The sequence below is a fragment of the Labedaea rhizosphaerae genome (assembly GCF_004362825.1).
GTDB lineage: Bacteria > Actinomycetota > Actinomycetes > Mycobacteriales > Pseudonocardiaceae > Labedaea > Labedaea rhizosphaerae.
On sequence record NZ_SNXZ01000002.1, the window covers coordinates 631582 to 677267 of the forward strand.

General features: G+C 67.1%; 38 protein-coding genes and 4 pseudogenes. 27 read left to right on the plus strand and 15 right to left on the minus strand.

Annotated elements, in window-relative coordinates; genetic code table 11:
* Positions 1–356 precede the first annotated feature (356 nt).
* Together EV186_RS12120 and EV186_RS12125 are read left to right on the plus strand one after the other, a co-directional pair.
* Complete coding sequence (locus EV186_RS12120) at positions 357–1139, plus strand: alpha/beta hydrolase (RefSeq protein WP_133849331.1); 783 nt, start codon at positions 357–359, stop codon at positions 1137–1139.
* Positions 1136–1801 (plus strand): LbetaH domain-containing protein, encoded by a 666-nt coding sequence (locus tag EV186_RS12125; RefSeq protein WP_133849332.1) that lies wholly within the window; start codon positions 1136–1138, stop codon positions 1799–1801. The genes EV186_RS12120 and EV186_RS12125 overlap by 4 nt, the downstream gene beginning before the upstream one ends.
* Positions 1802–1817: 16 nt before the next feature.
* Here EV186_RS12125 and EV186_RS12130 read toward each other — a convergent pair whose 3' ends face one another.
* The gene (locus EV186_RS12130) at positions 1818–2522 is read right to left on the minus strand and encodes a glycosyltransferase family 25 protein (protein ID WP_279538299.1); all 705 of its coding nucleotides are present in this window, start codon (positions 2520–2522) and stop codon (positions 1818–1820) included.
* Between the two features lie 13 nt (positions 2523–2535).
* The gene (locus EV186_RS12135) at positions 2536–3792 is read right to left on the minus strand and encodes a hypothetical protein (protein ID WP_208115575.1); all 1257 of its coding nucleotides are present in this window, start codon (positions 3790–3792) and stop codon (positions 2536–2538) included.
* Between the two features lie 733 nt (positions 3793–4525).
* Here EV186_RS12135 and fxlM point away from each other — a divergent pair.
* Genes fxlM through EV186_RS12160 form a run of 5 tightly spaced genes read left to right on the plus strand, consistent with a single transcriptional unit; the run spans position 4526 to position 11699 of the window.
* Entirely contained in the window at positions 4526–5725 is a 1200-nt protein-coding gene (fxlM, locus tag EV186_RS12140) for a methyltransferase, FxLD system (protein ID WP_133849334.1), read from the plus strand.
* A gap of 51 nt (positions 5726–5776) precedes the next feature.
* Positions 5777–5977 carry an FxLD family lanthipeptide gene (locus EV186_RS12145; protein ID WP_133849335.1) on the plus strand — a complete coding sequence of 67 codons (201 nt, stop codon included), beginning with the start codon at positions 5777–5779 and terminating at the stop codon, positions 5975–5977.
* 45 nt (positions 5978–6022) lie between these two features.
* Positions 6023–9346 (plus strand): lantibiotic dehydratase, encoded by a 3324-nt coding sequence (locus tag EV186_RS12150; RefSeq protein ID WP_133849336.1) that lies wholly within the window; start codon positions 6023–6025, stop codon positions 9344–9346.
* Positions 9343–10686: a lanthionine synthetase C family protein gene (locus EV186_RS12155; protein ID WP_243753987.1), complete on the plus strand. Its 1344-nt coding sequence runs from the start codon at positions 9343–9345 to the stop codon at positions 10684–10686. The genes EV186_RS12150 and EV186_RS12155 overlap by 4 nt, the downstream gene beginning before the upstream one ends.
* Entirely contained in the window at positions 10668–11699 is a 1032-nt protein-coding gene (locus EV186_RS12160; protein WP_133849337.1) for a thiopeptide-type bacteriocin biosynthesis protein, read from the plus strand. Before EV186_RS12155 ends, EV186_RS12160 begins: the two co-directional genes overlap by 19 nt.
* Before the next feature lie 457 nt (positions 11700–12156).
* Here EV186_RS12160 and EV186_RS12165 read toward each other — a convergent pair whose 3' ends face one another.
* From EV186_RS12165 to EV186_RS12210, 9 genes are all read right to left on the minus strand, one after another.
* On the minus strand, positions 12157–12594 hold the full coding sequence (locus EV186_RS12165) for a hypothetical protein (protein ID WP_133849338.1): 438 nt from the start codon (positions 12592–12594) through the stop codon (positions 12157–12159).
* Positions 12595–13091: 497 nt separating this feature from the next.
* Positions 13092–13394 carry a hypothetical protein gene (locus tag EV186_RS12170; protein WP_133849339.1) on the minus strand — a complete coding sequence of 101 codons (303 nt, stop codon included), beginning with the start codon at positions 13392–13394 and terminating at the stop codon, positions 13092–13094.
* Between the two features lie 258 nt (positions 13395–13652).
* Positions 13653–14273 (minus strand): RHS repeat-associated core domain-containing protein, encoded by a 621-nt coding sequence (locus tag EV186_RS12175; protein WP_133850208.1) that lies wholly within the window; start codon positions 14271–14273, stop codon positions 13653–13655.
* Positions 14274–14379: 106 nt separating this feature from the next.
* Complete coding sequence (locus tag EV186_RS12180) at positions 14380–19002, minus strand: RHS repeat-associated core domain-containing protein (protein WP_133849340.1); 4623 nt, start codon at positions 19000–19002, stop codon at positions 14380–14382.
* Between the two features lie 850 nt (positions 19003–19852).
* Positions 19853–20656, minus strand: a complete 804-nt coding sequence (locus tag EV186_RS12190) for a COG4705 family protein (protein ID WP_243753988.1) — start codon at positions 20654–20656, stop codon at positions 19853–19855.
* Positions 20657–20686: 30 nt separating this feature from the next.
* On the minus strand, positions 20687–21346 hold the full coding sequence (locus tag EV186_RS12195; RefSeq protein ID WP_133849342.1) for a response regulator: 660 nt from the start codon (positions 21344–21346) through the stop codon (positions 20687–20689).
* Positions 21343–22500, minus strand: coding sequence for a sensor histidine kinase (locus EV186_RS12200; RefSeq protein ID WP_133849343.1), 1158 nt, complete (start codon positions 22498–22500; stop codon positions 21343–21345). Before EV186_RS12200 ends, EV186_RS12195 begins: the two co-directional genes overlap by 4 nt.
* Before the next feature lie 55 nt (positions 22501–22555).
* Entirely contained in the window at positions 22556–23392 is an 837-nt protein-coding gene (locus EV186_RS12205; RefSeq protein WP_243753989.1) for an ABC transporter permease, read from the minus strand.
* Positions 23389–24333, minus strand: coding sequence for an ABC transporter ATP-binding protein (locus EV186_RS12210; RefSeq protein WP_133849344.1), 945 nt, complete (start codon positions 24331–24333; stop codon positions 23389–23391). Before EV186_RS12210 ends, EV186_RS12205 begins: the two co-directional genes overlap by 4 nt.
* 480 nt (positions 24334–24813) lie before the next feature.
* Here EV186_RS12210 and efeU point away from each other — a divergent pair, with 480 nt between their 5' ends.
* From efeU to EV186_RS12225, 3 genes are all read left to right on the plus strand, one after another.
* On the plus strand, positions 24814–25668 hold the full coding sequence (gene efeU / locus EV186_RS12215; protein ID WP_133849345.1) for an iron uptake transporter permease EfeU: 855 nt from the start codon (positions 24814–24816) through the stop codon (positions 25666–25668).
* A 318-nt stretch (positions 25669–25986) separates the two neighbouring features.
* On the plus strand, positions 25987–26979 hold the full coding sequence (locus EV186_RS12220) for an MGDG synthase family glycosyltransferase (protein WP_243753990.1): 993 nt from the start codon (positions 25987–25989) through the stop codon (positions 26977–26979).
* Positions 26976–27698, plus strand: coding sequence for a polysaccharide deacetylase family protein (locus tag EV186_RS12225; protein ID WP_208115576.1), 723 nt, complete (start codon positions 26976–26978; stop codon positions 27696–27698). Before EV186_RS12220 ends, EV186_RS12225 begins: the two co-directional genes overlap by 4 nt.
* Before the next feature lie 12 nt (positions 27699–27710).
* Here the strand turns inward: EV186_RS12225 and EV186_RS39910 are convergent.
* Positions 27711–28097: pseudogene (locus EV186_RS39910) on the minus strand (phosphatase PAP2 family protein); the annotation flags it as partial.
* 80 nt (positions 28098–28177) lie between these two features.
* On the minus strand, positions 28178–28822 hold the full coding sequence (locus tag EV186_RS12235) for a DedA family protein (RefSeq protein ID WP_424982545.1): 645 nt from the start codon (positions 28820–28822) through the stop codon (positions 28178–28180).
* Positions 28823–29304: 482 nt separating this feature from the next.
* On the opposite strand from EV186_RS12235, the gene EV186_RS12240 reads away from it, so the two are divergent.
* The 6 genes from EV186_RS12240 (at position 29305) to EV186_RS12260 (ending at position 34574) form a co-directional block, all read left to right on the plus strand.
* Positions 29305–30000, plus strand: a complete 696-nt coding sequence (locus tag EV186_RS12240; protein ID WP_133849348.1) for a response regulator transcription factor — start codon at positions 29305–29307, stop codon at positions 29998–30000.
* A gap of 27 nt (positions 30001–30027) precedes the next feature.
* A complete protein-coding gene (locus tag EV186_RS12245) occupies positions 30028–31344 on the plus strand; it encodes a sensor histidine kinase (RefSeq protein WP_133849349.1) in 1317 nt (438 codons plus the stop codon).
* A gap of 245 nt (positions 31345–31589) precedes the next feature.
* Complete coding sequence (locus EV186_RS12250; protein ID WP_133849350.1) at positions 31590–32540, plus strand: phosphodiester glycosidase family protein; 951 nt, start codon at positions 31590–31592, stop codon at positions 32538–32540.
* 61 nt (positions 32541–32601) lie between these two features.
* Entirely contained in the window at positions 32602–32898 is a 297-nt protein-coding gene (locus EV186_RS39410; protein WP_208115577.1) for a response regulator, read from the plus strand.
* 25 nt (positions 32899–32923) lie between these two features.
* Positions 32924–33271, plus strand: coding sequence for a winged helix-turn-helix domain-containing protein (locus tag EV186_RS39415; RefSeq protein ID WP_208115578.1), 348 nt, complete (start codon positions 32924–32926; stop codon positions 33269–33271).
* Positions 33264–34574, plus strand: a complete 1311-nt coding sequence (locus EV186_RS12260; protein WP_133849351.1) for a sensor histidine kinase — start codon at positions 33264–33266, stop codon at positions 34572–34574. Before EV186_RS39415 ends, EV186_RS12260 begins: the two co-directional genes overlap by 8 nt.
* A gap of 1 nt (position 34575) precedes the next feature.
* Here EV186_RS12260 and EV186_RS12265 read toward each other — a convergent pair whose 3' ends face one another.
* The gene (locus EV186_RS12265; RefSeq protein ID WP_243753991.1) at positions 34576–35883 is read right to left on the minus strand and encodes a COG4705 family protein; all 1308 of its coding nucleotides are present in this window, start codon (positions 35881–35883) and stop codon (positions 34576–34578) included.
* A 167-nt stretch (positions 35884–36050) separates the two neighbouring features.
* On the opposite strand from EV186_RS12265, the gene EV186_RS12270 reads away from it, so the two are divergent.
* The 6 genes and pseudogenes from EV186_RS12270 to EV186_RS40910 all read left to right on the plus strand — a co-directional run.
* The gene (locus EV186_RS12270; protein ID WP_133849352.1) at positions 36051–36983 is read left to right on the plus strand and encodes an ATP-binding cassette domain-containing protein; all 933 of its coding nucleotides are present in this window, start codon (positions 36051–36053) and stop codon (positions 36981–36983) included.
* Positions 36984–36987: 4 nt separating this feature from the next.
* Positions 36988–37752, plus strand: a complete 765-nt coding sequence (locus tag EV186_RS12275; RefSeq protein WP_133849353.1) for an ABC transporter permease — start codon at positions 36988–36990, stop codon at positions 37750–37752.
* Positions 37753–37841: 89 nt separating this feature from the next.
* A complete protein-coding gene (locus EV186_RS12280) occupies positions 37842–38066 on the plus strand; it encodes a helix-turn-helix domain-containing protein (RefSeq protein ID WP_208115579.1) in 225 nt (74 codons plus the stop codon).
* A complete protein-coding gene (locus EV186_RS12285) occupies positions 38063–38452 on the plus strand; it encodes a Clp protease N-terminal domain-containing protein (protein ID WP_133849355.1) in 390 nt (129 codons plus the stop codon). The genes EV186_RS12280 and EV186_RS12285 overlap by 4 nt, the downstream gene beginning before the upstream one ends.
* A 412-nt stretch (positions 38453–38864) precedes the next feature.
* Complete coding sequence (locus EV186_RS12290) at positions 38865–39806, plus strand: integrase catalytic domain-containing protein (RefSeq protein ID WP_208115580.1); 942 nt, start codon at positions 38865–38867, stop codon at positions 39804–39806.
* 21 nt (positions 39807–39827) lie between these two features.
* Positions 39828–40007 (plus strand): annotated as a pseudogene (locus EV186_RS40910) (hypothetical protein); the annotation flags it as partial.
* A 1142-nt stretch (positions 40008–41149) separates the two neighbouring features.
* Here EV186_RS40910 and EV186_RS12300 read toward each other — a convergent pair.
* A complete protein-coding gene (locus tag EV186_RS12300; protein ID WP_133849357.1) occupies positions 41150–41497 on the minus strand; it encodes an STAS domain-containing protein in 348 nt (115 codons plus the stop codon).
* 760 nt (positions 41498–42257) lie between these two features.
* On the opposite strand from EV186_RS12300, the gene EV186_RS12305 reads away from it, so the two are divergent.
* The 5 genes and pseudogenes from EV186_RS12305 (at position 42258) to EV186_RS12325 (ending at position 45634) form a co-directional block, all read left to right on the plus strand.
* Positions 42258–42809 (plus strand): DUF4365 domain-containing protein, encoded by a 552-nt coding sequence (locus EV186_RS12305; RefSeq protein ID WP_166659143.1) that lies wholly within the window; start codon positions 42258–42260, stop codon positions 42807–42809.
* Positions 42802–43947, plus strand: a complete 1146-nt coding sequence (locus EV186_RS12310) for a hypothetical protein (RefSeq protein ID WP_133849359.1) — start codon at positions 42802–42804, stop codon at positions 43945–43947. The genes EV186_RS12305 and EV186_RS12310 overlap by 8 nt, the downstream gene beginning before the upstream one ends.
* 15 nt (positions 43948–43962) lie before the next feature.
* A pseudogene (locus EV186_RS12315) lies at positions 43963–44661 on the plus strand (aldo/keto reductase); the annotation flags it as partial.
* Positions 44662–44904: 243 nt separating this feature from the next.
* Positions 44905–45087 (plus strand): annotated as a pseudogene (locus EV186_RS12320) (IS5/IS1182 family transposase); the annotation flags it as partial.
* Positions 45088–45286: 199 nt separating this feature from the next.
* Positions 45287–45634 (plus strand): hypothetical protein, encoded by a 348-nt coding sequence (locus EV186_RS12325; RefSeq protein WP_133849361.1) that lies wholly within the window; start codon positions 45287–45289, stop codon positions 45632–45634.
* The last annotated feature ends 52 nt before the right edge of the window (positions 45635–45686 follow it).

The window sequence follows — 45686 nt, forward strand, 5'->3', positions numbered from 1 at the left end:
CACGTGCCGGGACCACGCAGTGGCTCGTGCTTACGCTGCGGGTTGTTGTGGCCGTGCGCTGACTTGTTCATGGCGCTCGGGAGCACGACAGCCAACGACACCGAGCGGGATCGGTCACCGGAACCGCCGGTCCACGTGGCCACGCCGATTCCACCGCCAGCCAGGCCGACGGAAGTGAAGCACGATCTGGACGTTCTCCGTCGAGTTGCGCGCGGCCTGTCGGCTCTTGACTAGGACGTCCTGATGCGTGAACGCGCAACTGATCGGCTGATTGTGATCCGGGACCAAGCGATCGGCTGCATGCTAGGGCACACTTCCATCACTAGACCGTGGAGCGTCGCTAGGAGCGGGCAGGCATGTTTCAGGCTGAGCTGGTGTCGGCTGACGGGATTACTTTGGAGGCTGCGGTCCATGCCGCTCGTGGCGGTGTTGGCCGGCGAACGGTAATCCAAGTACACGGCATCAACGCCGACATGACCGAAGGCGGCATGTTCGTTCGCCTGGCAGACCGGTTGGCCGACAACGATTGCGATGTGCTTCGGTTCTCGTTCCGTGGTCATGGCAACAGCGGCGGGACATCCCGTGGGGCAACCATCGCCGGCGAGATGCTCGATCTTGAGGCGGCTGTGGCGTTTGCGACAGCGCGGTTCTCCGGCGTCCTTTCCCTTGTGGCGTCGAGCTTCGGCGCTGTGTCGGCTTGCCTCGCTCTGCCGTGGCTTGCCGGTCAGCTCGAGAAACTCGTGCTGTGGAACCCGGTCTTGGACTTGGCCAGGACGTTCGTCCGGCCGGAACTCCCGTGGGGTAAGGATAACTTCGGACCTGCACAGCAGAAGTCCTTGTGGGCCGACGGGTTTTTGACGATCGATGATGAATTCGAGATCGGCCGGGTGCTGTTCGCCGAGTTCGATCACTATCGCCCGTTGGACAGGCTGATGGCGAGTCCGGTTGAAACGCTGATAGTGCACGGTGACCGGGACAGCGCGGTGTCCTACGACATTGCGCGAGCTGCAGCTGACGAGAAGCCGGGCACGGTCTTTCACACGGTCGCTGGTTCCGATCACGGGTTCGACACGCGGGAACGAGAGGACGAGGCAGTTGGCGTGACCGTGCAGTGGATCGCCAGTGAGGATCCACGATGAACGTCAGGTCTCTGTACGCGGCAGTGCGCGTTGACGACAGCGCAGTCGTTGGTGAGCATTGTGTGCTCGGGTATCCCAAGGAGGACAGGATCCGTGGTGAGCAACTCAAACCCGGATCCGTGTTGGTCGGTGAACCGGTGGCGATCGGTGCCCGCTGTGTGATCGGCAACCACGTAGTGATCCACGAGGGGGTGCGCGTGAGCAACGACTGCGTGATCGACGACCGAGTGCGCGTTGGCTACAACAGCAGCATCGGCGATCGTACCCGCATCGCTTACGGGGCCTACCTTTGTGATCGGGTGAGCATTGGCGAGGACGCCTGCGTCGCCGGGTTCGTGTGTGACGGCACCCGCATCGGTGACCGCTCCACGGTGATGGGCGAGCTGGTGCACGAGTATTCCCAGCCGCACAAGGGATGGTGGGAGGTCGACGAGGAGCCGCCCGTAATCGATGTGGACTCCGTGGTGGGATACGGCGCCCGAGTGGTGGGTGCTGTCCGGATCGGCCCGCGCAGCTATGTCGCCGCGGGTGCGGTGGTGACCAAGGACGTCCCGCCGGAGCATGTGGCCACTGGAGTGAACGTGCATACGCCGGCCGATCGGTGGACTGGCCGGAAACTGCAGGACCTTCTGCGTCACTGGATGTCCGCCCGAGGCCGGTAGCCGCCGATCGGCCGGGTCACGACTCGACGAAGTCGGAGTCTTCGGTGTCGCTGCCTGCTTCGTCCTTGGGTCGTTGGCCGACCAGAGGAGGGTCGAAAGCCGCCGCGGCAAGACATTTCGGGAACCGGGCCCGAAAGTCGGCGCGTGGATGGTCGATGTAGAGGGCGGGTAGGACCTCGTCGACCGGCGCGAGCGCGCTGGCGGGGTCGGTGGCGAGGATGCGGTCGAGTCCTCGGCGAGTGAGCAGGTACCCAAATGTGCAATGGCTGTAGGCCGGCACGACGAACCCCGTGACCAGCTGCCGTTCACGTTCGGGCTGCAGTGGCACGCGACCGAGATACAGCAGGTCGAAATCCTGGTGTCGTGCGACGAGGTCGATGCCCACGAGCAAGTCGTCGAGGAAGGTTGAAGGCAGGACGGCGTCGTCTTCGAGGATGACGGTGAACCACTCTTGCCCGTTGTGGACGGAGTCCTGCCAGCAGGCGAGGTGCGCGAGGGTGCAGCCGATCTCGCCGTATTTCAGTGGCCGGTTCCACCAGGGGTTAGACGAGTCGATCTGCCACGGGAACAGCTTGTAGCCGCGGGCGCCGAGGTCCGCGGCCGTGAGCTCGCGTCCGTCGAACGGGCCCCGCCAGTCGCAGGTGTAGGTCACCGGGAGGTCGGCGGGCAACGAGCGAGCGATCCATGCCCGTCGATCTGGCCGTCTGGGCAGGTTGACCACATACGTGCGGAGATCAGCCCGGCTGAACAAGATGCTGGTGTCCTGCTCGGGCAGAAACGTAGGTGTAGCGCTCGGAGTTGTCGATCACCGTGGTGAACGGGTCGGTGTGTTTGCGGCTGAGCAGGATCAGCGGGTCGGTGGCCGAAAGATCGGCGATATCGGTGATGCCGCCGACACGGCGAGCTTCGACGGCGAGCACGAAGTCCGCATCACCGACCTCGCGGACGATGCGGTGCGCGCTGCGGGATCCGCGTTCGTCGTCGAGCAGACATCGGGCTGCGCCAAGGACGCCCAGGGTCAGGCAGCCACCTAGCAGGAACACCCGTGTGCCTTGCGCCAGGGTGAGGCGCGTGAGGACGGCGATGTCTTCGAGCAGCTCTCCGCGAGCGGTCCATCGAGGCCCCAGGATGGGGCGCTTGAGCTGCGGTACGACCAAGGGGTCGTCCTCTCCGGCCGAGTGCGGTTCGAAGTGGAACGGCAGCTGGGGTAGGAACTCGCGGTACTTCGCGTTCCACGGTGGCCCGCCGACGACTACGAGGATGTCTGCCTGCGTGTCGTAGTACTCCGACGGGGCGAAGTCCCGAACTGTCGCGGTCGGGGCAAGCTGAGCGAATCGTGTCCGGACATAGATGAGGGTGTCGAGGTCAGCGAACTTGGCATAGCGTAGGTAGTTGCGGTCGCCTGGCGATGCGTATTCGGGGCATTCCTCCGCAGGTATTTCCGAGCACACGATGTCGACCCTCGATCGAGGTGACAATCCCCAGAACGATCGGAGGTCCTCAGGTCCGGACTCGCGAGGCGCTACGTCGTCGGGATGAGGTTGCGTCGCCGATGGGCGGGCTGCCGTGGTGGGTCCGTTCCCGGTCTCGAGCGTGAGAAGCACGTAGGCCAGGGAGTCCAGGGCACGGTTGGCGTTGCGGCTGATGGTTTTGGCAGCGCACTTCTGCAGCTGCGCCAGGGATTCCTGCCGCTGGGTCAGGGTGGCGTACCTGTGGTCGCTGGTTAGGTTGAGGTCGACCTCGACCCGTGTGCGGTCGTCGTCGTTGAGCTGAGCGATGGCCTGCTGGATGCGCCTCACGATCGTGTGCGCTTCGGACGCGGCGCCGTGCCCGTCCGACCCATCGTCGATCAGGAGAGAGCGAAGTCCAGGCGGCAAGCCCCGCACCGCGCGCATCGGCCGGCCGAGTGCGGGACCCTGTCGTAGACGTTTGAGCCAGGCCGTGACCTCGTCTACGGAGGGTGACTGGTTGGACACCACGCTGTCCAGCATATGTCCACCGGATAGTCGGCTGTCCGGCAACTGGGGTGGTAGATGGCCTGGCGGCCGAGGCTCCGACCGCCGAAGCTGATGATGGTCACTGTCGACGTGTCGACCACTGACGGTGGCCACCCACATGCCGGTCCGCGATGACGTTGTCGACGTTGCCCGGCTGGCGTGACCGTTTCGGGAAGCCGGGGAGGACATGCAGACACCATCCGTTGGACAGCGGTCGGCGACCGACCGGCGTGGCTGGTGGCGCTCCTCACCGTCCTTGGATCACCGGCCGTCCCTGGTTCGCCATGGCTGATCCCGTGTCCGCCGACATGCCGAGAGCCGCGCGCGGGATCGAGGCGGTGCTCGTCGAGTTGCTGGAACGTCGCACCGGCCCACCGGAGCCAGTTCGGCGCCGTCACAGGAGACGATCGATCTGCTCGCCACGCTGAGTCGCCTGAAGGCGATCATTCCTGCCTTTTCCACCGCCGTGATGACCGGTATTCCTGTGGGCCGGGAAACAGTGCATCAGCTGGCAGACCTGCTCACGACGTCGGGCCAGCTCCTGCGATCGCAGGCATCAACCGGCCCTGACTCCCGTGTCATCCGAATGGCGAGATAGCCACGCGCAATTCATTCTCCGGCGGCGGCCCATACCATAGGCGACGATAAGGATTCCGTTTTGAGCTCCACTGAACAACCGGCAACGCCGGCGTCGATTGATCCTGCGAGTGAGGGACCGCGCGAGGCGATGATTCGTGCTCTGCGGGAGATGGGCGCGGTGCGCAGCGATCGGGTTGCCGAGGTGTTCCGCGCTGTCCCGCGGCATTGGTTCACGCCGGGAGCACCGCTGGACAAGGCGTACGCCCCGCGCGACGCCGTGCACATGAAGCACGACGAGCAGGGCAGGCCGATCAGCACGGTGTCCTCACCACAGCTGCAGGGCTCGATGCTCGAGCAAGCCGACATCCAGCCGGGCATGAGCGCACTGGAGATCGGGTCGGGCGGGGTGAACGCCGCGATGATGAGCTGGCTGACCGGCCCGGAGGGTCGGGTCGTCACCGTCGACATCGACCCGGACGTGACCGCGCGAGCGCGGCAACTCCTCGACGCGGCCGGCTATCAGCGGGTTCAGGTCGTGCTCGCGGACGCCGATAACGGTGTGCCGGAGCACGCGTCCTACGACCGGATCATCGTCACGGTCGGCGCGTGGGACATCCCGCCGGCGTGGGTCGAGCAGCTGGCGCCGGGCGGCCGGCTGGTGGTGCCGCTGCGGATGCGCGGGTTGACCCGATCCCTCGAACTCGTGCGTGAAGGGAATCACCTGGTCAGCCGCTCGTCGCTGATGTGCGGGTTCGTCGCGATGCAAGGCGCCGGCGCGAACGGCGGACAGATGCTGCCCATACGAGACGGCAAGGCCGAGCTTCAGTTCGACGACGGATGGCCCGGCCCCGAGCGTCCCGCCCTCGAGGGTGCGCTGGACACGTCGCGAGTCGACGCGTGGTCAGCAGTGATGGTCGGCGGCATGGAGTCCCTGGATCTTCTGCAACTGCGGCTGGCCACGACCTTTTCCGGGTTCGGCCGACTCGCCGCGGACGAGGACCAGCGGCCGGTTCTGGTCGAGCAAGGCTGCATTTTCTTCGACTCCGCCGTCGCCTTGCCTGACTCGTTCGCCTACCTCGTTGCCCGCCGCTCCGCGGGCGGATCAGAGCTCGGCGTGCACGCCTTCGGCCCCCACGCCCAGGACCTGGCAGAGGCCATGGTCGAGCAAATACAGGTATGGGACCAGCGGTATCGCGGCGGCCCAGACCCGGATTTCGCGATCTGGCCCCGGGACACCCCCGACGACGAGCTGCCGGACGGGCTGGTGATCGACAAGCGCCGTTGCCGCATCTCGATCTCCTGGCCGCCCACCACGAACCGGCCACACCCGCACAACATCCCGAAATAGCATCCCGTCCCGTCACCCGGCACACACCCACACAACGAGGGAGAAACAGCCATGACTCTGGCCGTCACACCACTGCCCAACGAGCACGCACCCGGCGAGCGCAGCGCGGTCGACGAAAACGAGTTGACGCTCGATCTGCGAGTGATCACCGACAGCCTGCCCATGGCGAAGATGGCCTGCAGCACCAGCGACAACTGCGGCGGTTCCACCTGCGGCAGCGCGTGCACCAGCCACGTCACTCAACCGCTCTGACCAGCCCGCCAGAGCAACAACGAACACTGGTCAAAGGGAGGCGACGTGGACCCGGCGGACGCAGCACGAACCTCAGCCACGGGTCCACGCCCGCCCTGGTTCCGGCACACCGGGCTGATACTCGCCCGAGCCAGCACCGTCCCACCCGGACTCGAGCTACCGAACACGCTCCACCTCGGCCTTGACGCAGACCTCGGCGCGGACGCCGACGAGACCCGCGGTGCGGTCCGGGAATGGAAAGCATGGCTGGGACGGCTGTGGAAGCGGCCCGAGGTCCGTGCCGCGCTGCGCGTGGCCAGCCCAGTGCTGGCCAGCAAGGTCGACGCGATCGTCGCCCACGACGATGCCAGCGATCAATCCAGTGACCAAAACGACGACCGATTCGACGATCGGCAGATGCGGCGTGTGGTGGTTTCGGTCTCGTCCTACCTGCGTCGCTGGCAGCGGCGGGCAACTCCGTTCGGGTTGTTTGCGGGCATCGCGCCCGTGACCGTCGGCGCGGCAGCAACCCGGTCGGCGTCGGTGCGGTTCGGCGATGCGCACCGGACGGTGGCCCGGCCCGACGCGACGTGGATGGACGGGGTCATCACCGCCTTGGAGCGCCACCCTGATCTGCTGCCACAGCTGCGAGTGGTCGCCAATGACGCCGGATACCACCGCGGCGACCGATTCGTGGTGCCCACCCGACCGGATGAACGCACACCTCAAGCGCCGGCAGCGTTGGAAGCCTCGGTCCGCTGCACCCGGCCGGTCAGCGCCGCCCTGGAGCTCGCGCACCGTCCGGTCCTTGTCGCCGATCTCATCCGGCCCCTCCAGCACCGCTTCGCGCAGGCCGGGGCCGCTGCGATAGGTCATCTGCTGGCTGAGTTGATCGAAATTGGTGTCCTGATCAGCAGCCTGCGCGCCCCGATGACGAGCGCAGACCCGCTGGACCATCTGATCCGCGAGCTCGACGCGCTCGATCTCGCCGACCTTCCTGAACTCGCCGGTCACCGCCGCCAACTCGCGACCATCGGAGAACAACTCCGCTCGCTGACATCCAGGAAACCAACCGACGAGACGACCGATGACACCGGTCATGCCGATAACACCGTGACCGCTCTGGACGCGGTCACAGCCAAGATGCGCGCCGCACACCGCGTTCCGGGGCGGGTCATCGCTGTGGACGTCGCGCTCGACGCGGAGATCACACTCCCGCGATCCGTGGTGCACGAAGCCGAGAACGCGGCCACCACGTTGTTGCGGCTCACCCCCTATCCGTTCGGTGACCCGATCTGGCGGGACTACCACGCACGATTCCTCGACCGATATGGCGTCGGCGTGGTCGTCGGTGTCCGCGACCTGGTCGCCGACTCCGGTCTCGGCTACCCCACCGGGTTCCTCGCCGCGGCGCGGCCCCGCCCCGCGTACCTGCTGACCGAACGGGACACCACCCTGCTGACCCTGATCCAGCAGGCAGCTCTCGACGGCCGCAGCGAGATCGCGCTGACCGAGCAGACGATCCGCGATCTCCGGGTGGGTGATCACGACAAGCTCGTACCACCGCGCCGAGTGGAGTTGATCTGCCAGGTCCATGCCTCGTCGCTCGACGCGGTGACACGCGGCCGGTTCCAGCTGTGGATAGTGGGCGCGCCGATGCACACCAACTCTGCCGCCGCTCGGTTCGCCCACCTGCTCACCGAGCACGACCGCCACCAGTTCGTTGCCAGCTACCTCAACGATCCCGCCGGCAAGGACACCGCGCGGGACTCTCTACCCACGCAGTTGTCCTTCGCACCGCGGCGACTCGGCAATGAGAACATCACCCGCGCACCCCAACTGCTGCCCTACGTCATGCACCTCGGTGAACACGCCGCCTACGACCGCGACGTGTCGCCCGCCACGGGATCCCAGGCCGAGACCAGGATCGGTATCGACGATGTCGGGGTCACCGCCGACGCCCGGCACCTGTTGCTGGTGCGACTCTCGACCGGACAAGAAATCCAGCCCCATATCCCGCACGCTCTCGAAGCGACCACACAAACCCCGCCGCTGGCTCGGTTCCTCGCCGAGGCGGCGTCCGCACGCTGTGGCGCCTTCGGCCCGCCCGGCTTCGGCGCCGCCCACGACCTGCCGTTCCTGCCCCGCCTTCGCCACGGCCGCATCGTGCTCGCCGCAGCCCGCTGGCTGCTCACCACCTCCGACCTACCCCCATCCGCCGAGCACAGCCTCACCACCTGGGATCACGCACTCGACGACTGGCGTGACCGCTGGCACGTCCCGACGACGGTGCTGCTCTGCGAAAGCGACCGCCGCCTGCCCCTCGACCTCACCGACCATCGCGACCGAGCCCTGTTGCGCGCGCGCCTGCACCGCAACCGCTCTGGACGGATCGAGCTGCGGGAAACCGGAGCCTCCGACAGCCACGGCTGGGCCGGCCGACCCTGCGAACTGGTCATCCCGCTCACCGCGACCCACCAGGACGCCACGCTCCGCGCCAGCACGCCCCGCGCAAGCACGCCGCTGCGTGTGGTGGCTCGGTCCGACGCTGCTCTGCCGGGACGGTCGCCGGTGCTGCGCGCGCACGTGCACGGCCATCCGCAGCGTTTCGACGACGCCCTCCATGATCTGCACGCCTTCCTGGCGGACCTGCAGAGTCCGCTTCGCCGCTGGTGGTTCTGGCGCCATCACGACCGCTCCCGTCCTGACGGCGACCAACACCTCGCCCTGTGCCTGCGGCTGCACACCGCTGCCGACTACCCGATCGTCGCGGCTCAGCTCGCGGACTGGGCGGCCCGATTGCGTGCCGTCGATCTGCTGGCCGACCTGACCCTCGCAACCCATCACGCCGCGGCCATCGCCGATCCCATCGACGAAGCACTCGAGGAGATCCGCGCCCGTGACTCGGCCGCCGCTCTGGCTCAGCTGACGTCGGCGCACCGGACCGGACTGGCGAACCAGGCGATCGCCGCCGTGTCGCTGACCGACCTCGCCGCGGCACTGGTCGCCACCCCCGACGAGGGCCTACAACTGCTGGTCGACACACTGCCTCGCGAGCACGGCCGGCTCGACGTCCAACTCAGCGCGACATCACTGGCCATGGTCACCGCCGCCGGACGACCGCACCCACCCACCGACGCGATCGCGCGAGCCTGGGACCACCGCCGCACCGCGCTCGCCGCCTATCGCGACCAGCTCCTCAGCCCGTCACGTTCCGCGAGCACGAGCACCGGGCTTTCGGCGGACATTCGGCCGGCTTTGCCGGCGCTGCTGCACGAGCATCACCTGCGTGCCGTGAGCGTCGACCCCGGCGTGGAGAAGGTCACCTTCCGCCTCGCCCGAGCTGTCGCTCAACGTCGCCTCGCACTCGGACGGCGCAACGCCCCATGACCGCCTACACCATGGCAACCTCCACACCGGACGCCACTCCCACGGCGACCGCCGTTCAGGCCGATTCCTTGGTCCACACCCTTGCTACGGCACTGGCCACTCCCCCATCGGGTCCCGCCGACACGCGCGAGCTCGCCGGGCGAGAACAGTCGCTGGACCGCGGAACGGCCGGCATCGCCCTGCTGCACGTCGAACGCGCACTAACCGGCACCGGATCATGGAGCACCGCCCACGCCTGGATACGCGCCGCGACCGCCTGCGACATCAGCGCAGCCGACGACACCGGCCTCTACCTCGGTGCGCCCGCCATCGCTTTCCTCCTGCACGCCGCCAACAGCGACAACATCGACCATGCCGGCCGCTACCACAAGGCATTGTCCACTCTGGACGCTCATGTCGAGGCCCTGGCGCACCGGCGCGTGGACGCCGCCACGGCACGCCTTGACCGCGGCGAATCGACCAGCTTCGCCGACTACGACGTGATCCGGGGACTCACCGGCATCGGGCGCCTGCTCCTCTACCGCGCACCCGCCGCTTGCATGTCCCAGGCCAACGCGCTCTCCCGGGTTCTCCGCTACCTGATCCGCCTGACCCACCCCCGCAGCGACGGACGACCAGGATGGTGGGTCGACCACCACCCCGACCCCGCACTACCGACACCGGGTGGACACGCCAACCACGGCCTCGCCCACGGCATCGCCGGCGTGCTCGCGTTCCTCGGCACAGCCCTGCGCCGCGGCGTCACCGTCGACGGCCACCACGACGCCATCGCAACCCTGGGCGCTCACCTCGACCATTGGCAACAAGACAACCCCAGCCAGACCACCCCCAACCCAGCCGGCCCACTGCGCAGGAACTGGTGGCCCACATGGATCACCCACGACGACATCCACACCGGACACCCACTCCAACCCGGACCCCCACGACCGAGCTGGTGCTACGGCACCCCCGGCATCGTCCGCGCTCTCCAGATCGCCGCCATCGCCACTGGTGACACTGCGCGCCAACGACGCGCAGAACACGTCCTCGTCGGCTGCATCAGTGACAGCCACCAGCTCGCCCACCTCTCCGACGTCGGCCTCTGCCACGGCTGGGCCGGCCTCTACCAAACCGTGTGGCGAGCCGCCCAGGACGCCACCACCTCGGACCTCCCCCACCACCTGCCGAACCTGACCACGCAACTCACCCGCCAGGCCAGCCAGTACGTCAGCCGCCCTACCACCCGGCCAGGCGACCCGACCTTCCTCACCGGAACCGCCGGTCTCGCACTCGCCCTGCACACCGCCACCCACAACACCGCTCCACGCTCCGGATGGGACGCATGTCTGCTGATCAACTGACCACCGCCGCCACCACTCCTGCCGAAGACACGACCGAGACGCTGAACGACACCGTGACCGTGATCGAGACCGCGGTGGGTCACGTCCTGACCGGCACATCGCTCGCCGTCGCTGCCACAGCCGCCGGAATCGACGCCACCTCGCTCCGCGACGCCGTAGAGGTGTACCGCCAAGCCGGCCGCCGTGCGCTCCACGAACACGCCAACCCCGGCTGGTGGCAGGTCTACCTCCGCTTCGCTGACTGGGACCAGGCCGAACACACTGCTCGGACCCATCTCCTGCCGCTGCTCAACCACGCTCGAAACCGTCACTGGATCACCGACTGGTGGTTCATCCGCAAACACCCCTGCTGGCGACTTCGCCTCCAGCCCGGCCCCGCCGCTCCAACCACAAACGCAGTCGAACAACACCTCGTCGGCGACCTCGACAAGCTCACCCATCACGGCCACATCCACAGCTGGTGGCCGGGCATCTACGAACCCGAAACAGCCGCGTTCGGCGGCGACCACGCCATGAACGCCCTCCACAGCCTGTTCAGCGCCGACAGCCACGCCATCCTTACCCACCTCGGCGACACCCACATCCCCCTTGGCCGACGCGAACTGACCCTCCTGCTCTGCAGCACCCTGATGCGCGCAGCCCGCCTCGAGTGGCACGAGCAAGGCGACGTCTGGCACCGCATCACCCAATCCCGCCCACTACCCAGCGACATCCAGCCCGGCAAAGTCACTGCGCTGGCCAACCAGATGAAATCCGTTCTCCTCGCCGACCTCACCGTCGGCGGCTCGGTGATCGACAACGATCACCCACTTGCCGCAGCCCTCGAGTGGGTCCACGCATTCCGGCATGCCGGCATCGCCCTTGGTGCGGCAGCCCTCAACGGCACCCTGCAGCGCGGAATCCGCGAAATCATGACCTATCTCGTGATATTTCACTGGAACCGACTCGGCCTCGACACCCGAACTCAAGCCATCCTCGCCGCAGCAGCACGAGCTGCCATCCTCGACACATGACCCAGCGCGCACAGTCCGGGAGTATGTCCAGGGACAAGCCGCTGATTGCCGCGTCGTAGCCTAGGTCCTACCGATTCGACCCCAGTGAATGCTCGATGCCGGCCTGGAGCCAGACTCGTGCCGACCTCCGACTCGATCCATCGAAGCTCCTCGATAACGTTCCTCGCGAGCCAACCAGCGCAAGGACTGGACTGATAAGGCCGCCCTCAAAAAGTTGATGCGGCGTTGAACGCGAGATTGGCCCAGTTTAACTCGCCCGGCGGTGAAGCGCTCGTGAAAGGTGTGCGCTAGGAGCACTCCGCCCTAGCAGCTATGCAGACGTCTGCCGTCATTGAATACGCAGCCTACGGCGAGCGCAGCGGTAGGTGACTTCGCACGGGGGATGTCATGCTCAGCGCCCGGCCGACGTTGCTGACGGCCCGCGAGGGGTGGGTCCAGCGGAAAGTGTCGGTCCGGGTCAGTACGCAGGAAATACCCGGCTGTGCACACTAAGCCTGACAGCGGACAAGCTCAAATACCTGGGAACAGACCAACTGTTGTCGTCCCATGCCACTTCGCGTATGCGTTGACCAAGCGGCGTACGCGCCACGGTGATCGTGACCCTGCCTTCCAACACCGCCCGTACCAAGGTCTCAAATTCCTGTCGATCCCGCTTGTCGTTGTCGTCGAGTTCGAATGGCTCAGGTATTTCACCAACAAAAACATCAAACCCCCTGTCGTTCATGCCATAGTCTCGCACCACGATGCTCAGAGGGCCGTCTGCGCTTGGCTTCAGCGACGAATCCTCATAGGTCGAATATCGCCGTCTCGCAATGTTCGCTCTTTTGCGATCGAGCCACGGCAACGCCAGGCGCTCCAGGGCGTCTTGCGCGAGCCACCTTGCTGGGTCGCCCATGTGTGACCACGCCGTCCTACGAAAAGGTGGTAGTGAAAGTGCACCGGCGTCCGAAGACGCGGGCGAAGACATGTGCGGCGCCACTGACCCAGTGCCACCAGTGTCCGTTGAGGTCGTAGGCGTTGGCGGGGTCGGCGGGGTGGCCGTAGGTGGTGTCGCTACCGCCGGGTTCGGGAGCCGATACTGATGAAGCGTCCACTGGTGAGATTTGTGGAGGCGCCGCCAACGAGGCCGCCGAAGTGGTTACCGCCGTGATCCTAGCGGACGGCAGACCACCCTATAAGGGCTAGCACGACTCCTACAACAAGGGGAAAGAGCGGCACGATGTCGAGCCTCGTCTTGACTCGCGCCTGTTCACAAGCTTCAGCTCCATCTTTTGCCTGAATTATCACGTTTCTCATCCGTGACTGAGTATCGTCCTCGAGCCAGTTGCTGATCAGCGCATGAGCACCGCTCACGGGCTTGACCACCTGACCGTTACGCAATTTGATCAACAATCACCCTTTCGCATCAATCGAATCTACGACTGCCCAAGGAATTTCGTACCGAACAAACCAATTGACTGCGACGAGCGTATCGTCATAGAGAATGATCCGCGGATGAGGTCCTACCAGCCACACAAGCCAGATCACCGGCAACGTGGCAGCTATAAACTGCCACTGATCGGCCATAGTTGTGGAAGTAATTGTCTTGACGAGGCCAACTACCACGCCGACAAGGGCACCAACAATCACCAGTAGTCCGAATGCCGCGCCTCCGCGCCTTCTAAGGACACGATCAGCACGCTTTATCTTCACCATGCGTGCCTACTCCGCCCGTTCCACAATGTCCCAGCCGACAGAGAGAGCCCACTGATGGCCGCGTTGTAACCTAGGTTCCTACCGGATCGACCCCAGTGAATCGGGGCTCGATGCCGAGCAGCGCCAGCCCGACGGTATCGCACGGCACCCCATCGCGGCTCCCGGACGACGTTTCTCAATCGCCAGCCCCGTGCAAGAACTCGGCCAAGCAGGCCGCCACCAAACGTCGATGCTGCATTGAACGCGAAGTTCGTCCAATTAACTCGTCCTGTAGTGACGCGCTCGTGAATAGTCTGGGCGAGCAGTAGCCCACCCCCGGCAAGCCATGCACACACCTGCAGTCATGAACACGCAGCCTACTGCGAGTGCACCGGTGGCGATCTCCCATTTGTGCTGCCACGCCCAGCGCCCAGCGTTGGATAGGCCGCGGCCTACGGCGTGTGCCGCGCTGCTGATCCAGTGCCACCAGTGTCCGTTGAGGTCGTAGGCGTTGATGGGGTCGGTCGGGTAGGCGTAGCTGGTGTCGCTGCCTCCGGGTTCGGGGTCGGTGCTGGTAAAGCGCCCGGTGGCCGGGTTGTAAAGCCGGTCGCCCATGAGGGTCAGGCCGGCGGAGAAGGTGTCGGTGGTGGAACGCTGTTTGGCGCCGAGCCAGCCGTAGCCGCGGTCCCCGCCGACCGCAGCGGTGGCGGCGGGGTCGCGGGGTGTGCCGTACTCGGTGTAGTCAGCCCAGCCGGTGATACCGGTGGCTGGGTCGGCGGCATCTTGACTGGCAGGCAGCTCGACGATGGTGGCGACTCGACTTCCGCGCCGTCGTGCACGAGCGAGGCGTAGCGCAGAGGTGCGGGCGGCCGCGGTAGTACCAGGTGCCCGGTCGGCCAGGCGCCGACGATGGCCGTCAGCGGAAACTCGCCTTGGGCAGCTCCGTTATCCCAGCTCATCCGGGCTCCAAGAACCGGCGCGGGGTTCCCCGAACTGTCACCATAGATCAGCAGGTTGAGCCCCGCCGTAGGAGGCGCTGAGTGACAGAGTCGCCTATCGAGTCGAAGAAGTCGTTGCCAAACATCCGCCACGTGTTGACGCCGGTCTTCCAGATATTCGTCAGACTTGTTGGGCGACGTCCAATGAGCTTGAATGGATTGGGAACAAGACTGCTAAATACCGTTGCGGTTGCCAAACCCCACGGATCAAACCGTCCCGTAATCGTCTGATTTACGAGCTCGCCGCCGGCTCCACTGATGGCAAGACACAATGGTGTCGCGGTTCCAAGCGAAGCGGCTTCACAGGAGCCAGCTGCAGCGCCACCGACGAAGCCACCTGCGGTCGCCCCGCCCAGCCCTCGCCAGCTGAAGCTCTCTCCGCCGAATCCGACGTCGACGAGGTAGCCGCCAGCTCCGACGATCGTTCCGGCAAACGCGCCAACGGCGGCGCCGAGGGCAATATGGAGGAACAATCCTGTCGGGTCGGTCTCATTGACTGGGTTGTCTTCTGTGTAGTCATAGGCCGAGAGTGATACATCGAGCGCGGGGTCGACCGTTAGAAACTGTCCAGTCGCTGGGTCGTAGTATCGGTTAATCAGGTAGATGAAGCCTGTCTCACCGTCGCGGTAGCCCCCTGCGAATTGCAGCGGTGTTTGATTCGTGCCCATCTGGCTGGTGGTGCGGCCGAACGCGTCGTAGGCGAAGGTTGCGCTGATCTTGCCGTCGCTGCCGAGTAGTGCCCGGGTGGAGCCAAGTTGGTCGTGGAAGTAGTAGCTGGCGGCACCGGTACTGTCGATCTGTTCGATGACGTGGCCGTCTGGTCCGTAGATGAAGGCTGTGCTGCCGTCGAGCAGCAGCTGTGGTTGTTGACCGGCGGGATCCCAAACGAAGGTCTGGCTCGTCGGACCAGTCTGCTTGGTGCTACGGAGACCGTCACCGTTGTACGTGTAAGTCGCGACCGTTGCGCTCGGCGCGGTGGCGACTCGTGGTGCTGTTGCGGGTTTCGGTAGTGGCGTGGCGGTGGTGCGGTAGTTGGCTGGGACTTTCCACTGGTCGGAGAGGGGGAGGTTGCTGCGGTACGACAGGTAGGTGAAGCGGTCTCGCGAGGTCTTCGGGCTGGTACCCGCGGCGGTGGTCACGGTGATGTCGACCGTGCCATGGCCGGGTGGAGAGGCGGCCAGGATGAGGTTGGGCAACCACGGAGATTGGAAGAACCGCGCGGCTGTTGGCCCGAAGTGGACGGCGGTTGCGTGGTCGAGGTGGGTGCCGGCTATGGCCACCAGGTCACCGCCGGTGGTACGGCCGCGGTTCGGCACGACGAGGGTCACAGTTGGCTTGGCACCAGGGCTCGTCGTGTACGTGAAGCGGTCAGCCGGGGTCAAGGCGGTGCTCCCGACGGGAGTTGTCACGGTGACGTCGACGGTGCCCGTTCCGGACGGTGAGACCGCGGTGATGGTTGTGTCCGAAGCGACCGAGAACGCCACAGCGGTCTGCCCGAAGCTCACCGCGGTGGCACCCCTGAACCCGGTGCCAGTGAGCGTGACGGTTGTACCGCCGGTGGTAGGCCCGGACTGAGGCGTGATTGCGATGAGAACTGGAGGAGCCGTCACGGTGCTGCTGGTGACCGTCGTCAGTCGGTTTGCTTGGTCGTAGCTGTAGGTGTAAGCGGTGCCCGCGTCCGGTGCGGCGCTGGTCCGGTTGCCGTTAGCGTCGTAGGCGTAGTGCGTCGTGGTGGTTGCGGAGGTGGTGGCGGTGAGTTGGTTGGAGCTGTCGAAGGTTTGGGTGACGGCGGTGCCCAGTTTGGTGGGGTTGCCGGATAGGTCGTATGTGTAGGCAGAGCCGTTGGCGTTGGCGAGTTCGAGCTTGGCGGTGTAACCGTAGGTGTTGGTGCCGGTGAGTGCGGCGCTTGCTGTCTCGCGGGTGACCTGGCCGGCGCTGTCGCGGGTGTAGGTGAGTGATGCCAGCGGGGTACTGGTGCTGGCAGTGGATGCGGCTTGTGTGGCGGTGAGCTCGTCGGCGGCGTCGAACTGCGCGCTGACGGTGTCGCCATTCGGGTAGGTCGTTGTGGTCAGGTTGCCGTCGGGGTCGTAGCTGAAGGTGCTGGTGTGTCCGGTGAAGTCGGTTGTCGAGTTGAGTCGTCCGGCGCCGTCGAAGCCGCGCAAGACGGTGTGGCCGTTGGGGTAGGTCAAGGTCACGTTGTTGCCGGCGCCGTCATAGCTATAGCTGAGCAGGTTGCCGTGGCCGTCGGTGATGGAGGTTGGTCGACTGGTCGGGTCGTATGCGTAGGTGGTCGTACCCGTGCCATCGGCCATCGCGATGCGGCGGCTGTCGGTGTCGTAGCTGTAGCTGACCGCGGGGGTCGTGCCGTCGTAGGACAGATTGGTCAGGCGATTGTCGGCGTCGTAGGTGTAGCTGGTGGTTCTGCCAGCAGGGTCGGTGCGCGTGGACTCGTTGCCTGCCAGGTCGTATGCGTGGCTTGTGGTCTGGTTACCGGGTCGCACTTCGGCGAGCAGTTGGTCGCGGACGCTGAAGTAGTCGACGGTGAGGTGACCGTTGGGGTCGGTGGCGGTCCCGCAGTAGGAGGCCCCGGTGATTGATGCTGTGCAGGCCCCGCTGCCGGGCGCGAGATCGTAGGCGAAGGTCGTCGTCGACGGCGCGGCGGTGCCGACCCCCTTGGTTGTGGCTGTGGTCCGGTTGTCGGCGTCGTAGCTGGTGGTGGTGATGTTGCCCAGTGGATCGACCGCTCGTACGAGGTTGCCGTTGGCGTCGTAGTCGTTGGTGCCCACGTGGCCGAGCGGGTCGGTCAAGTCGGTGAGGTCGCCGTCCGGGTTGTAGTTCCACATGGTGGTGTTGGCGGTGTGGGATCCGCCAGTGTCCGGGCAGCGGGTGCCTGCGGCGGTGGCTGCGGGCGCGGTCTGACAGGTCCGCTCACTGTCCGCGTTGTACACCGCGAGCGTGGTGTCCGTGTGGCCGGCTGTGGGCGAGACGCTGACCGAGACCACATCACCGGCTGCGTCGTAGGCCATGGTCTTGGTGCGGCCGTCCGGGTCGGTGATCGATGTGACGTCGTCGGGATGGCCACTATCACCGTGGCTGTAGGTGGTGGAGTGGCCGAGCGGGTCGGTTACTGTCGTCAGGTTGCCTGCGCTGTCGTAGGCCAGCGACGTGGTCTCGCCAGCTGGTGTGGTCTTGGAAGTCACCTCAGCCAAGCTGTTGTAGCCGTAGCTGCTGGTCTCACCAGCTGGCGTGGTCGTGGCCGTGAGGTTGCCTGCTCGGTCGTACTGGTTGATGGTGACGTGACCGGCCGGGTCAGTCACTGTCGTACGGCCCAGCGTCGCGATGTCGTAGGTGAAGCTCGTGGTGGCCGCAGCCGCCGTGCCTGCCGCATGAACAACAGAAGTCAGTTCCAGGTTGGCGTAGGTCGACACGGTTTGGTTGCCGTGCTCGTCAGTCATGGTGGTGGAGCCGCCGGAGGGTGAAGTCGGATCACCGGTATAGGCCCAGGTGGTCTTGAGGCCGGCCGCGTCCGCCTGTGCGATCACCCGGCCGCTGGCGTCGTAGGTGTTCGTGACGGTGCCGGCTCGACCGTCGGTCATGGTCAACAGCTGGTGGCTGGCGTCGTAGGTGAAGTGCCAGATTCGGCTGGCGCGATCTGCCGCCGACACCAGGTTCCCTGCCGTGTCGTAGCTGAAGGACTCGGTGCGGCCCATCGGGTCGGTGATGGAGGCGATACGCGAACCGGTGTAGGCGAAGTGCAGCGTCCGACCGGCCGGGTCCGTCACGGTGTCCAGATGGCCGTTGCTGTAGGTCAAGTGTGTGACGTTGTTGTTGAGGTCCGTTTCCTCCATTAGTTGCCCGGTGGAGCTGAAGCTGTAGCGAACCTGGGTACTGCGTCGGGTGAAGTCGTAGCCACCGGAGCCATCAGCTGTCAGCGTGGCGAGTACTCGCGGCGGGGCGACGAAGCCGCCCGAACCGTTGGCGGTAAACGACACCGTCGAGCCGTCCTCCTGCCGGACGACCACATTGCCGGTGGCGTCGGTGGCCAGCGACATCGCGTAGCCGTCTGACCAGCCAAAGCCAAGCGGGCCGTCGATTGCTGCGTCCGCCGAGCTGTAGCTGCGCGCGAAGGTCAGGGCTGTGCCGCGCCCCGGCACGGTGATGTCGTTGAACTGGTGAACAAACACGCCAGTCGCACAGTTGATAGGAGCCTTGGCGTAGCAGACCGAGGCATGCTCCGACGGGTTCGGCGCTCCACCCTGCTCCGTGACGCTCGGCCCGCCGGAGAACACCGCCGTGGCCGTCAGCGCCTCCTCGAGCGAGAAGTAAGCGGTTTCGCCGGGCTGCAACGGCGTCGTGAAGTTGACAACGCCCCCGGTGGCATCGGCCGAGACGTTGGAGAAGCTCGTGTTTGGCCCCTCGTAGCCCGTCACGCCCAACGGACATCCGTCAGGTTGGGGCGATACCGTGCACAAGCCGTCGCCATCGAAGCCAAACAAGTCGGTATTAGATGACAGCTGCAAACTGCTAACTGGGCGACTCGAGTTATTGACCACTCCGGTCAAGGTGTCGTCAGCGCCGTCGTACGGACCTTGGCTGGCGTCGTTGTAGATGTTGGTCTGCCCGTCCGCCACTTGGATCAAGACCCCGCAACTGGTGTCCAGTCCAATGGCCGGGCACTCCGTGAACGGCACACCAGGCGCGGCCACAGCCCGAGGCGCCACCAACGGTCGAGCCTGAGCCGAGCCCGAGAAGGTCGCGGAGGCGTGGAGCGGATGCGAGCCTGGGACCGGCCGGTCGGGTCCAGCGCCAGGCGCGGTCTGGGTAGCCGTCGACCTCGTTGTCGAGGGTGCAGGAGCCGGCTCGGTCGATGTCGCGGTCGTCGGGGGCACGGCCGCCGAGGGCGGACTGCTCGTGGTTGTCGGCGAATCGCTCGGAGCACCGCTGGCCGGTAGTTGAGCGGCCAAAACGATTGCGCATGTCGCCACAACACTGCCTGCGAACAACCGAGCGCGCACGGGAGCCTCCAAGCGCCGAGGATGCGCCCAACCGAGCACACCGGTGCCTCCACGTCGCTGAAGCGGCTACGGTCGTTATACGGCTCGTCCAAGAAGACCATAATTGGCTAGATATTGTCTCTTTTCAGGGGAACGCAAGCCTCGAATGGCGGCGGGTCGACAGTCCCAAATGGAACGGTCGAGTCATTAGTGGACGAACGGCTTGAGGAACCGTGCGTCAGTAGGTGCCTAAATGGCCGTATCCGATAGCAACCAACCGACCCGTCACGCAGCCAGTTACCAGCTCCCCGGGATGTTTCAGTCGATGATCCGCCAGGTGCGCTCCTGCCCGACGGTACCGTCGGCCGTAGCTCCTCGTAGCCGGTTCTAGATATAGCCGGTCCGACCAGTCCTGCTGGGCGGAAGCGTGGCAGTGCGGGCACACGAACCGACGCTTCTCCACAGCAGGAGCGCGATTCGCCGGCGCTCACCGAGTCCGACTAGTTGGACGGAGTTCTCGCCTACCAGGCCGGTCGACTCCGGTCGTGGTGAGGTAGGAAACGGCGCCGACGATCGCCATGGCGAGCACCAGGCTGATCCAGCCGCTGCCGACGCCGACCCCGCCTGCGTCGGTCGGCTTGCCCAGCCAGTCGGCGGGGGACGCGCCGAGTGGGCGGGTGAGCACGTAGGCGGCCCAGAAACTGAGGATCGGGTTCCAATTCAGCCACCGGAAACCTGCCGCGGGCACCATGATCAGCCCGGCGTACAACGCGATCGAGACGAGGTAACCCAGGTTCAGCGTCACGGCCGTCAGGTCGCCCACGGCCGTGCCCAGCGCGAAGGTTGCCACGACGGCCGCCCAGTAGAACCCCTCGCGGCGCCACGAGTCGATGGCGTGGATAGACAAGGTCTTCTCGGTCCGCTGCCAGATGACGAACACAGCGGCGAGGACGACGGCGTAGAGAGTGGCTGACGCGAAATAGGGCACACCGAACCCGACATGCAGGACATCCGCGGCCATTGTCCCGAAAATGCCGACCATCACCACGGCCGTCCAGTACGCCGGGGCGGCATAGCGGCGCATCGAGAACTGGACGATCAGAGCGGCGACGAAAGCCAAGAAACCCAGTGCTACGGCGATGACGGGGCTCAGCGCCCGGACCATGTAGTCCGACGCCGACTCGCCGAGCGCGGTCGACAATCCTTTGATGATCCAGAAGTACGCGGTTATCTCCGGTACGCGCAGAGTGCGCGTCACCGTAGGCGCCGACAGGGCAGAGCTGCTCATCATGCAAATATCCTTCGGGTGTGAACGTGCGAGTTACGACGGACGGACAATTCCTGTGTCGTATGCGAAAATGACCATTTGCACGCGGTCGCGTAGTTCGAGTTTGTGCAGGATCCGGCCGATGTGGGTCTTCACGGTCGCCTCGGACACCTGCAGCTTGCCGGCGATCTCGGCGTTGGCCAGCCCGCCCGCCACGGACTCGAGGACCTCCCGCTCGCGGTCGGTCAGCCGCGCCAGGTCCTGGTGCACCGGCGCCGCGGCTTCGGGCAGATGGTGCACCACGGTGTCCAGCAGCCGCCGGGTGATGCGCGGCGCCATCACCGCGTCCCCGTCGGCGACGGCGCGGATCCCGGCCAGCAGCTCTTCGGGCGGGCAGTCCTTGAGCAGGAACCCGCTGGCCCCGGCGCGCAGGGCGGCGAACACGTACTCGTCAAGCCCGAACGTGGTCAGGATAACCACGCGGCAGGACGGCAACACGGTGACGAGTTCGCGGCAGGCCTCGATACCGTCCATGCCGGGCATGCGGATGTCCGTGAGCACGACGTCGGGCCGCAGTTCGAGCGCCGCTGCGACCGCCCGCCCGCCGTCCGCTGCCTCGCCGACCACCTGCAGGTCCGGCTGCGAGTTGAGCACCATGGCGAAACCCATGCGCAGCAACGGCTGGTCGTCGGCGAGCAGGATGCGGACAGTCACGGCGCCGGCTCCGCGAAGTCGAGCACGGCGTGCACCCGCCAGCCACCGTCAGGACCCGACCCGGCGTCGAGCTCGCCGCCGAACAACGCCGCGCGTTCCCGCATCCCGGTCAGCCCGTGCCCGGGGTTGCCGGTGCCGCCGTGGCCGTCGTCCACGACTTCCAGGTTCAGCCGTCGGTCCTGCCAGGACAACGTGACCGTGGCCGTCGCGCCCGGGCCGGCGTGGCGGACCACGTTCGTCAGTGCTTCCTGCACCAGCCGGTAGATGGTGAGCTGCGCGCTCGCCGCGAGCTGCGGCGCCTTGCCGACGACCACGAACCGAGTCGGCAAGCCGGCGAGTCGAACGGCAGCGAGCAGGTCGTCGAGCGAGGCCGTGTCCGGCTGCGGCGCCGACCCGTCGGCAGGCTCGACCCGGAGCACACCCAGCAGCCGACGCATCTCGGCCTGTGCGGTGGAACCGAGCCGCGCGGCCTGTTCCACCGCAGACCGGGCCTTCGCCGGTTCGCTGTCCATTGTGTACGCGGCCCCGTTGGCGAGCGCGATCATCACCGACAACGTGTGCGCGACGATGTCGTGCATCTCGCGCGCAATACGGCCCCGCTCGGTCACCACCGCGATCCGGGCCAGCTGGTCGCGTTCCCGCTCGGCCCGCGCCGCGCGGTCGACCAGCGCCGCGACGTACTGGGCCCGGGTACGCACGGCGAGACCCGTCGCGAGCGCGGCCACGGTCGTGCCGGACAACAGCACGAAGATCGTCCATTCGCTGCCCGCCGGCGACCAGCGCTGCGCGGCGAGCACGGCGCCCACCTCCATGACGACCGCGCCACCCGCGACCGGCCACGCCCGTCCGTCCCGTGACGCCACCCCGTACAACGCGACCGGCAGTGCGATGTCGGCCAGTGCCACCACGTCGAGCCACCACTGCACGGCGGCCACGGCGGCGACCACAGCGAAGACCGTCAGCGGCGCCCGTCGCCGCCACAGCAACGGCGCCAGCAGACAGACCGTGAACACCCACCGATAGGCAGGCGGTCCCTCGGCGAGATCGTGTCGCAGCAGCACCAGCGCGAGCGCGGCCACCGCCGCCCATTCCAGGAGTTCGGACCGGGCAGCGAGCCGACGCTGGGATCGCACCGTCAGTGCGTCCTGAACCACGGGGAGCAGCACAGCACATCACCCTGTGAGCCCGCTGTACGGCGCCCGCACCGGTTCACACGTCCCTGCGCTTGAGGAGCACCGCCGCGGCCACCATGCCGATCACGACATACACGGCGAACACCGCCATGCCGACCCACGGCGCGAGCATCGCCGGATCGAGCGTCACCGACAACGCCGCCTGCCCGGCGTTGCTGGGCAAGTACTTCGCGATGACGTCCTGCCAGGTGCTCGGTAGTACCTCCATGATCGCCGGAAGGACCAGCAGCACCCCGAACAACGCGGCGATCCCGCCCGCCGTGTTGCGGATCAGCGCACCGAACGCCACCCCGAGCATCCCCACCAGGGTGAGGTAGACGCCGGTCGCCACGACCACGCGCAGCACACCGGGCGCGTCCAGGGTCGTGCTGTGGCTGCCCAGCAGGACCTGGCCGCCGAGGAACGCGACGAACGAGCTCACCATCATCAGCACGAACGTGATCCCGGTGTACACGGTCAGCTTGGCCCACAGCACTGGCAGCCGAGCCGGCACCGCGGCCATGGTGGCCCGGATCAGGCCGGTCGAGTACTCCCCCGTGACGAGCAGCACGCCCAGCGTCCCGATCGCCAGTTGCGCCATGTTGTAGCCGTCGAGACTGGTGACCACCGGGTTGAACCGGGCGATCTGCCGAGCACGCAGATGACCCCAATCGGCGTTGATGAAGTAGCTCGCCACGAGGCCCACGCCGATCATGCCGAGCACGGCGATCACCATGACCAGCACGCTGGACCACAGGGTCCGGAACTTCACCCACTCCGCGCGGATCGTGCGCCACTGGGTCACCTCACCCGAGCCCGTCGACGCCCGCGTGTACGCGGGTCCGGAATCCGACATTTCCTGCACCGCAGTCATCGCTGCCCTCCTGCGGATTCCACGGATTCCATCGCGGGAGCGGTGATCCCGAACTCGACGGAGTCCCGCGTGAGTTCCATGAACGCCTCTTCCAGCGACGCGAGCACCGGGGTCAGCTCGAACACCGGGATGCCGTGCTCGAGCGCGGCCGTGCCGATCTCGTCGCTGCTGAGCCCGGTCACCTCGAGCCGGTCGGCCGCGCTGCTGGCGATCGTCACGGCCGGTCGGGCAAGCAGCTCGCGCAGCTCGGCCGCCTTCGGGGTGCGGACCTTGACGACGTTGCGCGACGACCCGGTGATCACCTCGGAGACGTCGACGTCGGCCAGCAACCGCCCCTTACCGATGATGATCACCTGTTCGGCGGTCAGCGCCATCTCGCTCATCAGGTGCGAGGACACGAACACGGTGCGCCCCTCGGCCGCCAGCGACCGCAACAGCGTGCGGATCCACAGGATGCCCTCGGGATCGAGACCGTTGACCGGCTCATCGAGCACCAGCGTGTGCGGGTCGCCCAGCAACGCCGACGCGATGCCCAGACGCTGCCCCATGCCCAGCGAGAAGCCGCGCACCCGCTTGCCCGCGACCTCGGCCAGCCCGACGAGCTCCAATACCTCGTCCACCCGCCGCACCGGGATACCGGTGGTGGCCGCCAACGCCAGCAGGTGGTTGCGCGCACTGCGTCCGGTGTGGATCGACCGCGCCTCCAGCAGCGCACCGACTTCGCGCAGCGGTGCACGGTGTTCCGCGTAGGGCTTCCCGTTCACCGTCACCGTGCCGGCGCTGGGCGTGTCCAGGCCGACGATCATCCGCATGGTCGTGGACTTGCCGGCCCCGTTCGGTCCCAGGAACCCGGTGACGATCCCGGGCCGGACATCGAACGTCAGGTCGGACACAGCGGTCTTGCCGCCATAGCGTTTGGTCAAGCCTTGCGCCTCGATCACGGGCTTTGCCTTCCGATCGGGATATCGACGTGACGGTAGGAGGGCGATGCACCCGGTCGCGTCAGACCATGGGCGGACAGGTGCCTGCGATCGTCAACCGAAAGTCGCAGACCGCTGTCCCCCGTTTACCGGTTCGCGCAACGTCACCTCATGCGGTGTGAAGTTGACCGGCTGCGACCGCCCGGACTGAATTCACAGCGGGGTCACACCACCGCCACAACCGAGCCGATGCGGTGTTCTCGTTGTTCGAACAGCGAATCAGCCACCAACCTCTGACCGCGGTCGCACCGGCGGGACCGCGGTGGTGATCGCTATCGAACTGCCCCGGCTGCCCGGGCTGCTCCGGCTCGCCGACGAAGTTCCCCGACTCGATTAGCCCTCGGTAAGCCGACGGCAAAATGTCCGCCAGAGGGTGGTTAGGTTAGGCTGTACTTCATAGGCTCCGACGAGTCACGAGCACCCCTTCGGACTGGAGCACGTATGGTCTTCGGCAACGCCCTCATCGGACTCCGCGAAGGCCTGGAGGCAGCGCTCGTCGTGAGCATCCTGGTCGCCTTCCTGGTCAAGGCCGATCGCCGCGGTTCGTTGCCCTGGGTGTGGCTGGGCGTGCTGGTCGCCGTCGCCCTGTCGGCGGCGTTCGGCTGGCTGATCACCTTCACCCAGCACCAGATGACGTTCGAGCAGAAGGAAGTCTTCGGCGGCTCCATGTCCCTGATCGCCGTCGCCTTCGTCACGGGCATGATCTTCTGGATGCGCCGGGCCGCGCGGACGATCAGCACCGAACTGCGCGGCAAACTGGGCACGGCCCTCGAGGTCGGGCCGTGGGCAGTCGCCGTCATGGCCTTCCTCGCGGTCGGCCGTGAAGGCCTCGAGACCGCCACCTTGTTCTACTCCGCCGCACAAGGATCCGCCTCCGGCACCAGCCGGCCGCTGATCGGGTTCCTGGTCGGCATCGCCGTCGCGGTCGTGCTCGCGTTCGCCCTGTACAAGGGCGCGCTGCGGATCAACCTGGGCAGGTTCTTCACCATCACCGGCGCCCTGCTGATCTTCGTCGCGGCCGGGGTGCTCGCCTACGGCCTGCACGACCTGCAGGAGGGCGGCGTCCTGCCGGGCCTGCACACGCTCGCGTTCGACCTGTCCGGGCCGATGCCCGAGGACTCCTGGTACGGCGCGCTGCTCAAGGGCGTCTTCAACTACTCGGCGCAGACGACCGTGCTGCAGGCGATCGCGTGGATCGTCTACATCGCCGTCGTGCTGCCGCTGTTCCTGCGCAAGCGCAAAGCGCCCGTCAAGAAGCAGGAGCAGCCGGCGGTCGCGGCGACGGCTCAGCGATGACGGGTCACCGCCTGAGGCGCACCGTCCACATCGAACGCAGCCGACGGGATCATCGCCGTCTACGCACGAAGGTCGCGGAAGTGGAGTCGCGGTAACCGAACCGACTTTGCCACGCGCTAACCGCCATCTGGTCCGGGCAACACCCGCGCATCCATACCGTCCATGGTGGGCCGTCGGCAGCGGCCGCCGAGCCGACGGAGGTCGTGGATGCGCGGTGCGACAACAGCTCCCACCCGAATCGTCGTTGTCTCGGCGAGCGTCGGCGACGGGCACGACGGCGTCGCTCACGAACTCGGGCGCAGGCTGGAGTCAGCGGGCATGACCGCCGACCACGTCGACTTCGTGTCGGTATGGCCCGGCGGATCGCTGCTCAAGCGCGCGTACCGGCGGCAACTGGACGTGGCACCGGCGTCGTGGGGATACCTGCTGCGCGCGTTGGGACGCAGCCGGGTCCTCCGCGCGCTTGTTGTGTTCTGGGCGGCCGTTGGCTCGTCGCGACGCCTGCGTCGCGTGTGCGCGGGAGCCGATCTGGTCGTTACGACCTACCCCCTCGCGGCGCAAGCCCTGGGACGGCTACGCCGCCGGGGCAAGCTCGACGTCCCGGCGGTAGCGGTGCTGACCGAAATGGCGGTGCATCCACTGTGGATCGATACGGGGGTGTCCGCCTACATGGCACTGCACGAGGTCGCGGCCGAGCAGGCGCGCGCACACGGCGCCACGGCGGTCGAGGTCACCGGACCGGTTGTCCGCCCGGCATTTCACCCGGTGCGGACAGCTCGGGATCAAGTGCACGCGCGGACACGGTTCGGTTTGCCGCCTCGGGCGACGCTGGCCCTGGTGGTGGCGGGTGCTTGGGGCGTCGGCGAGGTTGTCGCCGCGGCGGCGGATCTGGCGGCTACTGGCCTTGTCGTCCCGGTGGTGGCCTGCGGCCGCAACACCCGGCTGGCCGTGGAGCTCACCGCGGCCGGCACGGCGATAGCGGTCGGCTGGACCGACGCGATGGCCGAACTCATGCGTGCCTGCGACGTCGTGGTGCAGAACGCGGGCGGGCTGTCCTCGGTGGAGGCCATCGCCTGCGGCTTGCCGGTCCTCACCTACCGCTGCCTGCCCGGCCACGGTGCGATGAACGCGGCCGGGCTCGCCGACTCGACCTGGATCCCGTGGGTGCGAGACCCTTCCGGTCTGGTTGAGGCACTCACCACCGCTCTGACCGCGAACCGCACGAAGGACCCTCGGCAAGGCATTGTCGGGGTCGACCCGGTCGAGCGGCTGACAGCCATGGCGAAACAAACGAAGGAGTCCCGCGCGTGATCAGCCGGTTCGCGGCCGTGGCGCTGGCCGCACACGCAGTCCCCGCCCTGACGACCATTGCCCCGTTGCGCCGTGTGGCGTTCCCGCGATTGTCTGGCATCGGCGACCCGGCGCACCTCGCGCTCACCTTCGACGACGGCCCGGACTCCCGTTCGACACCGGCATTCCTTGCCGAACTCGACCGGCTCGGCGTCCGGGCCACGTTCTTCCTGCTCGGCCGCATGCTGGCGATCACCCCGCACCTGGGGCGTGAACTCGTCGCGGCGGGCCACGAGATCGGCCTGCACGGCTGGGATCACCGGATGCTGCTCGCGCGCGGACCGAGAAGCACCTACAGCGACCTCGCACGGGGGCGCGACCTCATCGCCGAGGTCACCGGCGCTCCCCCGTCCTGGTACCGGCCGCCCTACGGCGTCCTCACGGGCAGCGCGCTCACCGCGGCCCGCAAACTCGGCCTCACACCCGTTCTGTGGACCTCGTGGGGCCGCGACTGGACCGCGAGCGCCACTCCGGCCTCGGTACTGCACACCGTGGGCCACCAGTTGGCCGGCGGCACAGTGCTGCTGCACGACTCGGACTGCACGTCAGCGCCCGATGCGTGGCACGCCACGCTCGGCGCGCTCGCTCCCCTGGTCGGCCGGGCGCGAGCGCAGCAACTCACCGTCGGGCCACTTCGCGACCACTACCGCGAGCACGCCGGCGACCACCGCACCAAGTAGGAATCCGGCGAGGACGTCGTGCGGGTAGTGCGCGCCGACATAGACCCGGCTGTAGCCCATCACGACCGCCAGCAGGACGGCCAGCACGCCGAGTCCACGGTGCAGGATCATGATCACGACGGCGGCCGCGGCGACGATCACCTCGTGGTTGCTGGGAAAGCTGTAGTCGGTGGCGAAGTCGCACGGCGCCACGGTCACGACTCCGTGCAGCGCGAGGCAGGGGCGTGGTTCCCGCACGATGATTTTCACCAGGTTGCTGACCGCATAGGCAACGAGGACCGTCGCGGGCGGCCACAGGACCGTCTTCCAGGTGACTGGTGCACCCTTGTTGGCGAGGCGCCAGGCGAGCACCATCAGCGCGCCGAAGAGCACCACACCGTAGTCGCTGTAGAGCACCATCGGCTCCTGCAGCCACGGTGTCCGCTGCGCGAAGTCGATCGTCGCGGAGTACCAGCCGTCGTCGATCGCGGCCAAGGCGATCACCGGCGATCACCGGTCGCGCTCTTGCGCGCCAGGTAGACCTGTCGGGCGACCGGGAGCAGCGACAGGACGACGATGCCGGCGATCACCGGCAGCAGGTACTGGTCGATGTTCGGGACGGACGACCCGAGCAGGAACCCGGCCATGGTGACCCCGATCGTCCACACCAGACCGCCGATCGCCTGCCACAGCGTGAACACCCCGACCGGCACGCCGGTGATGCCCGCGAGCGGGTTGAGCACGGTGCGCACGACCGGGATGAACCGGGCGAGCACGATCGCCTTGCCGTGGCCGTAGCGCTCGAGCACCCTGGCGCTGTTTTCGACGCCGTTGTGGACGTGCCGGTTGCGGATCCGCCGCAACACCGCTGTGCCGCCCCGTTTGCCGATGACGTACCCGGTCTGGGCGCCGAGGATGGCTCCGAGCGCCGCGGCCACGATGACCAGAGGCAACGACAGGTGCACCGCTGAGGTGGTAGCGGTCGCGGCGAGCACTCCGGCGGTGAACAGCAGGGAGTCACCGGGCAGGAAGAACCCGATGAGCAACCCGGTTTCGGCGAACATCACAAGGAACACACCCAGCGCGCCGAAGGTCGTCAGGAGCGCTGCCGGATCGGTCAGCGGCAAGGCGAGCGAGGTTGGCAAGACGTACAAGTCCTTCGTCGACAGTCGAGTGGCATCCCTCCCGTCACGCTAAGCGGCCGTAGATGCGCGGTTCATGAACCGTGGGTTAGCGCACGGCAAATCACGTTTTTTGCGTTCCGCTTGCCGTCCACTGGCGAAGGGCGGGGATTGTGTGGCTACCGTCGATCCGGGAAGGGAGTTCGCGCCATGGCGATCATGTCGAGGTTCTGGGCTGGACACGCAGGCGCCGCGCAGTTCGTGCCGGCGGTGATCGCGACGTTCGTCGTGGCATGGGTAGCCGGTTGGGTGCTGCAGAGCCGGCTTCCGCAACGGACGCGGGCGACGTCACGTTCCGCGGCACCCATCCGATCCGATGAGACAGAGCGTGCCCTGCGAAACCGCTATATCCAGGGCGATCTGGATATCGCCGAATACCTCGACCATCGCGTGCGGTCTGGGCGCGCCGGTGGCCCAGGTGTTGACCCGGAATTAGAGTGCGGACCATGGCGCGTTTGCTGGTCATCGAGGACGACGAGACGATCGGGTCGGCTCTGGAGTCGAGTCTGAGCCGTCACGGTCACGCCGTGCGCTGGATGCGCAACGGCCACGACGCCCTGCGCGACACAGACGGTCATACGTTCGATCTGGCGCTGGTTGACCTGGGCCTGCCCGACCTCGACGGCATCGAGGTGTGCCGCCGGTTGCGTGAGGTCCAACCCGGTTGTGTGCAGGTCATCCTCACCGCTCGCACCGAGGAGATGGATGTGATCGTCGGTCTCGAGGCCGGTGCCGACGACTACCTGACGAAACCGGTCCGGCTCGCCGAACTGCACGCCCGCATCCGCGCGCACCTGCGGCGCGAGTCCAGTTCGGGTGAGGACCAGAACCCGATCGTGCACGGCCAGTTGCACATCGACCCGGCGTCGCGACGGGTCACCGTCGCCGGGCGCGAACTCAGCTTGCGGACCAAGGAATTCGACTTGCTGCTGCGCCTGGCGCGCGAGCCAGGGGTCGCGTTGCGTCGCGACACCCTGATGGCCGACGTGTGGGACGCGCACTGGTTCGGGTCGACGAAGACCCTCGACGTGCATGTCGCAGCGCTGCGCCGCAAACTCGCCAATGCCGCGCCGGCCGCGACGCTGCCCACCATCAGCACGCTGCGCGGGCACGGCTACCGGCTCGAGCCACCATCGGACTGAGCGCGGCGACGCTCGAGGGAACCCACAATGCGCAAACGGATCGCCGCGCTCACCTTGGCGGCCGCGATGCTCGCCATCACGTTGTTCGGTGTTCCGCTGGCGATCGCCGCCGCGCAGTACTACCTCACCGACGAGCGCGCCGAACTCGAGCGCGCGGCCGACGCCGCCGCGCTCACCATCGCCGCGGACACGTTGCGGGGCATCACGCCGCGGCACATGCCGGCCGTAGGAGATACGACGGATCTGGCCCTCTACGGTCGAGATGGCGTCCGGGTGCTCGGCGACGGGCCCGCCACCCTCCGCGCGGCGACACGAATCCAGCCGGGCGACGTCATCGACACCGACATGGACGACGACCTCGTCGCCATCGTGCCGATCAGCGACGGCAGCCAGGTCACCGGCGTCGTCCGCGCCGCCACCCCGCACACGGAGGTGCTCGTACGAACCGGCTTGACCTGGCTCGCAATGGCGCTGCTCGCCTCGGTCGCGTTGATCACGACCTGGCTCATCGCACGCAGGCAGGCCAGCCGGCTCGCCGCGCCACTGGAAGAACTGTCGACGGCCGCGCGCCGGCTCGGCGACGGCGACTTCACCGTGCGCACACCGCGCGCGGGAATCCCAGAGATCGACTCGGTCAGGTCTGCACTGGATACCACCGCCGAACGGCTCAACGACCTGCTAGCACGAGAACGCGCGTTCAGCTCCGAGGCATCTCACCAGCTGCGCACCCCGCTCGCGGGGCTGCGCCTGCAGCTGGAGTCCGCATTGGACGACCCCCGCGCTGATCCGCAGGCCGCGATCACGGCCGGGCTCGCCACCACCGACCGGCTCGACCGCACCATCACCGATCTCCTCGCATTGGCACGCGACACCCACCACGGCGACCGCGCCGCCCCGCTCGGCCCGCTGATCACCGAGCTGGAACACGAATGGCACGGCCCGCTCGCCGCCAACGGCCGGGCGCTGCGGGTATCGGTGGACCCGGAGATGACTGCCTGCCTGGTCGCGGGACCGGTCGTGCGCCAGGTGGTCGCGGTGTTGCTGGACAACGCGAGCAAACACGGCACCGGCACCGTGTCGGTACTGGCACGCGATGCCGGGGACACGCTCGCCGTCGATGTGGCCGACGAAGGCACCGACATCGACCCCGGCGCCGATGTGTTCCAGCGCCGCAGCGACCACACCGACGCCGGCGACGGCGTCCGCGATGCGCGGCACGGCATCGGGCTTGCCCTCGCCCGGCGGCTCGCGGAGGCCGAAGGCGGCCGGCTGCGCCTGACCCGACGCTCCCCCACCACGTTCACCTTGCTTCTGCCGTTGGACACGCCAGCCGAATCCCCGTGAATTTGCCGGAACCTTGCCTTGGTTTGGTCTTCGCCGCACGCGCTGATTCCTAGCGTCAAGGTGTGCAACCACAACAGCCCCGCACAACGAGGCGCCGCGCACGCGCCGTGGCAGTCGTCGCAACCTTCGGATTCGTCACGACCCTCCTGCCCACGGTGTCGTTCATCCGGGCCATGACGGCACCCGGCTACGCAAGCCCCGCCGCGCGAGCCGCGGACTGGCTGCGTGACCTCGGGGCGGGCAGCGTGGTCGACTTCACGCAGAACCTCTGGTACCACGGCTGTTCTCCCACCGCCTGGCCGGAGCAGAAGACAGGTCCCACAGAACCGCCGGCCGCCGGGAACCGACTCGAAGCGCTCAAGCCGGCACCAGGTCTGCCACCGCATCCCGGCGAAGGTGAGTGGACGCCCGGGGCACGCATCACCAGCGGCACCGTGGCCCTCTACACGACCGCGTTCCGGCCCGACGCGGCGCATCCGGGGACCGTTGTCGGAGTTGCCTGGCTCGACCAGCAGGTCCTGACCACCTCGTTGACCCCCGGCATCAAGGAGCCCACCCTGCTGTGGGGAGGCCCCGCCGAAAACTCCCAAGTACCGGCATCGCTGCGTCCCCGGTTGGTCGCCGTGTTCAACTCCGGCTACCGGATGCGCGAAGCCAACGGCGGCTTCTACCTCGATGGACGGACCGCTCGCCCGCTTCGCGACGGCGCCGCATCCGTCGTCGTGAAACGGGACGGCACCGTCGACATCGGACAGTGGGGACGCGACATGACGATGGGACCAGACGTGCTCGCCGTGCGGCAGAGCCTCGACCTGATCGTCGACCACGGCCGGCCGTTACCGGACCTGGCGACCAACCCGAACAACCAGTGGGGCGCCGAGGGCACCCAGAACCAATGCACGTGGCGCTCGGGTCTCGGTGTCGACGCACAAGGCAACCTGCGCTACGTCGCGGGTAACGGACTGACCCTCACAACCCTCGCCTCCGCCATGCAACAAGCCGGGATCATCCGCGGCCTGCAACTCGACATCCACAACGGAATGGCCGCCTTCATCGCCCACCACCCCGGCCTCCCAAGCCAAGCCCCCACTCCTTTGCTGCCCTCGATGCCAGGACCCACATCTCGTTATCTCGTCCCGGACCAACGCGACTTCTTCACCGTCGCGTTGCGCACCACCGCGCCGGCGGGGTCATGACCGCTCGACCAACGGCAGGCACCGTCGCGGGCGCGGCAACGAGCTGGTGGAGCCATTGTCGGTGAACTCATACACGGTGCTCGTGGCGGAGGACGACCACGGACTGCGCGACGTCGTGGCGCGCGCACTGCGCTCGGAGGGTTTCGAGGTCGTGACGGCTGTCGACGGTGCGCAAGCGCTCAAGACGGTTGCCGCCGTGCCGGTCGATGCCGTGGTGCTCGACATCGGGCTGCCCGACTCGGACGGTCGGGACGTGTGCCAGGCGTTGCGTGCCCGCGGCTGCGACGCGGCGGTGATCTTCCTGACCGCGCGTGGCAACGTGACCGATCGCCTCGCGGGGTTTCTCCTGCGGCGGTGACGATTACCTGCCCAAGCCGTTCGCGATGGCCGAGTTGTTCGCACGGCTGCGTGCCGTGCTCCGGCGCGCGCCGACGCCGTCCGCGTGGGCGTGGGCCGACATCGAGGTCGACCCGATCACCCACGCGGTCTCGCGCGGCGTCGATCGCGCCGAGTTGTCTCCGACGGAATTCCGAATGCTGGCACGGCTGATCGCGCCACCGGTCGGAGTCGTGCGGCGCCGTCAACTGGTCGACGCGGCATGGCCGGCCGGGGCCAGCGTTTCGGACAACACCATCGACAAGTACGTCTCGCGGCTACGACGCAAGTTGGCCGAGATCGGCACCGAGCACACCATCCGCACCGCGCGCGGCGTCGGGTACGAGCTTGTCTGACCGCCGGGGTGCACGGACTCTTCGCGGCCGGGTGTCGGCGTTCGGCGTCCTGGTGATCGCCTGCTGGCTGGTCCTGCTCATCGCGGGATTCGACGTCGTGCTCGGCAGCGTGTTGCACCAGCAGGCCGATTCGGCGTTGCAGACCCGCGCGGAGGCCGCCGCCAGCACCGTCGTACCGTCCGCCGACGGGTCCGCGCAGGTCGTCGAGACCGACTCCGACCCCACCCTCGACGCGAACACCTGGGTCTACCAGGGAGCTCGAGCGATCGAACGAGGCAGCGGATCACCGCAGGTCCAGCATGCCGCCGACCTGCGCGCGGCCGCGCCCGGTTCCTACGCCACCACAGGATCGCTTCGGCTCTACTCGACACCGGTCGCACGCAATGGCAAGCCCTTCGCGGTTGTGGTCGCGTCGATCAACCTGACGCCCTACGAGCACGCCACCAAGGTCGCGATGTCCGGCACGGCGCTGCTCGCCGTGCTCGCCGTCGCCGGCGCCTGGGTCGTCCTCCGCATCACCGCCGCACGGGCCCTGCGACCGGTGCAGGCGATGAGCGCCCAGGCCGCCGCGTGGTCCGAACGCGCCCACACCGATCGCTTCGGACGGCACCAGGGCTATCACGAACTCGACACCCTGGCGCACCACCTGGACGCCCTGCTCGACCGGCTCGCCGCGGTCCTGCGCCACGAACGACAACTCTCGGGCGAGCTGTCCCACGAGTTGCGCACACCATTGAGCCGGATCACCAGCGAAGCCGATCTGCTCCTGCGCCGGTCACCGGATTGCCCTGAGGCCTCAGCGATCCACGCCGCGGCGGCGTCGATGTCAACGATCCTCGAGACATTGCTGTCGACCGCCCGGCTGGAGACCGGGCTCCTACCCGGCACCTGCCTGCTGCCGGACGTTCTCGCCGAGCTCGGGCGACCGGACAGCGCCGTGGAACCGGACGCGGACCTCGTCGGCGTCGACGCCGCGGTCGCCTCGCGCATCCTCGCTCCGATCCTCGACAACGCGGACCGCTACGCCGTTACGACCGTTGTCATCACCGCACGGCGGGCCGGCAGCAGCATCACCGTCGACGTCCACGACGACGGGACGGGCATCGCCGACGATCTCCTGGAACGGGTCTTCGAACCGGGATTCCGCGCAGATCCAGCAGATGGGCACGACGGCGGTGGCCTCGGCCTCCCGCTGGCGCGCCGGCTCGCTCGTGCCGCCGACGGCGACGTGACCGTCCTGCCTGCCGGTGATGCCACCGGCACCACCGGCACCACAGTCCGCGTCACGCTCCCACCGGGTTGAGTCAGCCCAGCGAGGTGAGCAACGCCGTCAGCGCGTCCTTCTCGGCGACCGGATCCGCAGGCGAGGCCCGCAGCGCAGTCAAGACGTCATCGATCTGGCTGTCGAGGAAGTGCCACGCGGTGTCGTCGAGCGGCTGCAGCGTCTGCTGGTCGTCGTCCCAAGCAGTCTCGAGGTCCTTGATCCGCGCGGTCGCGCCGGTCTGGTCGCCACGACGGAGCATGGTGAGGGTGTCGTTCGCGATGGTGCGGAACTTGGCGACCTCCGACGGCGGGAAGTGCGCGACCGCCTGGTTCGGGGTGAGGTGCACCGTCGGCGCGGCGGGCTGGTCCTCCTCACTGGCCGGCTGCGCGTGGGGCTGGGCCGCGGCCCAGGCGAGCAGGACGCCAGTCGCGGCCGCGACCACGGCGTAGTAGGCGAGCATCGCGCGTTCCCGGCCTGGCCGGGTGGTCACCGATCCCAGGTGCGAATACGCAGCGCCATCGATGACGTCGCGACGGGTGCCAGTCAGATAAACGACGGTGAGGAGGATCGCCACCAGGAAGATCACGCTCGTCATCGCCGTGCCGACGCCGAGCCCTTGGTCCGCGGTCGGCGAGGCCAGCCAGTCGCCGAGGTTGGCGCCCAGTGGCCGGGTGAGGATGTAGGCGAGCCAGAACGACAACACCGCGTTCGCGCCCAGCCGCCAGCCGAGCAGGATCGTCGCGATCAGCCCTGCGGGCAGCAGGACCGACGTCCCCGGCCCCCAGCCGGTCGCGTCGAGCGTCCAGTCGCCGGCGGCGGTCCCCAGCGCGAAGGTCACCAGGACGGCCAGCCAGTAGAACGCCTCTCGGGGCAGCGTGACGATGCTGTGGATGGACAATGTCCGCTCGCGCTTCCACCAGACGCCGAACACAATGGCCAGCACGACGGCGAAAACGGTGGTGCTGACGGCCAGAGGCACCTTCAGGTCATCGGTGAGGATGTCCGTGTAGAGCGTCCCGGTGACGCTGACCACCACGACCGTCAACCAGTACACCGGCGGCGTGTACTGACGCGTGCGCAGTTGCCACACAAGCGCGCCGACGAGAACGACAGTGAAGATCAACGACGTCGTCCGGAGGCCGACGCCAAGGGTCATGTTGATCCAGTCGGCGAAACTCTCACCGACCGTCGTGCAGAGGATCTTGATTATCCAGAACCAGACCGTGACCTCGGGGACCTTGTTCAGCATCCGGCCCACCGCCGGCTGCGCGCGCTTGGCGCCACTCATCACCATGCCGGTCATTGTCTGGACCGATCCTGAACATAACCTGACCACCGACCCCGCCATGTCCCGTGTGGACGATCAGGACAACGGCTCGATAGACCGAGCCGGGTTAGCGCGTTCTTGAACCTCGGTTAACTGACGGCAAATGACAATTCCGCGGAATCAAGTGCGAGACGAGCCCGCAATGCCATGGTCGAGTCGACCTCATCGGCCCTGGCGTGGGAGCTCTCGTGATCGACGCGGTTGCCCTGACCAAACACTTCGGCACCAAGGTGGCTGTCGACCATCTGACGTTCACGGTCCCGTCCGGTCGCGTGACCGGCTTCTTGGGACCGAACGGCGCGGGCAAGTCGACGACCATGCGCATGATCCTCGGCCTGGACGCCCCGACCGACGGCGTCGCACGCATCGACGGCCTGCGTTACCACGAAATCCGACACCCCCTGCGGGTCGTCGGCGCCCTGCTCGACGCGTCCTGGTTGCATCCCAACCGATCGGCCCACGCGCACCTGGAATGGCTTGCCAGATCGAACAAACTGCCGCCGGCCCGCGTGGACGACGTGCTGGAGATCGTGGGCCTCACGGCCGTCGCGTCCCAACGCGCGGGCGGGTTCTCCCTGGGCATGACCCAGCGCCTGGGCATCGCCGCAGCGCTGCTCGGCGATCCACGCGTGCTGCTGTTCGACGAACCCGTCAACGGACTCGACCCCGAGGGCATCCTCTGGATCCGCACCCTCATGCGCCGCCTGGCCGACGAGGGCCGCACCGTGTTCGTGTCGAGCCACCTGCTCTCGGAGATGGCACTCACCGCCGACGAACTCGTGGTGATCGGCCGCGGGAAACTCATCACCCAGTGCACGACGGCGGAGTTCGTCGCCACGACCGACGTCACCACCCGAGTGCGCAGCCCACACCTCGACGCGTTGACCGCCGGGCTCCGGTCCCTCGGCGGCGAGGTCCGCGAGGACGGCGATGGCGCAGTCCTCGTGTCCGGATTGGACGGTGTGGACATCGGCGACTTCGCCGCCGCCAACGGCATCGCACTGCACGAACTCAGCGAGCACCGCGGCTCCCTCGAGGACGCCTTCCTCCAGCGCACCGGCGAGACGACGGAGTACCGCACGACCCAGCCGGGCTCCGACCTCGTCACGACAAGCAGGTGACCCCATGACCCTCCTCGCCGTCGAACGCATCAAGCTCCGCTCCACCCGCTCGGCGTGGTGCTGCGCCGCACTCGCGGTCGCACTGACCCTCACCTTCGCCGCGATGTTCGCCGCCGGCAGCGCCACCACCGCACCCGTCACCGTGACCAGCACCCAGTTCGGCTCCGGAGTCGGCCTGCTCATCGTCATGGTCATGGCAACCCTCGCCGTCACCACCGAATACCGCTACGGCACGATCCGCGCGACGTTCGTCGCCGCACCCCGACGCACCCAGGTGCTGCTCGCCAAGGCCGCCGTCGTCGCCCTCATCAGCGCAGTCCTCGGCGAACTGTGCTCGTTCGGGTCCGTCGCCGCCGCCAAGCTCGCGGTCCCCACCGCAGACCTCGCCATCGACACGCCGTTCGAATGGCGCGCCGTTGCCGGCACCGGGCTGGTCTTCGCGCTCGCCGGCACCTTCGCCGTCGCGATCGGCGCCCTGGTCCGACACTCGGCAGGCGCGATCGCCCTGCTCATCGGATACACACAAGGCGCCGAGCAACTGGTCCAGTTCATCCCGAAAGCCGGCCCAGCCATCCACCACTGGCTGCCATTCAACGTCGGCAACAAGTTCCTCACCGGCGACGCCGACCCCATCACCGCAAACGCCCACGACGGACTCCCGCCGTCGGACGCCACCCTCGGCCCCTGGCCCGCCTTGATCTACTTCGCGGGTTTCACTGCCCTCGCCTTGGGAGCCGCCCTCGTCACCACCGCCAAACGCGACGCCTGACGCTCGCCGCCCGAAATCTTGCAGGGCACTCGATGCATGGCTTGTCAGCATATGTTGACGACCTACCTTCGTCAGCATATGCTGACGAAGTGAACGCACGCGAAAAGATCGCCACCAGCGCGGCAAGCGCCGACCCGGACGTGGGCCTGCGGGCAGTCGCGGCCCTGCGCACCTTGGCCGAGGAACTCGAAGCCCTGCAGGTCGATCGAGCACGAAGGGCGGGGTGGTCCTGGCAGGAAATAGCATCGCGGCTCGGGGTGAGCAAGCAGACCGTGCACCGCAAGCACGGCCGCAGGCCCCGAGGACCGAGATGAGGAAGCTGGGCTTCGACGACGATGCCCGCATGGTCGTCCGGATAGCCCAAGACCGCGCCCGATCCTTGCAACATCCCGGGATCGGATCCGAACACCTGCTGTACGGCCTCGCGGACTCGCCGACCCGCGCAGGCAGTGTGGCCAGAGAACACGGTCTCACTCCCGGCGGCGTCGCAATGCAAACCGAACGGCTGCTTACCCCATCACGCACCATGTTCGCCGGTCTGGACGCCGGCGCGCTCGCCACGATCGGCATCGACTTGAACGCCGTGCGGGAGGCAGTCGAAGCCAACTTCGGCCTGGCAACAGCGGCGCTCCCCGCCTTGACCAGGCGGCAGCGTGCCAGGCTACCCGGACACATGCTGGTCACCAGCAGAGCGCGTTGACTCATCAAAAATGCCCGGGAAGGTGAGTCGTTGCCTCACGTAATTGTGCCCGCGTAGCGGCGTGGCGGCTGTGCCGGTGTGGGGTGGTGACTCATCGTGATCGATGGGGTTGACGATGGGTCAGCGTAAGGCCGTGACCAAGCAGCTCGCTGGGCGTTATCGGTCGGCCGGCCGGGTGGAGAAGGCGCGGATCTTGGATGAGTTGTGCGCGTTGACCGGTTGGCATCGTGATCATGCCCGCAAGGCCCTGCGGGTAGCGGTGCAGCCGAGATCTGGTGCGTGGCAACGGAAACAGCCGCGTAAGCCGCGGGAGCCGGTGTATGGGCCGGAGGTGGTGGCGGCGTTGCGGAAGGTGTGGGCGGTGCTGGACGCGCCCTCGGGGAAGCGGTTGGCGCCGTTTTTGGGTGAGGTGGTGGATCGGTTGATCGCGTGTGGTGAGTTGGTGATCAGCGAGCAGACCCGATATCAGCTGGTGCGGATGTCCGCGGCCACGATCGATCGGCGGCTGGCCGCGGATCGGGCCTGCTGGGCGCCCCGGGGCCGGTCGTTGACCAAGCCGGGCAGCTTGTTGAAATCGCAGATCCCGATCCGGACGTGGGCGGACTGGGACGAGGGCCGGCCGGGGTTCGTGGAGATCGACCTGGTCGCCCACGAGGGCGGCAACCCGGCCGGGGAGTTCGCCTCCACCCTGACCGTGACCGACATCGCCACCGGGTGGACCGAGGTCCGCGCGGTGCGCAACAAAGCCCAGAAATGGGTGCTGGCCGCGCTCGCCGACATCGTGGCCGGGGTCCCGTTCCCCGTCCTGGGGATCGACTCCGACAACGGCAGCGAGTTCATCAACGCCCACCTGCTCACCTTCTGCCGGGACAACGAGATCACCTTCACCCGATCCCGGCCCGCCCACAGCAACGACGGCTGCCACGTGGAACAGAAGAACTGGTCGGTCGTGCGCCGAGTCGTCGGCTATCACCGCTACCACGGCGAGCTGCACGTCGACGTGCTCAACGGCATCTACGCGCTGCTCCGCGACCACATCAACTTCTTCGTCCCACAACAAAAACTGGTGTCCAAGGTCCGCGTCGGCGCGAAAGTGACCAAGAAACACGACACCGCGCGAACCCCGTTCCAACGCCTGTGCACCGACCCAGCCGTCGACATCCACGACAAGGCCCTGCTGCACGCTCACTACCTCACCCTCAACCCCGCCGCGATCCGCCGGGAAATCCTCGCTCTCAGTGACGCCCTCGCCGCCGAAGTCACCCGCACAGACCTCCCCACCCGCCCCTACACAGGCCTCACCACGCGGGCACCTTCCCGTGAGGCAACGACCACCCCTACGCGGGCATCTTGACGTGAGGCAACGAGTAGAGCACGATCCTGCCTGCAAGCCGCAGCGAAGCAGGCCCAGCAAGACGGCGCGACACGGGTCGCAGCACATCACCTGGGCGCCGTCGTCGTGGGAGCCACCGGCGGGCTGGTCCCACCCATCCTGGCCGCGCTCGGCGTCTCAGCGCCGACGTTGCGCGCCGCGATCCTCACTGCCGGCCGGTGATGCCACACCGGCGCGGTTTGTGGTTCCTCTTGGGAACGGCACTGGCTGTTTGGGCAGCCAGTTGGCGCGTGATCTACCTGGAAGTGACCCGGTGGCATCACATGGACTCACATCTGCGCTTCACCCCACCGCCGGCACCGCCAGGGGCTCCACCTTCGCACGCCGGGCCGCCGGTGATCATGGCACTCATCGCGGCGGGCCTCGCGCCTGAGATCGGCGCGCTGGCAGCCACCCTGCTACGGAAATCGACCGCGCAAGCCAATAGGGAAGGGCCAGCGAGTAACTCGCCCGGGCGATGGTGATCAATCCGGTGAGCCAACGATATCCGGCCACGGCGATGGCTAATTCTCGCTACACCTCGGCCTCAACTCCTCGACGCTGAGACATCACGACCGTCAAGGACGCGGGAAGCTGACCCCAACCCAAGGCTTGTGATCTAGCGATCCTGGCCGCCGCCGCGCAGAAGACGCGGACGCGTTGCGGAGCGCCCTCAGCGAAAACGGCCTGGTCATCGCCGGCCGCAGGACGCGCGTGCGCTGCGTGCGGAACCGGTGGCGTCCTCGGCCTGAGCTTCAGGCCCCGCGGTGATCTCGCAGTCCGGGTCTCGCCGCCGCGGCCTGTCCTCGGCGCCCAGACCGTGCGCGAACGCGACGGTGGCGTAGACATCGGCCCACAGCAGCGAAGGCCGGACACCGTGATCGACAGCAGGTCCGACACCGGCTCGCCGATGTGCGGATCGATGATGTGTGCACCGCGCTCGGCCGGACCGGAGGTCGCGACCGCGTGGCCCTGTCGGCCGACTTCGCGGAGGACGGGATGTTGGCCGTCTACAAAGCTATGGCGAGTGTCATAGGGCCGCCAATCCACCGCGAGCGGACGGCACCATGACCGTGACCGCCACACCGGACGTGACGGCGTTGACGATAACCGTGACTGTCACCGGCCAGTGGCGCGAGAACGACAACCGCCCCAGCGACGGCCGAGGACTGACCATCATCCGAGCGCTGACTTCTGACTTCAGAATGACAGCAATCGAGCTGGCTGATCGGCATCAGCGGACGCTGGTGATCGCGGCTCGAAAGCCCGGTGGCCCACGGGCGGCGCAATGCCATACCGGCCACCGTCGTGCGTGCTCGCCCCGGTCAGCAATCGGCAGGCGATGGTTCCAGCGGCAGCATGTCATGCAGTCCCAAGGACGTCAGCTTGCGCCAGGCTCTCTCGGAGGCCATGACCCGCAGAGGCGTTCCCTGGGCGGCGCAGCGAAGGGCCAGGGTGACGAAAGGGACCACCGCCTCCATGCTCAAGTAGGTCACAGTGGACAGGTCCACCACGACGGCGGTTTCGGGATCGCCCGCGAACGCCGGCGCGACGATCTCCTCGGCAGCGCGAATGCTGGTGAGGTCGCCGACACCGCGGAGGATCAGCACATCGAGGACCTGAGCCGTAGCGGTTTCGGTGGTCTCGTCGTGCGGTTCGTCGAACCTACTCATAGGGTTCATCCTGGTATTGCGGGCTTCCTACGGGTCACCTCGGTACCAGATAACACGTGTCCACGCGTTGCGCCGCTCTCACGCGACGTGGCCTATGACCCGAACGAGTAGCGGATCCAGTTAAATCGAACATAGCGCGACGGGCCGGGAAGCTGCAACAGCGATGACGCGCCACGGGACGGCGACGACATCAGCGGTTCGTCGTGACCGTCCCGGGGAGTATCGAGACCGCCCAAAGTTGGCCGCGCCGGCGTCGAAGCTCCCGGCGCCGGACTTCGGGAGTTCGCGCGGACCGGCCGGATCAATCCGCTGGTGAGGGACGACGGAGCAGTCGCAGCGTGGCTGGCCGACGCTTGGACCCGCATGCTGCGCGGTCTGATTCAGCGGTCGGCCAACAGATCCGGGTCCTGCTGCGGATTGCGCACGAGCTCGGCTACGACCTCCCCCCGGATCCTTGCGTAACAACCCCGGCACTTGCTTGTGCCAGCGGTCAATCACGAGCGTTTGATCCGCACGTCGCCAGGTCGGGAACACTCGTCCTGCCCGACTGGGTATGCCCTCCGCTCGGCGCATTCCCCGCCGCCACGCTCGCTGGCACCGAGCAGCCGTGGACAAGGTCTCCGGATAGCGCGGCGTCGTCGGCACCGACTGACCAGGAACGCGAGCGTCGATGCCGCTTTCCGCACGCTCGGTGAAGCGCCTGAATGGGTGACCTTCTTGGAATAGTTCACGCCAACGACGGCTGCACAACATGGAGTTGATGCGCCAGGATCTGATCATGGTTGGTGGCAGCGGCCGTTTGCCGAAGGGTGTCGCGACTCTGGACACGAACCGGGCGAAGTCCCGGTTCGGTGTGGCTTACGTCCGAGCGGTGTGCAGCCAAGCCGGTGTGGGCTTTCAGGAGACCAGCCCAGACGAGGACGTCCTTGCGGTCGACGGAACCGTCGCGTTCGAGATCGCGGACGCGCGGGTGCAAGTGAAGTGCACTGGGCAGTTCCGGCTCAAGGGCGGTTCCACGGCAACCTGGCCGATCGACGAGTCCTGGCGCAAGCGCTGGAATCGGTGCGGGGTACCCGTCTACTTCGTGCTGGTGATCGTCGATCCTGACGATCAGGTTGCGTGGTTGCATCATCAAGACGAGGCGACCCTGCATCGGGCTGCGGCCTTCTGGGTCCGTGTCGACAAGCTCCCAGACGGCCAGAACATCGTTGTTCCAAAGGCACAGCGGTTGACTGCCGACACGCTGCGGTTGTGGGCGGACGATGTCGAAGCTAGCTTCGACCCGTCGAGAGGAGGCGGTGTGGGTGTCTGACACCGTCGTCCTGCCGGCACTGACCGACCTGATCAGCTACCTCAGGGCCTACGGGTGGAGATCCAGCTCACCGGGCCCGGGTGGAACGCTTTGGGTCAACGGCGACGCTCGCATCGGCGTGCCACACGAGCCAGACGATGTGTTGCTCGGCTCCGTGCTGGAGAGGCTTGCCAGAACAGAGCAGCGCGACCTCAAGGCAACCGCAGATGCAGTTCGGCACGTGCGGTTCGACGTAACACATCTACGCGCGGTGAACGACTATCGCATCGTCGACAAGATTCCGCTCGAGACGGCGACGAAGCTGATCAGCTCTGCCCGGATGATGCTACGGGCGACCGCTACCACCGCACGTCGGGAGCGCGCTCAGATCGCCGGAAGCTACTCGAGGATCGGCGATGACGTGATCCGCGAGGCGTTCATGGGACACACAGAGCGAGGATCTTTCATCATCCCAGTGCTGGTGCCTATCCGTGAACCCGACCAGGAGGCTCCCACGCAACCAACGTTGTATGACGACCGCGAAGATCCCGTTCTGCATAAGGAACCGCCTGAGCCGTTCGAACGTCGAGTCATGCGCACCTTCGCGCAATCTATGCAAGCTGTACGCGATCTCGTTGTGACGCCTGGGCGACAACCGAGTACCGATCATATCCACGAGCTGGTGTACCGAGGGGTAAGCCGCGAGTTCTGCGCGGGGTTGGCGAACGTCCTCGATGAGAGTGCGATCAGCGAGTTCGAGAGCACTGTCGAATGGGCGCCCGTTGTGCCTGCGCCAGGGACGATCCGGCAGGTGTCGATCAGCGCCGAAGCCGTCGACCTCGTCCGATACGTCGCCGACCGGTTGCGGCAGCAGAAAGCTCCGTCCAGGCAGATCTTCTCAGGTACGATCGTTGGGTTCCGCCACGAGAACCACGATGACCCCTACGGTGAGATCGCTGTGTCGACCATGAGGCGAGGCCGGCCGTCGGAGGTCAGGGTACGGCTGCCCATCGACACCTATCGCGAGGCATGGGAGTGGCACAACGCCGGCCGTGCCGTACTCGTCGAAGGACTCATCCGCCGCTCTCCAGGCAAGCCGGGCATCGTGGACAACCCGTCTCGGATCCGCCCACTTGACGAGTTCATGTTGCCCAGCTGAGGCCGCGCAACTCGCTCCGGCGTCGACCGGTCGGAGATCTTCGTCGAGACCAAGGTGTGGATCAGCGACTACGGCTACGACGCCACCCTGCACGCGTTCGACAAGAGCGCCGCCAAACTCGGCATCGAGCACATCGATCTACTGATCCTGCACCAGGCGCTGCCGTCCCGCTTCGACCTGACCATCGACACCTACCGCGCGCTGGAGAAGCTGCAGAACGACGGGCGCGTGCGGGCCATCGGAGTCAGCAACTTCATGCGGGAACACCTCGAGCACCTCCTCGAGGAGACCGCGGTCGTGCCCGCGGTGAACCAGCTCGAGGTGCACCCGTGCTTCCAGCAGCGTGACGTCCTCGCCGCGAACGCCGAGCACGGCGTCATCTCGCAGGCCTGGTCCCCGATCGGCGGCATCACCTTCTACCGCGACGGCAAGCACACCAGCACGCTGGAGAACGAAACCATCGTTGGCATCGCCCAGGCCCACGCCAAGTCACCGGCGCAGGTGATGAGGCGCTGGGGCCTGCAGCAGGGCCGCTCGGTGATCCCGAAGTCGACCCGCCCCGAGCGCATCGCCGAGAATTTCGCCGTGTTCGACTTCGACCTCACCGACGCGGAACTCACCGCCATCGACGCCGTCGACACCGGAGTCCGCGGCGGCCCCGAACCGGACGCGGTGACCCTGGAAGCGTTCGGCCGCGACATCCCCGAAGCCTGATCACCGATCAGCGCCGTCTCGGTTTCGCCGGCAAAGCCCTTCAGCGCTCTCGACTCAGGCACGACGCCCCTTCACCGTGTGCCGTGACCAACCGTCCCTGGGTCCGGCCCCGCCCAGGCGCGACCCGCCCGGTGCGTAAGGCTCGCGAACCGTGGTATCAGTGGCCGGACACCGCCAGAGGTGCGAATTCGCCAAAGAACAAGCAACGACCACGACAAGTACCGCAAGCTGGTCCCCGCCAAGGGCATCCGCCCGGTCATCGCCCGCCGCGGAGTCGCCCACGGCTCCGGACTCGGCGTTCACCGCTGGGTCGTCGAAGGCTGCTTCGCGCTGCTGCACTGGTTCCGACGCCTGCGCATCCGCTGGGACATCTCCGACGACATCCACGAAGCCTTCCTCAGCCTGGGCTACAGCATCATCTGCTGACGCCGACTCAAGAACCACTCACTCTGTTAGAAGTCCTAAGTTACACACCGTGACCACGAGTTCATGGAACGCGCCCAGCCCGACTGCAGGTCGTGCCAGGCAAGTCCTCGGTCACGACGGTCGAGCACTCGGTCGGGGGTCGACCAGCAGGAACGCTTGCTACGGTGATCGAGGACGAGTCGACCTGGGAGGCCCTCAAATGCCCGAGCCCGTGCTGGTGTCCATTGCCGCAGCATTGGCGACCAAAGCTGTCTCGTCGCTCTACGACATGGTCAAGAAGCGGTTCGAACAGCGCGCCGAGGCACGCGCGGCGCTCGAGGCCGCAACGGCGGCACCCCAGGACGAGCAGGCCGTGCATGCCCTCGCCGAGCGATTGGCCATGGAGGAAACCGCGGACCCGGAGTTCAGCAAGGCGCTGCGTGCGGAATGGGCCAAGGTCAGCGTCGAACAGCGCGCCGACCATGGTGGTGTCACCAACCAGGTAACCGGTGAGGTGTCAGGCAAGGTCGTGCAGGCCCGCGACATCCACGGCGACGTCAGCTTCTAACGCTCCACCGAGCATTACCGCAGGTCGCAGGGTATAATGATCATGAGCCGGG

What these genes read in the sequence shown, in the direction of transcription:
- EV186_RS12265 (WP_243753991.1), bottom strand. Translation starts at nt 35,883, where the DNA reads ATGGCGGGGTCGGTGGTCAGGTTATGTTCAGGATCGGTCCAGACAATG.
- EV186_RS12325 (WP_133849361.1), top strand. Translation starts at nt 45,287, where the DNA reads ATGCCCGAGCCCGTGCTGGTGTCCATTGCCGCAGCATTGGCGACCAAA.
- EV186_RS39415 (WP_208115578.1), top strand. Translation starts at nt 32,924, where the DNA reads ATGGCCGAGTTGTTCGCACGGCTGCGTGCCGTGCTCCGGCGCGCGCCG.
- EV186_RS12155 (WP_243753987.1), top strand. Translation starts at nt 9,343, where the DNA reads ATGACCGCCTACACCATGGCAACCTCCACACCGGACGCCACTCCCACG.
- EV186_RS12285 (WP_133849355.1), top strand. Translation starts at nt 38,063, where the DNA reads ATGAGGAAGCTGGGCTTCGACGACGATGCCCGCATGGTCGTCCGGATA.
- EV186_RS12165 (WP_133849338.1), bottom strand. Translation starts at nt 12,594, where the DNA reads ATGGGCGACCCAGCAAGGTGGCTCGCGCAAGACGCCCTGGAGCGCCTG.
- EV186_RS12145 (WP_133849335.1), top strand. Translation starts at nt 5,777, where the DNA reads ATGACTCTGGCCGTCACACCACTGCCCAACGAGCACGCACCCGGCGAG.
- EV186_RS12300 (WP_133849357.1), bottom strand. Translation starts at nt 41,497, where the DNA reads ATGAGTAGGTTCGACGAACCGCACGACGAGACCACCGAAACCGCTACG.
- EV186_RS12125 (WP_133849332.1), top strand. Translation starts at nt 1,136, where the DNA reads ATGAACGTCAGGTCTCTGTACGCGGCAGTGCGCGTTGACGACAGCGCA.
- EV186_RS12240 (WP_133849348.1), top strand. Translation starts at nt 29,305, where the DNA reads ATGGCGCGTTTGCTGGTCATCGAGGACGACGAGACGATCGGGTCGGCT.
- EV186_RS12220 (WP_243753990.1), top strand. Translation starts at nt 25,987, where the DNA reads ATGACCGCCGACCACGTCGACTTCGTGTCGGTATGGCCCGGCGGATCG.
- EV186_RS12170 (WP_133849339.1), bottom strand. Translation starts at nt 13,394, where the DNA reads ATGGTGAAGATAAAGCGTGCTGATCGTGTCCTTAGAAGGCGCGGAGGC.
- efeU (WP_133849345.1), top strand. Translation starts at nt 24,814, where the DNA reads ATGGTCTTCGGCAACGCCCTCATCGGACTCCGCGAAGGCCTGGAGGCA.
- EV186_RS12120 (WP_133849331.1), top strand. Translation starts at nt 357, where the DNA reads ATGTTTCAGGCTGAGCTGGTGTCGGCTGACGGGATTACTTTGGAGGCT.
- EV186_RS12275 (WP_133849353.1), top strand. Translation starts at nt 36,988, where the DNA reads ATGACCCTCCTCGCCGTCGAACGCATCAAGCTCCGCTCCACCCGCTCG.
- EV186_RS12135 (WP_208115575.1), bottom strand. Translation starts at nt 3,792, where the DNA reads ATGCTGGACAGCGTGGTGTCCAACCAGTCACCCTCCGTAGACGAGGTC.
- EV186_RS12245 (WP_133849349.1), top strand. Translation starts at nt 30,028, where the DNA reads ATGCGCAAACGGATCGCCGCGCTCACCTTGGCGGCCGCGATGCTCGCC.
- EV186_RS12190 (WP_243753988.1), bottom strand. Translation starts at nt 20,656, where the DNA reads ATGATGAGCAGCTCTGCCCTGTCGGCGCCTACGGTGACGCGCACTCTG.
- EV186_RS12305 (WP_166659143.1), top strand. Translation starts at nt 42,258, where the DNA reads ATGCGCCAGGATCTGATCATGGTTGGTGGCAGCGGCCGTTTGCCGAAG.
- fxlM (WP_133849334.1), top strand. Translation starts at nt 4,526, where the DNA reads ATGATTCGTGCTCTGCGGGAGATGGGCGCGGTGCGCAGCGATCGGGTT.
- EV186_RS12205 (WP_243753989.1), bottom strand. Translation starts at nt 23,392, where the DNA reads ATGACTGCGGTGCAGGAAATGTCGGATTCCGGACCCGCGTACACGCGG.
- EV186_RS12160 (WP_133849337.1), top strand. Translation starts at nt 10,668, where the DNA reads ATGTCTGCTGATCAACTGACCACCGCCGCCACCACTCCTGCCGAAGAC.